The sequence below is a fragment of the Chitinophaga horti genome (genome assembly GCF_022867795.2).
GTDB lineage: Bacteria > Bacteroidota > Bacteroidia > Chitinophagales > Chitinophagaceae > Chitinophaga > Chitinophaga horti.
On the sequence record NZ_CP107006.1, the window covers coordinates 2248392 to 2306062 of the forward strand.

General features: G+C 50.5%; 49 protein-coding genes and 1 other RNA gene (2 of these 50 cut by a window edge). 29 read left to right on the top strand and 21 right to left on the bottom strand.

Annotation, left to right across the window (positions count from 1 at the left end; genetic code table 11):
• The 5 genes from ppk1 to MKQ68_RS09120 form a co-directional block, all read left to right on the top strand.
• Positions 1-1621, top strand: partial view of a polyphosphate kinase 1 gene (gene ppk1 / locus MKQ68_RS09100; protein WP_264283021.1) — the 3' portion only. It extends 542 nt beyond the left edge of the window; 1621 of the gene's 2163 nt are visible here — the last part of the coding sequence; its start codon lies off the left edge, out of view; the stop codon is at positions 1619-1621.
• A gap of 14 nt (positions 1622-1635) precedes the next feature.
• Positions 1636-2523: a Ppx/GppA phosphatase family protein gene (locus MKQ68_RS09105; RefSeq protein WP_264283022.1), complete on the top strand. Its 888-nt coding sequence runs from the start codon at positions 1636-1638 to the stop codon at positions 2521-2523.
• Positions 2524-2657: 134 nt separating this feature from the next.
• Positions 2658-3473: a 3-methyl-2-oxobutanoate hydroxymethyltransferase gene (panB, locus tag MKQ68_RS09110; RefSeq protein ID WP_244843788.1), complete on the top strand. Its 816-nt coding sequence runs from the start codon at positions 2658-2660 to the stop codon at positions 3471-3473.
• 101 nt (positions 3474-3574) lie between these two features.
• The gene (locus MKQ68_RS09115) at positions 3575-4465 is read left to right on the top strand and encodes a DUF1338 domain-containing protein (protein ID WP_264283023.1); all 891 of its coding nucleotides are present in this window, start codon (positions 3575-3577) and stop codon (positions 4463-4465) included.
• A 312-nt stretch (positions 4466-4777) separates the two neighbouring features.
• The gene (locus MKQ68_RS09120; RefSeq protein ID WP_264283024.1) at positions 4778-5458 is read left to right on the top strand and encodes a metal-dependent hydrolase; all 681 of its coding nucleotides are present in this window, start codon (positions 4778-4780) and stop codon (positions 5456-5458) included.
• Here the strand turns inward: MKQ68_RS09120 and MKQ68_RS09125 are convergent.
• Positions 5455-5865, bottom strand: a complete 411-nt coding sequence (locus tag MKQ68_RS09125; protein WP_264283025.1) for a YeeE/YedE family protein — start codon at positions 5863-5865, stop codon at positions 5455-5457. The two genes, MKQ68_RS09120 and MKQ68_RS09125, sit on opposite strands and share 4 nt — an antisense overlap.
• Positions 5866-5868: 3 nt before the next feature.
• Positions 5869-6432: a YeeE/YedE family protein gene (locus tag MKQ68_RS09130; protein ID WP_264283026.1), complete on the bottom strand. Its 564-nt coding sequence runs from the start codon at positions 6430-6432 to the stop codon at positions 5869-5871.
• A 91-nt stretch (positions 6433-6523) separates the two neighbouring features.
• Between MKQ68_RS09130 and amaB the strand changes: the two genes are divergently transcribed.
• The 11 genes from amaB to MKQ68_RS09185 all read left to right on the top strand — a co-directional run bounded on the left by amaB (position 6524) and on the right by MKQ68_RS09185 (position 21861).
• Entirely contained in the window at positions 6524-8050 is a 1527-nt protein-coding gene (gene amaB / locus MKQ68_RS09135; RefSeq protein ID WP_264283027.1) for an L-piperidine-6-carboxylate dehydrogenase, read from the top strand.
• A 618-nt stretch (positions 8051-8668) separates the two neighbouring features.
• A complete protein-coding gene (locus MKQ68_RS09140) occupies positions 8669-10354 on the top strand; it encodes a S8 family peptidase (RefSeq protein WP_264283028.1) in 1686 nt (561 codons plus the stop codon).
• A 358-nt stretch (positions 10355-10712) separates the two neighbouring features.
• Positions 10713-12110: a hypothetical protein gene (locus MKQ68_RS09145; RefSeq protein ID WP_264283029.1), complete on the top strand. Its 1398-nt coding sequence runs from the start codon at positions 10713-10715 to the stop codon at positions 12108-12110.
• A gap of 92 nt (positions 12111-12202) precedes the next feature.
• Positions 12203-13630: a hypothetical protein gene (locus MKQ68_RS09150; protein WP_264283030.1), complete on the top strand. Its 1428-nt coding sequence runs from the start codon at positions 12203-12205 to the stop codon at positions 13628-13630.
• The gene (locus MKQ68_RS09155) at positions 13618-15318 is read left to right on the top strand and encodes an O-antigen ligase family protein (protein ID WP_264283031.1); all 1701 of its coding nucleotides are present in this window, start codon (positions 13618-13620) and stop codon (positions 15316-15318) included. The genes MKQ68_RS09150 and MKQ68_RS09155 overlap by 13 nt, the downstream gene beginning before the upstream one ends.
• A gap of 1 nt (position 15319) precedes the next feature.
• Complete coding sequence (locus MKQ68_RS09160) at positions 15320-15613, top strand: hypothetical protein (RefSeq protein ID WP_264283032.1); 294 nt, start codon at positions 15320-15322, stop codon at positions 15611-15613.
• A 46-nt stretch (positions 15614-15659) separates the two neighbouring features.
• On the top strand, positions 15660-15977 hold the full coding sequence (locus tag MKQ68_RS09165; RefSeq protein ID WP_264283033.1) for a hypothetical protein: 318 nt from the start codon (positions 15660-15662) through the stop codon (positions 15975-15977).
• A gap of 94 nt (positions 15978-16071) precedes the next feature.
• On the top strand, positions 16072-17199 hold the full coding sequence (locus MKQ68_RS09170) for a 6-bladed beta-propeller (protein WP_264283034.1): 1128 nt from the start codon (positions 16072-16074) through the stop codon (positions 17197-17199).
• 12 nt (positions 17200-17211) lie between these two features.
• A complete protein-coding gene (locus MKQ68_RS09175; protein WP_264283035.1) occupies positions 17212-17847 on the top strand; it encodes a hypothetical protein in 636 nt (211 codons plus the stop codon).
• Complete coding sequence (locus tag MKQ68_RS09180; RefSeq protein ID WP_264283036.1) at positions 17844-19058, top strand: 6-bladed beta-propeller; 1215 nt, start codon at positions 17844-17846, stop codon at positions 19056-19058. The genes MKQ68_RS09175 and MKQ68_RS09180 overlap by 4 nt, the downstream gene beginning before the upstream one ends.
• Position 19059: 1 nt before the next feature.
• Entirely contained in the window at positions 19060-21861 is a 2802-nt protein-coding gene (locus MKQ68_RS09185; protein ID WP_264283037.1) for a TonB-dependent receptor, read from the top strand.
• 40 nt (positions 21862-21901) lie between these two features.
• Here MKQ68_RS09185 and rnpB read toward each other — a convergent pair.
• The 9 genes from rnpB to bioD all read right to left on the bottom strand — a co-directional run bounded on the left by rnpB (position 21902) and on the right by bioD (position 31543).
• Positions 21902-22270, bottom strand: an RNA gene (gene rnpB / locus MKQ68_RS09190) — RNase P RNA component class A.
• A gap of 18 nt (positions 22271-22288) precedes the next feature.
• A complete protein-coding gene (locus MKQ68_RS09195; protein WP_264283038.1) occupies positions 22289-23299 on the bottom strand; it encodes a Smr/MutS family protein in 1011 nt (336 codons plus the stop codon).
• Positions 23300-23408: 109 nt separating this feature from the next.
• On the bottom strand, positions 23409-23864 hold the full coding sequence (locus tag MKQ68_RS09200; RefSeq protein WP_264283039.1) for a DoxX family protein: 456 nt from the start codon (positions 23862-23864) through the stop codon (positions 23409-23411).
• Positions 23865-23937: 73 nt separating this feature from the next.
• The gene (locus MKQ68_RS09205; protein ID WP_264283040.1) at positions 23938-25617 is read right to left on the bottom strand and encodes an amino acid permease; all 1680 of its coding nucleotides are present in this window, start codon (positions 25615-25617) and stop codon (positions 23938-23940) included.
• An 86-nt stretch (positions 25618-25703) separates the two neighbouring features.
• Positions 25704-26681: a polyprenyl synthetase family protein gene (locus tag MKQ68_RS09210; RefSeq protein ID WP_264283041.1), complete on the bottom strand. Its 978-nt coding sequence runs from the start codon at positions 26679-26681 to the stop codon at positions 25704-25706.
• A gap of 202 nt (positions 26682-26883) precedes the next feature.
• Complete coding sequence (gene rnr, locus MKQ68_RS09215) at positions 26884-29106, bottom strand: ribonuclease R (RefSeq protein WP_264283042.1); 2223 nt, start codon at positions 29104-29106, stop codon at positions 26884-26886.
• Between the two features lie 122 nt (positions 29107-29228).
• Positions 29229-30308: a tetraacyldisaccharide 4'-kinase gene (gene lpxK / locus MKQ68_RS09220; RefSeq protein WP_264283043.1), complete on the bottom strand. Its 1080-nt coding sequence runs from the start codon at positions 30306-30308 to the stop codon at positions 29229-29231.
• A 6-nt stretch (positions 30309-30314) separates the two neighbouring features.
• Positions 30315-30899: a 5-formyltetrahydrofolate cyclo-ligase gene (locus tag MKQ68_RS09225; protein WP_244843700.1), complete on the bottom strand. Its 585-nt coding sequence runs from the start codon at positions 30897-30899 to the stop codon at positions 30315-30317.
• The gene (bioD, locus tag MKQ68_RS09230; RefSeq protein WP_264283044.1) at positions 30896-31543 is read right to left on the bottom strand and encodes a dethiobiotin synthase; all 648 of its coding nucleotides are present in this window, start codon (positions 31541-31543) and stop codon (positions 30896-30898) included. The genes MKQ68_RS09225 and bioD overlap by 4 nt, the downstream gene beginning before the upstream one ends.
• A gap of 125 nt (positions 31544-31668) precedes the next feature.
• Between bioD and MKQ68_RS09235 the strand changes: the two genes are divergently transcribed.
• The 3 genes from MKQ68_RS09235 (at position 31669) to MKQ68_RS09245 (ending at position 34256) form a co-directional block, all read left to right on the top strand.
• Positions 31669-32964 (top strand): pyridoxal-phosphate dependent enzyme, encoded by a 1296-nt coding sequence (locus tag MKQ68_RS09235; protein ID WP_264283045.1) that lies wholly within the window; start codon positions 31669-31671, stop codon positions 32962-32964.
• Entirely contained in the window at positions 32954-33742 is a 789-nt protein-coding gene (locus MKQ68_RS09240; RefSeq protein ID WP_255861626.1) for a helical backbone metal receptor, read from the top strand. Before MKQ68_RS09235 ends, MKQ68_RS09240 begins: the two co-directional genes overlap by 11 nt.
• Before the next feature lie 67 nt (positions 33743-33809).
• Positions 33810-34256 (top strand): QcrA and Rieske domain-containing protein, encoded by a 447-nt coding sequence (locus tag MKQ68_RS09245; protein WP_244843689.1) that lies wholly within the window; start codon positions 33810-33812, stop codon positions 34254-34256.
• A gap of 66 nt (positions 34257-34322) precedes the next feature.
• Here MKQ68_RS09245 and MKQ68_RS09250 read toward each other — a convergent pair whose 3' ends face one another.
• From MKQ68_RS09250 to MKQ68_RS09260, 3 genes are all read right to left on the bottom strand, one after another.
• Positions 34323-36668 carry an ABC transporter permease gene (locus MKQ68_RS09250; RefSeq protein WP_264283046.1) on the bottom strand — a complete coding sequence of 782 codons (2346 nt, stop codon included), beginning with the start codon at positions 36666-36668 and terminating at the stop codon, positions 34323-34325.
• A gap of 124 nt (positions 36669-36792) precedes the next feature.
• A complete protein-coding gene (locus MKQ68_RS09255) occupies positions 36793-37374 on the bottom strand; it encodes a hypothetical protein (protein WP_264283047.1) in 582 nt (193 codons plus the stop codon).
• Between the two features lie 38 nt (positions 37375-37412).
• Positions 37413-37886, bottom strand: a complete 474-nt coding sequence (locus MKQ68_RS09260) for a hypothetical protein (RefSeq protein WP_264283048.1) — start codon at positions 37884-37886, stop codon at positions 37413-37415.
• Positions 37887-38023: 137 nt separating this feature from the next.
• On the opposite strand from MKQ68_RS09260, the gene fbaA reads away from it, so the two are divergent.
• The 5 genes from fbaA (at position 38024) to MKQ68_RS09285 (ending at position 42263) form a co-directional block, all read left to right on the top strand.
• Complete coding sequence (gene fbaA, locus MKQ68_RS09265) at positions 38024-39094, top strand: class II fructose-bisphosphate aldolase (protein WP_264283049.1); 1071 nt, start codon at positions 38024-38026, stop codon at positions 39092-39094.
• A 208-nt stretch (positions 39095-39302) separates the two neighbouring features.
• Positions 39303-40148, top strand: a complete 846-nt coding sequence (accD, locus tag MKQ68_RS09270) for an acetyl-CoA carboxylase, carboxyltransferase subunit beta (RefSeq protein WP_264283050.1) — start codon at positions 39303-39305, stop codon at positions 40146-40148.
• Positions 40149-40201: 53 nt separating this feature from the next.
• Positions 40202-40642 (top strand): SsrA-binding protein SmpB, encoded by a 441-nt coding sequence (gene smpB / locus MKQ68_RS09275; protein WP_244843938.1) that lies wholly within the window; start codon positions 40202-40204, stop codon positions 40640-40642.
• A gap of 44 nt (positions 40643-40686) precedes the next feature.
• Complete coding sequence (locus MKQ68_RS09280; protein ID WP_264283051.1) at positions 40687-41841, top strand: hypothetical protein; 1155 nt, start codon at positions 40687-40689, stop codon at positions 41839-41841.
• Between the two features lie 17 nt (positions 41842-41858).
• Positions 41859-42263, top strand: coding sequence for an META domain-containing protein (locus MKQ68_RS09285; RefSeq protein WP_264283052.1), 405 nt, complete (start codon positions 41859-41861; stop codon positions 42261-42263).
• A gap of 67 nt (positions 42264-42330) precedes the next feature.
• Here MKQ68_RS09285 and MKQ68_RS09290 read toward each other — a convergent pair whose 3' ends face one another.
• Entirely contained in the window at positions 42331-44514 is a 2184-nt protein-coding gene (locus MKQ68_RS09290) for a peptidase domain-containing ABC transporter (RefSeq protein ID WP_244843669.1), read from the bottom strand.
• Positions 44515-44516: 2 nt separating this feature from the next.
• The gene (locus MKQ68_RS09295) at positions 44517-45662 is read right to left on the bottom strand and encodes an HlyD family secretion protein (RefSeq protein WP_264283053.1); all 1146 of its coding nucleotides are present in this window, start codon (positions 45660-45662) and stop codon (positions 44517-44519) included.
• Positions 45663-45807: 145 nt separating this feature from the next.
• Here MKQ68_RS09295 and MKQ68_RS09300 point away from each other — a divergent pair, with 145 nt between their 5' ends.
• Positions 45808-47772, top strand: coding sequence for a hypothetical protein (locus tag MKQ68_RS09300; protein WP_264283054.1), 1965 nt, complete (start codon positions 45808-45810; stop codon positions 47770-47772).
• Positions 47773-47830: 58 nt separating this feature from the next.
• Positions 47831-48034, top strand: coding sequence for a cold-shock protein (locus MKQ68_RS09305; RefSeq protein ID WP_244843664.1), 204 nt, complete (start codon positions 47831-47833; stop codon positions 48032-48034).
• 61 nt (positions 48035-48095) lie between these two features.
• Here MKQ68_RS09305 and MKQ68_RS09310 read toward each other — a convergent pair whose 3' ends face one another.
• Positions 48096-48737 carry a response regulator gene (locus tag MKQ68_RS09310; RefSeq protein WP_244843663.1) on the bottom strand — a complete coding sequence of 214 codons (642 nt, stop codon included), beginning with the start codon at positions 48735-48737 and terminating at the stop codon, positions 48096-48098.
• Positions 48738-48989: 252 nt separating this feature from the next.
• Here MKQ68_RS09310 and MKQ68_RS09315 point away from each other — a divergent pair, with 252 nt between their 5' ends.
• The 3 genes from MKQ68_RS09315 to MKQ68_RS09325 are packed head-to-tail and all read left to right on the top strand — an operon-like array spanning position 48990 to position 53216.
• Positions 48990-50624, top strand: coding sequence for a TonB-dependent receptor plug domain-containing protein (locus MKQ68_RS09315; protein WP_264283055.1), 1635 nt, complete (start codon positions 48990-48992; stop codon positions 50622-50624).
• A 2-nt stretch (positions 50625-50626) separates the two neighbouring features.
• A complete protein-coding gene (locus MKQ68_RS09320) occupies positions 50627-51898 on the top strand; it encodes a TonB-dependent receptor domain-containing protein (protein WP_264283056.1) in 1272 nt (423 codons plus the stop codon).
• A 10-nt stretch (positions 51899-51908) separates the two neighbouring features.
• Positions 51909-53216 carry a RagB/SusD family nutrient uptake outer membrane protein gene (locus MKQ68_RS09325; protein ID WP_264283057.1) on the top strand — a complete coding sequence of 436 codons (1308 nt, stop codon included), beginning with the start codon at positions 51909-51911 and terminating at the stop codon, positions 53214-53216.
• Between the two features lie 314 nt (positions 53217-53530).
• Here the strand turns inward: MKQ68_RS09325 and MKQ68_RS09330 are convergent, their stop codons facing one another.
• From MKQ68_RS09330 to MKQ68_RS09345, 4 genes are all read right to left on the bottom strand, one after another.
• Positions 53531-53740, bottom strand: a complete 210-nt coding sequence (locus tag MKQ68_RS09330) for a heavy-metal-associated domain-containing protein (RefSeq protein WP_264283058.1) — start codon at positions 53738-53740, stop codon at positions 53531-53533.
• A complete protein-coding gene (locus MKQ68_RS09335; protein ID WP_264283059.1) occupies positions 53737-55932 on the bottom strand; it encodes a heavy metal translocating P-type ATPase in 2196 nt (731 codons plus the stop codon). Before MKQ68_RS09335 ends, MKQ68_RS09330 begins: the two co-directional genes overlap by 4 nt.
• A 78-nt stretch (positions 55933-56010) precedes the next feature.
• Entirely contained in the window at positions 56011-56532 is a 522-nt protein-coding gene (locus tag MKQ68_RS09340; RefSeq protein ID WP_244843656.1) for a helix-turn-helix domain-containing protein, read from the bottom strand.
• Positions 56533-56597: 65 nt separating this feature from the next.
• Positions 56598-57671 carry the 3' portion of a tetratricopeptide repeat protein gene (locus MKQ68_RS09345; protein ID WP_264283060.1) on the bottom strand. Its footprint extends 147 nt past the window's final position, so the window shows 1074 of its 1221 coding nt (coding positions 148-1221); its start codon lies off the right edge, out of view; its stop codon occupies positions 56598-56600.

A 57671-nucleotide genomic window follows, 5' to 3' on the forward strand; every position in this document is an offset into this window, starting at 1 on the left:
GATCTACCTCGCTTGTGTATTGGGCCGCACCGACGGCTCCGTACGACAAAAGTTTGCGCTGATCGAGATATCCACGAACGTATTGCCTCGCTTCATCATCCTCCCATCCAAAGAAGGAGAACACAATATTATACTGCTGGAAGATGTGGTGCGGTTCGCGCTGCCTAACCTTTTCCACTACTTCGGCTTCGACAAGTTCGATGCGCATATTATTAAGGTAACGCGGGATGCGGAGCTGGACATTGACAACGACTTCTCCAATAACCTCATCCACCAGATAGAAAAAGGGATTAAAGACCGCCGCAAAGGAAAGCCGGTGCGCTTCGTATACGACAAAGAAATCGACACGCTGCTGCTCGAATACCTGATGCGCCGTCTGGGTCTTTCCAAAAAAGACAACCTGATCCCGGGCGGACGTATCCACAACTTCAAGGATTTCATGGACTTCCCTACGTCGGTGTTCCCGAAGGCGCATACGCGGCGTAAAGGCTCTATGCACCCTTTGTTTGTGAACGCGCCGAGTGTAATGCACGTGATCCAGAAGCAGGATGTAATGATTCACACGCCTTACCAAAGCTTCGATACGATCATCGACCTGTTGCGCGAAGCAGCTATCGATCCGAATGTAACGACGATCAAGATCACCTCTTACCGCCTGGCGAAGAACTCGAAGATCGTGAACGCGCTGGTAAACGCTGCCCGCAACGGTAAGCAGGTAGTGGTGGTGATGGAACTGCGCGCCCGGTTCGACGAGGAAGCGAATCTACGCTGGAAAACCCGTCTCGAAGAAGAAAATATTAAGGTATTGATAGGTGTACCCGGTATGAAGGTGCACGCCAAAATATGTGTGATCAAAAAACGCATCGGCAACAAGACATTGCAGGTGGGGTTCGTCAGCACCGGCAACCTTAATGAGAACACCGCCCGCATTTACGGCGACCATTACCTGCTCACCGCCGACCGCGCAATTATGGCGGACATCAACCGCATCTTCTCTTTCCTGGAAAGTCCGAAACATGACATCAACTTCCTGGCCGCCTGTAAGGTAATGCCCGTTAGTCCGCTCTCAATGCGTAAGACTTTCATCAAACTGATAGACCGCGAAATTAAACAAGCAAAAAGTAAGAAGAAGGCAGAGATCATCCTGAAAATGAACTCCTTGTCCGACGATATCTTAATTAACAAACTATATGAGGCGGCCGCTGCAGGCGTTACCATCCGTATGGTGATACGCGGTATCTGTTGCGCCTACACGGAGAACAAAAAGTGGAAGAAAGACATGGAAGCCGTGAGCATCATCGATGAGTACCTGGAGCATGCCCGCGTATTCATTTTCCATAACTGCGGTGAGCCCAAGGTATACCTCTCCTCCTCCGACTGGATGGTGCGTAACCTCGACCACCGCGTGGAAGCGGCAGTACCCGTGGAAGATCCGGAATTGAAGAAAGAACTGATCGATATTGTGAACATCCAGTTGCAGGGTAATGTGAAGGCGCGTGTGCTGGATAACGAGCAGAAGAATGAGTACAAACGTACGTCTGGCAAGAAGGTACATGCCCAGGTAGAAATTTTCCGCTACCTGCACGAAAAAACGTATAATTTTGATGGCATAAATAATTGACGGTTATTTAATACATGAAGCTGGCAGCAATAGATATAGGCTCCAATGCCGCGCGACTCCTCATCTCGGAGGCGTCGCCCAAGGCGAACGGGGAAATGGACTTTACAAAAGTTAACCTGGTACGGGTGCCCCTGCGCCTGGGTATGGACGTGTTTGCGGATGGGTCCATCTCGCCCAAGCGGGCCGATCACCTCGTGGACACGATCAAGGCCTATAAATTATTGCTGGGCGTATATGAAGTAAAATACCTGAAAGCCTGCGCCACCTCCGCCATGCGCGACGCATCCAACGGTATGGAGATACTCTCCCGCGTACGGCACGAAACCGGGATCGATATACACATCATCACCGGCCAGGAAGAAGCTTCCTACATCTACGAGAACCACATCGCCGAACATATGGACCCCTCCAAGTCGTACTTATATGTAGACGTGGGCGGCGGCAGTACCGAGCTGACTTACTTCTCCGGCAACACCCTGGTGTTTAAGGAGTCATTCAACATCGGTACCATCCGGCTGATGCAGAAGCAGGTGACCGACAAGCAGTGGATGGAGATGAAAGAGTTCATCCGCGTAAAAGTGCGCGGCAACGTGAAAGCCATCGGTTCGGGCGGCAACATCAACAAGATATTTTCTCTCTCCAAAAGAAAAGAAGGTAAACCACTTACCCTCGATCTGTTAAAGGATTACTATAAGGAGTTTTCGAACTTCACCGTGCAGGAACGGATTCATATTTACAACCTGCGTGAAGACCGCGCCGACGTGATCGTACCTGCTTTGCAGATATACGTGAACGTAATGCGCTGGGCCAACATCGATGAGATCTATGTGCCCAAGATCGGCCTGGCAGATGGATTGATCCATGCGCTGTACAACGAAATCGTGGGCATCGTAAGTCGTTGATCGACAAATTACCGTTCCAAAAAAAGATTGCCGATTCTGGATTTATATTCCCAACTTTGTGCATTGCCTGCGGCGGTGACTGGCATTTCCATTCCACGTAACATACCCACGGCAACCATTAAAAACATTTGATAATGTCTGTGAATAAAGAGATTAAGCGTGTCACCACGCATATCCTGCAAAAGATGAAGATGGATGGGGAAAGGATTTCAATGCTAACAGCGTACGACTTTTCCATGGCAAGGATTTTTGATGATGCAGGAATGGACATTTTATTGGTGGGCGACTCCGCCTCCAACGTAATGGCCGGTCACGAAACCACCCTCCCTATTACCCTCGACCAGATGATTTATCACGCTGCCTCGGTAGTGCGGGCGATCAAAAGATCCTTTGTGGTGGTAGATCTTCCCTTCGGTTCTTACCAGGGTAACTCTAAAGAAGCCCTCAGCTCGGCCATCCGCATCATGAAAGAAACAGGTGCGCATGGTATTAAGATCGAAGGTGGCGAAGAGATTATCGAATCCGTTAAACGTATCATATCTTCCGGTATCCCGGTGATGGGGCACCTGGGCCTTACACCGCAATCCATTTATAAATTCGGCACTTACGCCGTTCGCGCTACCGAGGAAGCAGAAGCACAGAAGCTGCTCGCCGATGCTAAACTGCTGCAAGAGGCAGGCTGTTTTGCCATCGTGCTGGAGAAGATCCCCGCCCTGCTGGCCAAACAGGTAGCGGAGGAACTGCGCATCCCGATCATCGGCATCGGCGCCGGTAAGTATGTGGACGGACAAGTGCTTGTAATGCACGACATGCTCGGCATCAACAAAGAGTTTAAACCACGCTTCCTGCGCCGGTACCTGAACCTCTACGAGCAAATCTTAAAAGCTTCCAAACAGTATATCAACGACGTGAAAGGCAGAGACTTTCCGAATGATAACGAACAATACTAATCAATGCAAATGAAAGGTCAAAGCCGCGGTGGACGTTCGTTCCATCGCGGTTTTCTGTTTTATGGAAATAGCTTAAATTCGCTTAAACAGCAACACGTTATATGAGCACACTTGATACAGTCCTGGAAGGTTTGATGAGCCGCTACAAAGCCCGCGTACCCGATGTCGGCGGCGTGATCGGGGCGATGATAAAGGAGAACGTGATAGCACACGACGGAGAGATTGAAAACGACCATATTGCATTCCGCACGATGGGTGTACCGCAGTTGGGCATCCAGTCGCTCGAAAAGATATTCCTGCACTACGGTTACACGAAAAAGGACTACTACCTGTTCCCCGAAAAGAAACTGGATGCGTACTGGTACGCACCGCCTGAAGAAAAATACCCGCGCATCTTCGTGAGCGAACTGAGAGTTAAAGATTTAAGCCCCCGCGCACAGGAGATTATCCATAGTTACACCAACGAGGTAACATCCGACCCGGTCGACCAGCTCGACCTGGACGACGGCCAGGCCGTTGATCACTTCCTGCACAGCGCCCTCTGGCGCACGCCTACCCTGTCCGACTACCGTGAACTGGCAAACGAGAGCGAGTATGCTGCCTGGGTGATCTACAACCGATATTACCTGAACCACTTTACCGTGAGCGTCCATAACCTGAAGCCGGGTTACAACACCGTGGAGGCCTTCAATACCTTCCTCGAGAAGCACGGCTTCAAACTGAACGACTCCGGCGGCAAGATCAAGACCAGTCCGGACGGCGGCCTTTCCCAAAGCTCCACCGTTGCCCGTATGCTCACCGCCGACTTTGCCAATGGCGAACAGGCTGAAATTGCCGGTTCTTACGTGGAGTTTGCTGAAAGAAGAATTTTACCTCAGTACAGGGAACTGCCTGCCAATGAAGTACGCAGGCAACACCGCCGGGAAGGCTTCGAGGCTAATAATGCCGACAAGATCTTTGAAAGCACCTACGCCGCGCAAACCGGCAAATAGTATTCCCTAAACAACTGACTGTCATAGTCCTGCTCCCTTCGAGCGGGACTTTTTCTTTTAGTAACCCAGCTTAGGTTCCCGCTACTGGTCCGCCGTTGCCGTCGCACGCTGAAGCAGCCAGTTCGCTACCGCCCCAAAACCTGGATCGATGGTTCAGTGATGGTTGGGTGATGGTTGGGTGATGGCTAAGTCCTCCTGGACCGCGCCGGCAAAAACGGCGCATTACCCCGAAACAACCAACCCTTCCCATAGAAATAACAATCCTTCAAAACCATAATTCCTTAACTTCAACAAATACAAAATCATCACTTTATGAAGGTTACTTACTACGGTCACTCCTGCTTTGCCGTGAATGTTGGCGGTAAAGATGTGCTGTTCGACCCGTTTATCACCCCTAACGATCTTGCGAAGCATATCAACGTGGCCGACGTGAAGGCCGATTACATCTTTGTTTCGCATGCCCACTTCGATCACATGAACGATGGCATTAACATCGCGCTTCGTACCGGGGCTAAAGTCGTTGCCAACTGGGAAATTTATAACTGGTTTGGGAAAAACGGCATTACGAACGCCCAGCCGATGAACCCGGGCGGCAAATGGGAGTTTGACTTTGGGAAGGTGAAGTGCGTACCGGCTCATCACTCGAGCAGCTTTCCGGACGGCAGCTATGGCGGTGTGGCCAGCGGGTTTGTGTTCCATACGGCCGAGGGCAGCTTTTACTATACAGGCGACGCGGCCCTGAGCCTGGAAATGCAGTTAATCAAGCGGTTAGGTAAACTTGACTTCCTGGTGGCACCTATCGGCGACCTGCTCACCATGGGGCCGGATGATGCGATTGAGCTGGCGAAGTGGTTAGAGGTAAAAGAGGTGCTCGGCGTGCATTATGACACCTTTGGGTTCATCCAGATCAATCATGAAGAAGTGAAAAAACAGTTTGCCGACGCAGGCCTTAACCTGCGCCTGCTGCCAATCGGGGCGACCGAAAACTTCTAATGCGGCAGTTTCTCCTTTAATAGTCCGTACACCCAGGTGCCTGCAATGGCACTGGCCAGGGTGACGAGCACGACGGTGAAGCCGGCGCCTACCTGGGCAAACAAGGGTCCGGGGCAGGCGCCGGTTATGGCCCAGCCAAAGCCGAACAGCAGTCCGCCGATAATATTTCCCTTCGTGAACTTCTTCACCGGGATCACGATCGGTTCGCCGGAAAGTGTTTTGATATTAAACTTCTTTATCAGGAACACAGACAATGCCCCAGTAGCGATCGCGCTGCCGATTACCCCATACATATGAAAAGCCTGTAGCCGGAACATCTCCTGTATCCGAAACCATGACATCACCTCTGCCTTAATAAGGATCAAACCGAACAAAGCGCCGAGGACCAGGTATTTAACGTTCTTCATCTCTTATAAAAGTTTTAACAGGTAAGGAATAGCCAGGTGCGTGACGAGGAAGCCGCCGGCCATAAAACAACAGGTGGCCACCAGTGAAGGCCATTGAAAAGTACTGAGTCCCATAATTGCGTGGCCGGATGTGCAGCCGCCGGCGTAGCGCGTGCCAAAGCCTACCAGGAAACCTCCGAGTACGAAGAAGACCAGCCCAACCGGTCGGCCTACATTCACCCAGTTAAAGATATCCTCCGGCAGCAGTTCGTCGAAGCTGGTGAGGCCCATCGCCTTTAAGTCCGCAATGGTTTGTGGGTTAAGGTCGATCGGCTCGTTGGTACTCAGGAACGTTATCGTAATGAACGCGCCGATGGTGATGCCGCCTACGAAAAACAGGTTCCAGCTTTCTTTTCGCCAGTCATATTTAAAGAAGGAGATGTTGGCGGGGATGCATGCCGCGCAGATGTGCCGCAGGGCCGAAGAAATGCCGAAAGCCTTGTTGCCCGCAATGAGCAAGGCCGGTACAATGAGCCCGATCAGCGGGCCGGCGATATACCAGGGCCAGGGTTGTTTGATCCATTCCATGCTGAAAAAGGGGTTTAATCCCCGATTGTACAAGTTAGCCTTTTTTCCCAATCGGCGGATTAATCTTAAGTTTGACATTCAATCCGAAAACATGCTCGACGTTTTAAAGACATTCCACATCGGCCAGCAGCACAGCGGTGTATCCACCGGTAAAGACTGGCTGCCAGGCTCCGGCGGTAATATTGCTACCTGGTCGCCCGTTGACGGCGCCTCACTTACCACGGTTACCGCTGCTTCCCGCGAAGATTATGACCAGGTAATGGCTAAAGCACAGGAAGCGTTCCTGTATTGGCGTACCATACCCGCCCCGGCGCGTGGGGAAGTGGTGCGGCAGATAGGCATGGCGCTGCGTGAACATAAAGATGCGCTGGGCAAACTGGTGAGTTATGAAATGGGCAAAAGCCTGCAGGAAGGTTGGGGGGAAGTACAGGAAATGATCGACATCTGCGACTTCGCTGTTGGTCTCAGCCGCCAGCTGCATGGTCTGACGATGCACTCCGAACGCCCCGGGCACCGTATGTACGAGCAATGGCACCCGCTGGGAATCACCGGCATTATCAGCGCCTTCAACTTCCCGGTAGCCGTTTGGAGCTGGAACTCCATGCTGGCATTGGTTTGCGGTAACGTATGCGTATGGAAGCCTTCAGAAAAAACACCCCTCACGGCTATCGCCTGTCAACATATCATCGCCGGCGTATTCGCCGCCAACAACGTACCCGAAGGCGTTAGCTGCCTGGTGACCGGTGGCCGCGAAGTCGGCGAATGGTTGGCCAATGACGGTCGTGTGCCGTTGGTGAGCGCCACAGGGTCCACCCGCATGGGTAAAAGTGTAGGCGCGGCAGTGGGAGCCCGCTTAGGCAGGGCCTTGCTGGAGTTAGGCGGTAACAATGCCATCATCATCTCTGAACATGCCGATCTGGACATGTCCCTCATTGGCGCTGTGTTTGGCGCGGTGGGTACGGCCGGACAGCGGTGTACGAGTACCAGGCGGCTCATCATCCACGAAAAAGTATACGATGCCTTCCGCGACAAGCTGGTAAAGGCTTACGGGCAGCTGCGCATCGGCAATCCGCTTGATCAAAACAACCATGTTGGGCCATTGATCGACCAGGATGCCGTGAAAGCCTACCTCCATTCTATTGAACAAGTGAAAGCCCAGGGAGGCCGGTTCATCGTAGAAGGCGGCGTGCTCGAAGGCGCTGGTTATGAAAGCGGTTGTTATGTAAAACCCTGCATTGCTGAAGTAAAGAACGACTACGCCATTGTGCAGCACGAAACCTTTGCACCGATCCTGTACATCATGAAATACAGCACGACCGAAGAAGCGATAGCGCTGCAAAACGGAGTACCACAGGGACTTTCGTCCGCTATCATGACCCTCAACCTGCGTGAAGCGGAGCAGTTCCTGTCTGCTGCCGGCTCCGATTGCGGTATAGCGAATGTAAACATCGGTACCTCCGGCGCAGAAATAGGCGGTGCCTTTGGTGGTGAAAAGGAAACAGGCGGCGGTCGCGAAAGCGGGTCAGACGCCTGGAGGGCGTATATGCGCAGGCAAACGAACACGATCAACTACTCGGCGAAACTGCCTTTAGCACAGGGGATCAAGTTTGATTTGTAAGGAGTTAGATAAAAGAAGAGAAGCGTTTTCTAATAAAGTAGCGGGGTTGGATAACCCCGCTTTTTCGTTAAACGGAAACCATGCTTATGAGAAAGAATGCTTGGAGCATCCTCTCTGGGTATAAATATTAAACTTTTTTCCGACAATTCATATTCAACGTTCGTGCTACTGTTCACCCATCATCCTAAATTTTTGCCTTTTATACGCTTATATGCACCCACTGCACTCATTTAACATTACCATACATAGTTTAACGCAATCGGCCAGCAGCGCGAATCTGACCGGATATTGATCAAAGAAATGTTAAACCCTGTGGTAGATAATTTTAAATGACGGAAATTTGTGGATTCGCAATTCGAGCAGGCAAAATCGGAGAAAAACTAAGAAAAAAGATGCCCGGTGGCATTGGAGAGCAGCTACTTCCCTCCTCTTTGTAAAGGTAAAATGTTGATGGCAATCGTATAAGCACATAATGATAAATGGCCGTACATCATTTTAAACTATGCTAACAGGACAAGAAAGAGTAACTTTCGCACTTTGTGCCCAAGCATTTGTATTGACGTTTTTTTAACCAATTGCGGTACTCAAATTGTAATCTTATTGGACAAATTGTTACACATGAATTTTTTTAGAGAGTTGGCAGTAGTGTCGGGAACTGTGGTACTGGCTGCATTATCGACAAACGTAATGGCGCAGGGTAATGCGGTACCTAAGAACTGGCAATTGCTGGATTATGGCAAAGACAGTATCTATGGCGTAAGTGCTCAAAAAGCATATTCCGAACTGTTGAAAGGTAAAAAGAGCAAACCCGTACTGGTAGCAGTTATCGACTCCGGTATCGATACTACCCACGAAGACCTCAAGCCTATTTTATGGCGTAATCCCAAAGAGATCCCAGGCAACGGTATTGACGACGATGGCAACGGCTACATCGACGATATCTATGGCTGGAACTTCCTGGGTGCCAAAGACGGCAGCAGCGTAAAGGAAGATAGCGACGAAGCATCCCGCGAGTACTATCGTCTGAAAAGCAAGTACATCGATCCGGATTCTGCCCTGGATAAAAGCTCAAAAGAATATGCTTACTGGGAACGCCTGAAGGCCAAAACCCAAAAGCCGCCTGTCGATAAAGCGCAGTACAAAACCATGCTCAAGATCCAGGAAAACCTGAAGAAGAGCGAAGAGATACTGAAAGAATACACCAAAGCCGACGATATTACGCTTACTACACTTGACACGATCAAGAGCACCAACGACGACGTACTGATGGCAAAAAGTTTTGTGACCAGGCTGTTTAAGAGTATGGTGGGCGACGAAGCCGTTTCTATCAACGACTTCAAAGGCGAACTGGAAGAATACATCCAGGAGCTGAAAAAGAACTCCGAAGCAACGGTTAAACGTCCGGTTGACAAACGTACGATCATCGTAGGCGACAACCTCAACGACATCAACGACCGCTTTTACGGCAACAACGATGTAATGGGCCAGTTCTCCTTCCACGGTACGCACGTTTCCGGCATCATCGGCGGTGTGCGCGACAATGGTGTAGGTATGGACGGTGTAGCCGATAACGTACGCATCATGGCGGTAAAAGTAGTGCCTGATGGCGACGAACGCGATAAAGACGTAGCCCTGGGCATCCGTTACGCGGTAGACAATGGCGCACGTATCATCAACATGAGTTTTGGTAAAGGCTTCTCCCCTAATAAAGAATGGGTGGACGAAGCGATCAAATATGCAGAATCCAAAGGCGTACTGCTCGTACACGCAGCAGGTAACGACGGTGCTAACAACGACGAAGTAGAGAACTATCCGAAAGATACCTACAACGACGGCACCATTGCCAACAACATGATTACTGTTGGTGCGATGGGCAATGGCAAAAGCGCGCAGAAAGTGGCCGTGTTCTCCAACTACGGTAAAAAAGAAGTAGACGTATTCGCTCCCGGCGTAAACATCTACTCTACCGTTCCCGGTGGTAACAAATACGGTAACGCCAGCGGCACCAGCATGGCCTCGCCTGTTGTAGCCGGTGTGGCTGCCCTGGTACTGTCATACTACCCCGAGCTGAGCGCCCGCCAGCTGAAGCAGATCCTCGAGAAGTCTGCTACACCGATCCCCGGCGCATCACAAATGGTAAACAAACCAGGTTCCGGTGGTGAAGAGATCAGCTTTGCTGAACTGAGCGCAAGCGGTGGTATGGTGAACGTGTACAACGCACTGAAACTGGCCGCTAAAACTAAAGGTGAGAACAAAGAGCCGAAGTCCAAAAAGACAAAGGTATCACCAGTTAAGAAAGGATAATCATTGGATTGAATAGTAGTGTAGCCGTACTGTTTAGGCAGTGCGGCTATTTTTATGGCGTGAATGATGGTAATTTACCTCATCCTTATAGAAACTTAGCTTTTGGCAGAAAACACTATCTACCTATAGAAAAACAGCTTACTTTAGTATTACTGCGTCACTCATACGCACCATATCAACCAAAAGAAAATGACCCGCTAGTACAGATGTAATTAACCCGATTCCCTGACCTTTTATTAGTGTTTGGTTGAAGATGTTTACCCGATTCAGAATGACCCTATGGCGTAGCCCTGGCGTTCCTCTATGGTATCTGTGTGTGTCGTTGTTTGTGTGTAGCTGTCGTTCCGGCGGTCCCACTGTGCCTTTTACCAGTGTGCCCGACATTGTTGCTGATGAATTTAAAGCAGACACCCATGCTATTGCCGCTGCCCGCTTCCTGCTGGCAGATGCAGATCAGTATTATACGCTGCAAACGAAGTTTATGGACGATAGCGGCCATGACCGTTCCGGCGATATCCGTGCCGCCCATGATACAATGGTGTTGAAGTTAATCGATAGTTTGCGGCTGGTGGCCGTAACAGATACACTGTTCGACACGATACAACTCTCCGCACATTACATCATCAATAATATAAAGGAAGCATACAATACCACGCCGCCGTTAGGCTTACGCGTGCCGCGTGATACATTTTTCGAGTACGTACTACCATACCGCGTGGGCGCAGAAAAGCTGGAGGAATGGCGACCGTACCTGCGTAAACGTTATACCGATTATATACGCCACATCCCAGCAGATTCTATGACGTTGTTGCACATCGTAAAGCGCATTAATGTGGAACAAACGGGGTGGATATTTATGCCCGGCGTAAAACGGCCACAGATAGCGGAAACGCAGTGCCTCTCCGACTTTTTACAGTGTAAGTTGAGCTGGAGCTGTAACGATATCACCACCTTAAAGCTGTATACCTTCCGCGCGCTCGGCATTCCTGCTGCGCTGGAAATTATACCGGTATATGGCAAGTTTAACTTCGGGCATAAAGAAGTGGCAGTATTGTTTGAGAACGGGCGCTTCTTCCCTTCTATGTCGGACACCACCTTCTTTAAATACCAGATGGCGAAGATGTACCGGGTGCGCTATTCCCATCGCCGATCGCCGGCTGAAGATATGATGGCGCTCGGCGAGCAACGGTCCGAGATACCGCCGTTCTTCTTTCATACCAATGTAGATGACATCACATCCGAACGTACGGCTGTGAGTGATGTAATCCTCACCGAAGCGTTGCCTGCGGGTAAAAAAGTGGCCTACCTGTGTGTATACAACGCAGGTAGCTGGATGCCGGTAGAATGGAGTGCTGTTGGGTCCGGGCAGCAACTGGTGTTCCCGGATATGGGACGTAAACTGGTGTACCAGGCAGGTTATGTGGACAGCGGCAGATTACGGCTAACCGGCCGTCCCTTTATGCTCGACACGGCCGGCGTTCAGCAACCATTATTGGCGGACGCGGGCCAGCAAGAAATGCAGCTGCAAAAGTATGATCGCCATGGGCAAATAGAAGCTGGCAAATTATACACGCTTTATTATTGGCAAACAGCCAAAAAGCAATGGCACGCGCACCAGACGGTAACGGCCACGGCAGCCACCATCAAAATACCCGGTGTACCAAAGAATGGCTTATACAGGCTACATCGGGACGAGGATAAACTGATGCACGAGCGAATGTTCATTTATAAAGACGGGCAGCAACTATGGTTCTAAAACTGAGACACTTCGCAATATTATGGGCAGTCCTGCTCACTGCCTGCCACCGTTCGGCCGACACAACTATTTTTCATCTAAAAGCCCGGTTGTTGCCACATGCCGGGAGCAATAGGGCCGAAATAGAACGGATAATTGACTGGTACGATCAGCTGGACGAAGGCGACGAGCGGGCGGCCGCAGGTTATCTGCTTGCACGCATCCCCGGTGAATATGGATTGCAAATGCGGCTGGCAGATAGTGCCGGTAAACTTACCGCGCTGCCATCGGCCATCAGCATCGACAGTCTCGAGCAACTGCGACACGCGCCAGGCAGCAGGTTAGTGATCGATACCGTATGGGACGCCAGTACCATTACGGGCTCCTTTTTACAGTCACATATCCGGTTAGCGCTGAATGCCTGGAAGCATTACCCCTGGGCGCGCGGGTATACCTTTCAGCAATTTACCGAATACTTGTTGCCTTATCGTGTAGGTATTGGGCCTTTGATGAACGGGCAGCAATTGTTCCGGGATAAATACGGTGCATTTATAAAAGATATTCCGCGCGCGCACGACGATACGGCACAGAGTCTGTACCGTTATTTTCACACCGAAGCGAATGAGCATGAACTAACGCCGCTTCAATATGATGTGGTCACCCCGTTCAGCGATCACGTATCGGAAACGTATATACAACAACGTGAGTTGTTCCCCGACCTGGGAGAATTGCTCATCGTCGAGGCTTATAAACTGCGTGCAGCCGGCGTAGCTGCGAGTTTTGAATACTGTACCTATATGCCGCGGCGTAATGGTATGGAAGGCATCGTGGTGTTGATGGATACAGCCGGCAAGTTTATTAATCCTTACCAATGGGCATACGGCAACAACCTCGCGAAAATGTATCGCCATGCGCCCTATGCTGATGATAGCGTTAAAAATCCTTTCCGGGAGATACAGTTGCTGGGTGTACCGGAGCATGACGTTCCGCTGGCGCTTAACCTGCCACGCGCGTTAGATGTAACAGCATCGCGCCTCTCCACCGTAGGTTTTAAGATAGCACTGGATAGTGCCGGTGCCGCATCGCAAAGGGTATTATACCTCGGCGTTTACTGCAACGGCGATTGGAAAATCGTGGACTGGTCGCCTGTAAAGCAGGACACCGTTGCCTTTCGGAATATTGGCTCCGACGGGCTTTTTCACCTGCTAAGTTATTCAAGAGGGAAAACCACGCCGGTCGGCGCACCGTTTAAAGTAGAAAACGGCGCACCTCACTATTATATCGGCGGTAAAACAGAAGATATGGTCATCAAGACTGGTGATGCCGGAGAGCCGCTACAGGCGGGAATGAACTACGTGTTTAGCTATTGGGACCATCATACGCCCGGCTGGATAACTTATCCTTTCAGGCATACGGGAGGCGAGCGTCACACGATCCCTCATATTCCATCGGAAACGATTTACAAAGTAGAACGTGTTGGTGCCGTTACACCCGTACGCATTTACACTTACGCAAACTGGATCGGTCAATGGTATTGGTAAAAAATAAAGTGTTAACCGGGTATGCGTTGCTGGTATTGGCACCGTTCTATTACTTCCTGTTACAGTACTATCCATTTTCGTTCAACTACGAATTGGATATTCATCTGCAGTACTTTCTGCTGCCTTACGCTACTGCAGCCTTCTGCGGATGGGTAATGCTCAAGCGGCGTAACAGGTATTTATGGCTGATCGCGGGGGCCTTCTTAGTTTTACAATTACTGGTACTGCTTACTACGCGGTACGGATACGGCAACGAACACTTTTCCGTATGGCTATCGATCGCCATGATGGCGGCTATTGGCATTGGTCTGGGCGAAGATGTACGTCATCTTTGGCTGATTGTGCCGGGCGGTTATGTATGGCAATTATCGCTTGGTGGTTACCAGCTGCTGAACGGGCAAAGGCTGGTCGGCAGCCTGATGAACACCGGGGTGTATGCCTGTTTCGTGACGATGCATCTGCCGCTCCTGTATTATTACGTCAAGCGCCAACGCTGGGCGTATCCTTTACTCCTGTTGATTACGGCGGGGATTATTTGGGTAACGGCATCGCGCACTGCATGCATGATGTATGCAGTTGCAGTTGTGTTGTGGCTATCGCCCTGGATACGGCAGCTATGGGCAAGGCCCAGGGCCAGGTTCGTGTTCCTGGTACTACTTCCCTGCCTGTTGGCATTAATCGTATCAGCTGGATGGCAAATGTTGCAGGCGAAGTTGCCATCTGCCATCGGCCGGCAGCTGTTCCTCCGCGTATCCGCAGATCACCTGGCAGATCAACCGCTGACGGGAACCGGGCTGGGACGTTTTACGCTGCACTACCCGGCATGGCAGGCAGCCTTCTTCAAAACACACCCCGATCCGGACAGCACCTACTTCCAGGTGGCGGGTGAGAGTTACATCATCTTTAACGAACTGCTGCAGCTTTATTTAGAGGTAGGCATAGTCGGTGTAGCACTAATCACGTGGTTGCTATATCGGTTTTATACACTCCGCAGCGATCATCATACGGAATGGTTACGGTCATTAAAACAACTGGTGGCGCTTATCCTGGTGGCGGGTTTAACGGCCTACCCCCTACATACCACACCCGTCATGCTGGTACTGTTGCTGGCATTGGCCAGCGCATGGACGGTACGATCGTCAGGCGGCGAGGTAAAATACCCGGTAGGGTACGGACTGGCAGCACTATATGCCGTGATACTGTTTTTCCATGTACGGCAGATGACGATGGTGCTGCGGTGGGACAGGCATCCTGCGGATACGCAGAACTATGCGGCTTTGGAATCAGCATTGGGGCGCGACGGTAAGTTCAGGCTCAGCTACGGACAGGCGTTGCTGGCCAACGGTCGGCCGCAGGAAGCAATTGGGCAATTGGAAACGGGCGTGCAGCAACATTTGTGCGGACATGGGCTACAGCTTTTAGCCAACTCCTATCTACAGCAAAAAGACTATCCCGCTGCGGAACGGGTATATCAATTTTGGGCAGACTTTATCCCCAACAAGTTCAGGCCAAAATATGCATTGATGCAATTGCACAAAGCAACAAACGACCAGGTGAAGTTACATGCCATTGCGCAGGTGTTAGTACAGATGCCGGTGAAGGTCAATTCCGGCGAAATACAAGTGATGTTGAGTGAGGCGCGGCAACAGCTATTATATACTTCCGGTATCCACTTAAAAAACAAATAAAATGAAAAGATCCCTCATTGTTATGCGCATGTTTGCGTTCTCTTTTATGGCAGTAACTGCCCTTAGTGCGTTTGTAACCGTAAACGAATCTGAACCGTTGAAATGCGAAAAACGCGGCGGTACGGACAAGCCCGATATGGTACAGCAGCTGAATGAATGTACCGTGCAGCAATCTTCCGGTACGGGTATCACGCTGTTAAAAGGTGTACAGTGTAAATGTAAAACCCCGCCCAGCGGTTATGCTGGCACGAAGGGCTGCGACAACGCCTGGGAAACAGTATGTCAACCCGAGTAACCCGTTTTTTGAAACCCAATTATAAACCCACAAACCAAAAACAGAGATGAAAAGATCCCTGCTCGTACGCATGCTTGCGTTTGCATTCCTGGCCATTACTTCCTTTAGCTCCTTCGTGGTAGAAGGCGAAAGCTGGGATGATCCCGCTCCCCCGGTTGTTGACGTACTTACCTGTCCTGGCCGTGGCGGTACCGAAATGCCTGGCAAAATCCTTCTCATGAAAAACTGCTGGAAAGAGGTATCTGCAGGTATAGAAGGTATCAAAGTAGTAAGAGGTAAACGTTGTGTGTGCGGATCGGCGCCTACGGGCTACCAAGGTGTGGTAGGCTGCGACCTTACCTGGCAGACATCCTGCGTTGGCTAATTTCATGTCAACCAAAAGGCTTTTAGCCATTTACATGCAGACAGCTGGCCGTACGGGCGGCTGTCTGCACATCTAAAAAAGTGACGATCAGCATATGAATAAAAGATTAAAATCCATCAGCTCCCTATTGATCGCTTCGGGTTTACTGGCCGTGGCGTGTAACCAGCAGAAAGAACAACAGCCGTTCAGCGGCCCGGTGATCAAAGTGAATCCCGTTTCCTCCACCACCATTAAGATTTCTGATGTGGCCGACAGTGTTGTTGTCGTAAAGCTTCAAACCAGCGACTCCGTCGTTTTTGCGAGGATAGATAAGCTGGAGTTAGATAGTGCTAACTATTACATCCTCGATAAAGAAGGAATTAAAGGTATTGCCGTATTCGATCGCGAAGGTAAGTTCATCAGGCAGATAGGACAGCAAGGTGGCGGTCAGGGTAAATACGAAGTCATTACCGACTTTCAGTTGAAGCCAGGCAAGGTGGAGGTGTATGACCAGCAAACAGGAAAGCTGATCAGCTACGACCTGCAAGGCAATTACCTCGCAGAGAAGGCGGTAGAAAAAGGTTACCTCGCCTTTGCAAGCGTGCAGGATACAACAGGCTGGGCCACCTCCTGCGGCGGCTTTTGCGGCAACCTGATGGTGGGCATCGGTGATAAAAAGACGTCCTATCTCTCCTCTCCTTTTAAAGACTACCTGTTTGGAAAAGACAAGTATTTCTACACCACGAATAATGCACTCTACTTCACCGATGTATTTGATACGTACATCTACCAGGTTCGAGGTGGTACACCGCATCCGGCATACAAGTTAGACTTCGGAGCCGCTGCAAATATCAACTTCTCGAAGAGTGGTCCGCAAAATCAGCAGAAGGCCGCGTATGGCCCCACTATCGAAGTGATGAATGAGAAACAAATGTTGCTCACCTTCGTGTACCATGAGCTGCAGTACTATGCATTCTACGATCGCAACAGTGGGCAAGTGCGCTGTGGCGACATGCTGAGCAACGATATCAACCGGGTGCCGCTCGGGCAAATCGTGTATGGGCGCGACAACATGTTTGTTACAAACTATGAGGTAGACGAGCAGCGCGCAAAAGAAGGCCTTGCCTACATTCAGCAAATGCCCCCGGCAGATACAGCCGGCATCAGTCGGCTAAAGGCCATGTTTGAAGCTGCCAGGCCATTAGGCACTACTTACCTGGTACATACTTTTTTGAAATCGTGATAAGCCTGTCTTATGAAAAAATATAAATGGATTTTACTCGGCGGCGTTAACCTGCTACTATTCGCTGGCCTTATTGCTTATGGCGCAAAGAAGCTTGCTTCCAGCGATAAAGTCAGGCAGGAGAGCGTTACCACCGTTAAATCGGCGATCGGCAACCTGGAGAATGTTACAAAGGAGATCATCCGATACAGTGATTTGCCGTTTGATACGGAACTGGCGATCACCACGAACGAAAACGTGCTCACCCGGCTCTCCCGTGTGGTGAATACTGCGGACACTACGTTCATACTACTTTACCCGGGGCACAATTGTTCCTTATGTTTCCAGGAGGACATGAATCGTGTGAAAGCGTTGGGTAAAGAGATCGGCATGAACAGGATCGTGTTGCTCACGACGGCCCTCACGCAAAAGGAGTTGTTCTTCTTTTTGAAGAACCATGACATTGCCTTTAACGGGTACGTTGTGACGGCGCGCGGCGAACATCCGTTACTCGCGAACATCGACCGGCCCGCGTTCTTTATGCTAACACCCGGGAAGCTGGTAGCCTCACTTTTCGTGCCTGACCCCGACTTTCCCGGCCTCAGCGATGCTTACCTCGACATGGTCAGGGCACGTTACTTTCATCTTAACGTGAAGCCACAGTCATGAAGATATTGTACAACATGATAAGTGTCGGGCTACTGCTCGTATTACTGCCAGGCCCCTCGTCCGCCCAGCCGACCGAACTCCGTATAGATCCCGCCGCAGCCGTTGGGGCGAAAGCAGTACAGGTCTTCAAGCAGATTAACTACATCCCGCTTGAGACCAAGCCAGGCAGCGTGTTCGGGAAGATCGACCAGATGCGTGTTACCCGCGAATACTTCATCATTCTGGATCATACGACGAATGCGATCCTGGTGTTTAAAAAGAATGGCGACTTTCATGCGCGCATCCTGGGTAAAACCACGCGGGAGGAGCCGCGCGAGGCGATCAGTACGATGACGGTAGACCCGGTGCGCAACGAGGTGTTGTTCACTAAAGCAACCGGTAAATACCTGCACCGTTATAACTTCGATGCGAAACGCGTGGGGGCATTACCAATAGCAACGCCGATGTATGACTTTCATAGCTTTGGCGACGGGCAGCTGGCGAAAGCGCTCTCCTACCAGGCCAAACCAGAGGTGGACAGTAACGCTTATAAGCTGCACGTAACGCAGGGCAACGCTGTGCAACGACACTTTCCCTACAAACCTGCCGATGGCAAATGGTTGTATTATGCGCGGGAGCAAAGTATGTTCCTGCCGGGCAACCTGGATACCACGGTGCTGTTTAGCTGGATGTTCGACTACCATGTGTATGAACTTACACCAGGCACGCTGAAAATGGCTTACCGTTTCGTGTTGCCCATGGCGGCTAGTTTACCAGGCGACTTCCTTACCAGTGCATCGTATCCCGCCAGGAAATTTGATTGGTTAATACAGCACCCGGAAAAGGTGTTTTCCATCGGTTACGTACTTCGCCGCCAGCACTTGCTGTTCTTTCGCCTGCAGGACTTTAATGACGCAGACAATTCCTTCCTGTACAACCTGAGAACCGGCGGACTGGTGTGTCTGCAAAAGATAAGTCCGGACGCATCGAACTGGTACATGCCCGTTGCCTACGACGGCGAAGGGCGGCCGGAGTTTTCGCAGACGAACTTCCTGGATATGGATGCCGACTACCTGTATACCGCGTACTCCGCCGATGCGATGTTCCGGTTTAAAGATGCGAATGCGGAACGGGAAATTGAATACCCCGGTATGCTGTATGGCCTCTTCAACTTCGGTTCGCGGAAAAACAACCCGGTAATCGTTCAACTAAAACTACAGCCAGGCCTTTAGCATGAAAAAGTTCGGCGTTACGATAGGATTCATACTGATGCAGCTGGCGGTCTTCGCCCAGCAGCGCGACTCTACGCTGGTGGGACAACTGGACGGTATCGTGCGCGATTCACTGGAACAACATATGATGCCGTCGGCCACGGTAGCTATTTACGATACGAGGGATTCATCGCTGATCAGTTACAGGCTTACGGACGCGATGGGCGGTTACATTTTTACCGGCCTTCCCGTGGGCAGGCGTTTAAAGATGATCGTCAGTTACACGGGTTACAGGCCGCTGGAGCAACGTTTTATCATTCCCGCCGACCGGCGTAAGCTCGATCTCGGCTACGCGGACTTACGCCGGCGTACCACCGACCTGGCCATGTTTGAAGTGAAGGCCATCCCACCGGTCACGATGAACGGCGATACGCTTGAGTTTCATGCGGATGCCTTTGCCCTTGACACGAATGCCGTGGTGGAAGACCTGTTTCGCCGCCTGCCCGGTATGACGCTTTGGGGCGATGGAAAGATCACGCTCAACGGCCGTGAGGTAAAACGGGTGCTCGTCGAGGGTAAATCGTTCTTTGGCGATGATCCGCGAATCGCCATGCAAAATCTGCCGAAGAATGTAGTGGATAAGATACAGGTGTACGAGAAATCGAAGAACAAGGACAATCCGCAGCATTCGGATACGGAGGTGAATATCAAACTGAAAAAAGATAAAAAAACAGGCCTGTTCGGGAAGCTCGGTGCAGGACTGGGAACAGACGACCGCAAAGAGGCGGAAATCAACCTGAACTTGTTTAGCCCCAAAACGCAATTGGCTTTCGCAGGGGCAGGGAATAATACCAATCGCACCGCGAACGACGTGACCACGCTTATCCGCAATGCGGCCTTCAAAAGTGTAAGCCCGGTCATTGATTACCTGCCGGACTTCTACAAACAAGGTATTGCGAAATCATTTACCGGCGGTATCTCGCTGGACCATGAGTTTGTGCCGGAGCGGGAAAACCAGCTGAACCGGTTGGCAAGCCGCTATTTTGTGACGAACAACCAGCTGGTGCTGGAGCAACAGTCCCAAACAGTCAGTGCTTTATCTGCAGGCAATACTCAGCTACTCGACGCCGCGCACAAGGAATTGAACCGCGAAATGAATCACCACGCCACGTTTACGCATACTAATCAGAACCCCAGGCATTACACCTACCTGGATGCAAACCTCAAGTGGTCAGACAACCAAAGCGAAATATCCGAACGTGGGGCGGCTTACCTGTTATCCACGGACACGCTGTTGCAAAGTACGAACAACAGCACCTCGCAATCGCACAACACTTCCCGAGACCTTACTTTCCGGGCGGATTACAGCAACCATCACCGGATGACGATGAAGCAATGGCTGCCGAAAGTGTATTCCAGTTACACGTTGTCGTTGCGTAACAACGATAATGCGCGCTGGCAGCAAAGTGAGTTTGTAGCGGCAGATGATCCTTCGCAGCACGTGTCGTATGACCGCAGGTACCAGCAAGATAAACGCGGGTCGACGCATAATTACGTGTTCCGGCTGGAGGACTTACAGCGGCTTTGGTCTGGTAAAGACCTGATCTTTAGTGTGCAGCATACCGCATGGTTAAATCATCTGCACCAGGACAATAGCGTGTCGGACCGGGATGGTACGGGACATTATATACTGAATCCCTATCTCACCAATAAAAATCACTTGCGCACCTTTCGCGGGCAGCCATCATTAAACATCAGAAGAGAATTTTACAAGTCCTTCCCGGGACGTTATAACCGGCGGTTACTCGCGAGCCTCGCCGTGCAGGGAGAATATTATTGGATGGCGAATGAGTCGGGCCGCGCGTTTCAGCAGTTGGAACGCAGGTGGCAGCGCTTTACGCCGAATGCTTCGGTCTATTACCAGAAGAATAACTATGGGGAGTGGTCGCGCAGCATGGAGCTGCGATACCGGTCTTCGGCGATGTATCCCACTATAGACCAATTGGCGCCACTGGTGGATAGCGGGCAAATATGGAACCTGCAATTGGGGAACGCGCAGTTAAAGCCGGCGAGTAAGGACGAGGTGGCCTTCTCTTTCAAACATAACAGCGAAAAGGCGGGCCGTGATTTTTACGGAGCGGTTGAACTGGCTGCCGGTATTGTACACGACGCCTTTGCGGACAGTAGTTTTTATGAAGAAGGCCGCCGTCGCTACTACGTGGTTAATGGCGATCAGCAACGTTTCATCAACGCAGGTACCGAGGTAAAACGGTCATTTAAATTGAAGCAGCATCAATTGCAATTCACGCTGAAAACCAACGGTAACCTAAGCCTGACGCCTAATTACGTAGAAGGCCTGGCCAATAACTCGCGCAACCTTTCGGGAACAGCGGGATCAATTGTCGGCTACACGCTGCCAGATCGTTTACAGGTAAATGCCAGCGACCAGCTCACCTGGTATCAGTCAACACAAACCGGGGCCAATGAATTACGTTTCTCCAATAAAATGAATGTGCTTGCGCTGGATGCGAGCCTCGTCATGAGTAAATCCCTGGTGCTGAGCAGTAACCTTAATTACAATACCACTACTTCTGACGGCGGCAGTCCTATCCGCTTTACGATCTGGAATGCGAATGTTGCTTACCGGCTGCTGAAAGGTAAAAACCTGGAATGTAAACTGTCGGTCATGGACCTGCTACGGCAAAACACAAATGTGATCAACAAGGGCTATAACAATACCCTGGTGCGGGGAACGGTGAACGTGCTGCAACAGTACTTCATGTTAACACTGGCGTATTATCCCCGCAAGTTCGGCTCAAAATAAAAAAGCCCGTCCGGCAACATTGACCGAACGGACTTTTTAAAATAACTACAAACCTGTAAGCCGGATTCTGTACCCCGTTTGCACGTGGCCGCTATCATTTATCTGCGACGCCAGTCACCTGGCGCCTGTATCTGCCTACCCTCGGTCATTGGACGAGCCGCCCTTAATAGACCGTATACATGGCATTTCAGCATGCAAGGTTTACCCGCAGTAACGGTTACCCGCCACCACCGTGGGCTCTTACCCCACATTTTCACCCTTACCCCGGATCGCTCCGGGGCGGTCATTTTCTGTGGCACTCTCTGTAAACGCCTGGCGGCGCCCCCCACCCGTTAGGTGGTGCATTGCCCTTTGCTGTCCGGACTTTCCTTGCAATCCTTGCGGACTACACGATAGCGCGGTTTGTAGTTAAGGGCGCAAAAATACGTTATTTGAAGTAGATTTCCGTAGCGCCATAGCCGTACAGCGGGTGGTATTGGTTCACGAAGTGTTTTACGCCGCCCGTTACTTTCAGGATGTCGTGCAGTTCTTCGCGCAGTTTGCCTTTACCTACGCCATGTATCACGACCATAGAGTGCTGGTGGTGCGCCATGGCTAAGTCCAGCCAATACTGGAACTCGTTTAGCTGAATGGCGAGTATCTCCAGGTTGCTCAGCTTCTTAAAGTCTTTCGTCAGCTTATCAATGTGAAGATCGATTTCGTACTTAGGTTGGGTAGACCTGCCCGCTACCGCCTGGAAGTTGTCGGCGGATACGCCGGTTTGCAGGTGTTTGGCGCTTACCATGGGCTCGTTATCTTCCCGCTCGGGATACTTTTCAAATAAAAGATAACTTATCGTCGCCTGCTCCTTCACTTTCAGGTCGTTCAGCTGCATGAACAGCTGCTTTGCTTTCACCTTCCAGTTCTTATCGATGCTCAAAGCCATCTTTGGATCGGCTGGTTTAAGTGCGAAGTTAAAGTCGAACCTTGGCTGGTCGTTCAGTTGCTCGAACAGCAGATCTGACAGGTAAAAGTGTTGAAAAGGCAACACCTCGTTCTTGATTTCGAGGTGCAGGCGATTGTTAAGGAATATCTGGAAATGAACGTTATAGGTGAGCTTCGTTTCGTTCAGCAGGTGATACTTCAGCAGGCTTACGCGTTCATCATACCCATCGTTGATCCAAACCGGCAGGATGGACAGGAACACGCCTTTCTCCTCCCGGTTCACGGGAAACGGTTTCTCCTTTTTGATCTCTTCGCCGCGGATGGGCTTTGGTACGTAAATGTCCTTTTGTGCAGTAAAACGATGGAAATACGGGAAGTCGATCTGGTCGTAATATACCGGGAAGGTCACGCCCTTCACTTCTACCATCAGCATGTCGTTGCTGAGGATGTCTATCACCTTTCCCTCCTCTTTGGAGTGCAAAATCAGGATCGTATCGCCTATAGTGTACTTCATAATCAATTGTCAATTTGTAACCGCCGGGCAAAACTTCACCACCGGCGTCGGAGGATGTGTCCCTCCGGACGCGCAAATTAACAATTAACCTGCAGTCTGCCATCAGTGATTACGCAGCATCTGTTTTCTTTTCAGGATGCATGGCCATGTAATGGTCAACGGAAATAGGCCCGCTTCCTTCTACCATGAAGAAAAGCAGTCCTGCCAGCACCACCAAAGTGAGCCAGAGTTCCGTGTGTACATTAAACAAGGGAGTAGCGGTCTGAATGAAGATAAGTGCCCCTAACAGTACGGGAATGTTGGCCAGTACTGCCACCCGCGTAAGCAAACCCATAGTAATGAGAATGCCCCCGCAGAGATGGGCGAAAACGATGTAATGCGCGAGCCACATCGACATCACCGATAAAAACGGCTGTTGTTGAATGGTGGCGTTTAGCTGATCTATATTGCCGATAAACTGGATGCCTTTTGCAATGAGCACCAGTCCCAGCAGAACTCTCAGTCCATCTATCCAGCGTGGATGATGTGTCTGACCCCAACGGTCAATTCGTTGCAGCATGTTCATAAAATATAGTTTAAGTTCAAAGAGCGCTTAACCTAATTTACGAAATTATCTGCAATAAACGCCGCAGCGGGGTTTAAGCCTGGGCCTGCCTTTGCGCCAAACGGCTGTTCCGGAAACCATAGAGGAAGTAAATCACGAGGCCAAATCCCATCCAGCCGAAGAACACGAACCAGCTTTTTACCGGTATTTCGATCATGAGGTACAGGCAGCAAAGCATGCCGAGCACCGGTATCACTGAAAGATTTCGCAGGATGGTGACAAGGGTAATGATGTAAGCCAGTACCAGGAATACGATAAAGAGAATTTCCTGGTGTGAGTCCTGGGTAAGGTGGCTGAAGTTGTCCACGATCTTATTCCAGAAGAAATAGGTGAAAGCCGCCAGCAGTACAGGTACGATGAAGCGGCCATTGATGTAAGGTAAGTTGAAACGTTTGCCGTCCTTATGTTCGATCTTCGGCAGCAGCAGTACGCCGCCACATACGAGTACGAAGGCGAAGAGGGTACCGATGCTCGTAAGGTCAGTCACAATGCCACTTTCAATGAACAGCGATGGCACGGCCACAATGAAGCCGGTAACGACGGTGCTGAAAGAAGGCGTCTGGTATTTCGGATGCACCTTCGCAAAACGTTTAGGTAACAGTCCGTCGCGGCTCATACTCATCCAGATGCGCGGCTGCCCGATCTGGAATACGAGGATCACGCTGGTAGCGGCAATTACCGCACTCACAGAAACAATGTACCCGATCTTCGTCATGTTGATCTTTTCGAACACAAAGGCCAGCGGATCCTTCACATTGGAGAACTCGCCATAATGCACCATGCCGGTGATCACTAATGTTACGACTATATAAATGATGGTACAAATCAGTAAGGAGTAGATCATACCCCTTGGCATATCGCGCTGTGGGTTACCGCATTCCTCTGCCGTCGTGGAAATGGCATCAAAACCAATATAGGCAAAGAATACGGCGGATACGCCTTTCATGATGCCCGAGAAGCCGTTCGGGGTGAAGGGCACCCAGTTGTCGGTATTGATATAAAAAACACCTACAGCGATCACCGCGAGTAACACGACGATCTTTAAGCCTACCATGAAGTTGGCGCTCTTCTTACTTTCCCGGATGCCGATATAGGCCAGGATGGTAATGAGGATCACGATGATGAAGGCGGGAATGTTTAATACGACATGCCAGTTGCCCAGCATCGGTGCGGTCGTCCAGGCGAGGCCTTCGGTGCTTTGATTAGCGGCCAGCGCGGCTTCGTAGGTATGTTGGGCGGTTTTATAATCGGTAATCATCCATTCAGGCAGATGGATGTTCATGCCTTCCAATACGTTATTGAAATAACTGCTCCACGAGATGGCGACTACGATGTTGCCGATCGAGTATTCCAATATCAGCGCCCAGCCTATGATCCAGGCGGTGAGTTCACCAAAAGTAACGTAAGAATAAGTGTAAGCGCTGCCTGCAACGGGTACGCGGGATGCAAATTCTGCATAACACAACGCCGTGAATCCACAGGTTATAGCGGTAATCAGGAAGAGGAAAATCACACCAGGGCCGCCATCATAGGCTGCCTGACCGATGGTGGAAAAGATGCCTGCACCGATAACGGCGGCTATTCCCATAAGTGTCAGGTCGCGCACGCCCAGCACCTTGTCGAGACCTTTGGTACCATGACCATCGGACACACCGGCGTTAGCGTCGCTTATAATGTTGGCAAGTGACTTTTTCCTGAAAAGCGAATTAGACATTGGACTCAGTTACAGGTTGATGATATAGATAATGTTGTAAGGCCTTATGCTGGCCCGGCGTCAAATATAATAATTAATCAAATACACTAGTGCTGGCGGGTAAGCAGGTAGTCGGCCAGTTCGCGCAGCGGCGCTTTACGGCCACTCATCACGGCAATGTCTTCCAGGTGGGCGAAGGCAATCTTCATGAAGTGCTGTTTCTGCTCCTCTGCCCACTGGTCCACTTTACAATCGCGGAACAGCTCCAGGGTTTGCGGCACTTTGGAGGTATCGTCTGCCGGCAGGGACATAAGTTTATCCATTTGCGTGCGTTGCGCTGGTGTACATAACTCCAGGGCCTTCAGCAGCAAAAAGGTTTTTTTATTGATCAGGATATCGCCTCCCTGTTGTTTGCCTACTTTATCAGGATTACCAAAAGCGTCGAGCAGGTCGTCCTGTATCTGGAAGGCGATGCCCACGTTTTTGCCGAAGCCGTAAATGTGTTGCTGGTTGCCTTCGCTGCCGCCGCCGATGATGGCGCCCATTTGCAGGCTGGCGGCCAGCAGTACGGAGGTTTTAAGTGCGATCATGTTTACATAGTCGGCGTAGTTCACCTGGTCGGGCTGCATGCCTTCCATATCCATATCCAGCTGCTGGCCTTCGCATACTTCAGTGGCGGCTTTGTTGAATACGGAAATGATCTTCTGCTTATGTTTTGATTGGATCTTGTTGAGGTAATCGTAGGTGTGGATCAGCATCACATCACCAGCGAGAATAGCAGTCGGTTCGTTGTATTTGGTGTGAACGGTGGGCATGCCGCGGCGGAGCGGGGCCTTGTCCATGATGTCGTCGTGTACCAGGGTAAAGTTGTGAAATACCTCGATGGCGTTGCCTGCGAGAAATGCATCCGGGTGAATGTCATCGAACAGCTCATTGCCCATGATCGCCAATACGGGGCGTACACGTTTACCGCCCAGGCTCAGGATGTACTGCGCCGGGTCGTAAAGGGTAGACGGACTTTCCGGGAACTGACGTTTGCCGAACTGTTGTTCAAACTGCGCTGCTAACTCTTTAAATGAATGCATGTGGTCTTTAAAATTAAGTAACGGACCTGTTATGTACAGGTCCGTATACTATGCAATTGCGTAATATGGTTCAAAATTACTTATTCTGATTTCTTTTTCCGCGAGGCAGCGCGTTTTTCAGCAGCTTCTTTGCCACTTCTGCCGGGTTTCGGCTTCGGCTCTTTCGATTTACCGCGGCTGGCAGCCTTCTTAGGCGCAGGGTTTACAGGAATGTCCCATTCTCCCCACTTTTCCGTTTCCCCTTTCGGTGTTTCTTTGGCAGGTACGTCCCAGTTATCCCAATCGGCTGGTAAAGGCTTGTCCGTTTTTTCCCTGCGTGGTTTGGGTGCTGCCCTTTCTTCGCGGTCTGGTTTGCCACGTTTAGACGAGCTTCTTTCGTCGCGGTCAAATTTGCCACGTTTGGAAGACGATCTGCCGTCGCGGTCGGGCTTGCCCTGCGGGAAGATTCCGAACGTTGTTTGGCACTGGGTGCGGTACGGGTAACGCCTTCTTCTACGAGGTCGTAGTCCAGCTGGCGTTTAGCCAGGCTGGCCGATACTACGCTGATGCGCACCTTGTCGCCAATGCGGTAACGTTTGCCGGTGTGAGCGCCTACGAGCGAATAATCGCTTTCGTTGTGCATGAACTCTTCCGACAGGTTATGAATGCTCACCAGGCCTTCACACTTGGTATCCACGGTTTCTACCCAGAAGCCGAAGTGTGCCACGCCGCTGATCACGCCATCAAACTCCTCTCCTATAAATTCCTGCATGTATTCTACCTGCTTGTATTTATTGGCGGCGCGTTCGGCTTCCATGGCCTTACGTTCCATTTCGGAGCTGTGCTTACAGCGTTTCTCCAGCAATTTATCTTCTTTCACACTACTCGCCAATACCTGCGCCAGGATGCGGTGCACCAGTACGTCGGGGTAACGGCGGATGGGGGAAGTAAAGTGACAATAGAACTCGAAGCCCAGGCCGTAGTGTCCAATGTTATCGGTCGTATACGCGGCTTTTGCCATGGTACGGATACCCAAAGTTTCCAGCACATGTTGTTCCGGTTTGCCATGAGCGGCCTGCAGCATCTTATTAAAAGATTCCGCGATCGTTTCCGGCTTATGCATATCCAGCTTGTGACCAAATTTGGAAGCGAACATGGCGAACAATTGCAGCTTTTCCTCATCCGGTGCATCGTGCACGCGGTAAGGGAAGGCCACTTCTTGGTTATTCACTTTAATATTGGCCACATGTTGCGCTACCGTACGGTTCGCCAGCAACATGAATTCTTCGATCAGTTGATGCGCTTCTTTGCTTTCCTTCACCACGATACCGATCGGTTTGCCCTTATCATCCAGCTGGAAGCGTACTTCCTGCGATGAGAAGTTAATAGCACCGTTCCTGAAACGTTCGGCACGAAGGCTTTGCGCCATATCATTCAGCAGCAGCAATTCTTTTTCATACTTGCCGGCACCTGTCTGGTTCTCGATAATCTCCTGCACATCTTCATAAGTAAAGCGGTGGTCGGAGTGAATGATCGTACGGCCCAGCCAATATTTCTTCACTTTACCTTTGGCATCTACTTCAAACACCGCAGAGAAAGTGAATTTGTCTTCGTGCGGGCGCAGGGAACACAATTCGTTCGAGATCTTTTCCGGCAGCATCGGCAGCACCCTGTCTGGCAGGTACACCGACGTAGCGCGTTTCTCCGCTTCTACGTCCAGCTGTGTGCCCGGCGTTACATAATGACTCACGTCTGCAATGTGTACGCCTATTTCGTATACGCCATTCCGTACTTTACGGAACGAGATCGCGTCGTCAAAATCCTTCGCATCCACCGGGTCGATCGTGAAGGTGAGCGTGTCGCGGAAGTCTTTGCGTACGGCAATTTCTTCCGGGCTCATGACTTCTTTGATCTCCTTCAGTTCTTCCAGCACTTCTGCAGGGAAGCTTAACGGGAAACCGCTTTCGATGAGAATTTCCTTCATGGCCAGGTCGTTGGTATCGCTGGCGTCGAGGATCTCTAATATCTCACCAACAGGCTTCTTGGTTTTTTCGCCCCAGGCAACTACGCGTACCACGGCTTTGTCGCCGCTCTTCGCTTCACCCAAAGTGTTTGCAGGAATATAAATATCAGGCATGAACGTTCCCTTGTCGGGCACAAGAAAGGCGAAACCTTTGCTCACGTCCAGTGTTCCGGTAAATTCACTTTTCTTTCGTTTAAGGACTTCCGTTACCACGCCTTCTACGCGTCCGCCGGCACCTTTACCCTGCTTGATCGCTGCGACGAGTATTTCATCGCCATCTAATGCGGTGTTCAGGTTCTTTTGTTTAACGAGGATGTCTTTGGCCTGTCCTTCTACAACAACGAAGGCCATACCCGAGCGGGTTATTTCGATGGTTCCTTTGTAGGTTTTCTTCTGGCTGCCAGTTCTCGAACCTTGCTGCATGGATTGCTTTTCATGCTGACTGTGGCCGCCTTTTTTCTTTTTTTAGTCATTTTTCATCTTTTTGTCCGTAGCAAATGCCACGAACGTTTTGTTTGGGATTCTTATGCAGCCGATATATACCCTTACTCCTGGACCAGGGGAGCAATTGGATCGCTGCCAGCTACATAGTCAAAAATATAATTATTAAATGAATCTGCTTCATTAAACAGGAAGGAAATCTCGACCGGAAGCACAGCGATGGGCAGCTGTAGTTCCTTGATGATATCGCGCAGCAGGTGGAGGCGTACTGCGTCTTTCTCAGTGGTGATAATGATCTTCGGGCTTCCTTCCGTTCTTTCCAGTTCCAGTTTCATCTTTTCCAGGTCTTTCCTCGAGTAATAATAATGATCTGGGAACGGAAGCAGGTACACTTTACTAAAACGAGTCTGCAAATGTTGTACCAAAGGCTCCGGACGCGCAATTCCACAAACGACGAGCACATTTTCGCCGGCATCCAGGTGTACAGGTTCGCCGTCGAGCATGTTGTATAATGCGCCGTAACGCAGGCTGGTAAAGAAAACCCGCTGGTGCGGCAATGGGTTGATGTCTTTTAGAAACTGTTCTTTCTCCGGGACTGCAAGATTGTCAGGGCATTTGGAAACGATGATCACATCTGCCCGCTGGTAACCGCTTCTCCCCTCGCGCAGGCGGCCGAATGGTACTACATGGTCGCGAAAGAACGGGCGGCTGTATTCGGTGATCATAATGTTCTTACCCGGTTTTACGGAGCGGTGCTGAAAAGCGTCGTCGAGCAGAATGCCTTGTATATATGGCCTTTCCATCAATAATTGCGGAATGGCCAACATGCGCTCTTCACCTACGCAAACGCTGATGCCGGGGAACTTTTGGTGAAACTGCATGGGCTCGTCGCCTATCTCCGCAGCAGTGCTGTATTCATCTGCCAGGTAAAAACCTTTTGTTTTGCGGTTGTATCCGCGACTAAGGGTAGCCATGCGAAAATGATCTTTCAGCAGGCGGATAAGATACTCCACATGCGGTGTTTTGCCGGTACCGCCCACAGATAAATTGCCCACGGCGATCACCGGCAGATCGAAGTCTACGGCGGTCAGCACGCCTTTGTCGTACAGGCGGTTACGTACCCACATAATGAGCCCGTAGAGTAAGGAGAACGGGTATAATATAGAGCTGAGATATCGCAACACGGAGTATTATTTAGTAGTAAACTGATAAATGTGATCGGGCGTTACGACCGTATTCATGGTGATGTCGCCTTCGTATGTGTCTTCAATGAGTGGTACGGGCTCAAACAGGCTGAGTCCGACTTTACGTGCCGCGGGCCTGCACTGGCTGAGGAAAAGGTCGTACATGCCTTTGCCGTAACCCACGCGATGCCCTTTTTTATCGAACGCCAGCAGCGGTACAAATACCAGGTCCAGCTGGTCGGGTGTGATCAGGCGGCCGTTTACCGGCTCTGGAATGCCGAAGCGGTTCAGCGCGATCTCGGTACTTTCTTCCCAAAGATAGTGCAGCATTTGCCCGTTGCTGAGGTCGGACCGTGAAATTACCAGATGTGCCTGCGGCTGTGCTTCTCTTAGCCAGTTTACGATGCCGTAAGTGTCGGCTTCCAGTTTACCGGCGATGGGCAGAAAAATATGTATATACTGTACACCAGTGTAGTCCAGTTGTTTGCACTGCTCCACCAGCCGCCCGTTCAGCATCTTTGCCGTTTCGGGCAACAAGTCGATGCGCTTTTGCAGGTATTGTTTGCGGATGTCTTTCTTCAGTGCGCTCATGCCTGCAGGTGTTTGATCAGTCCTGGTCTTAGTTGTGCCGCCTGTTCCTGCACAAAAGCCTTATCCGGAACGCTGGCCTGCGAAACGCGGCCAATATGCGCCAGGTGGCTCCAGCGAACGATGTCGGCCTCATTCGTATGCGTGTCGCCGTTGAATATCCACCCTACTACCGGAATGTTCGCCTGTTGCAGTGCCATGGCGGTGAGCAGACTGTGGTTAATACTGCCGAGATAGTTTTGCGCGACGATAATGACCCGTGCATGCAATGCTTTGATGAAGTCGATGGTGAACAGTGTATCGTTCAGCGGCACCATGAGTCCGCCTGCACCTTCGATCACCAGCGGTCCGTCGTACGACAACGCCTCATGCGATAGCAGGTGCGCCTGAGAAATAGTCATCGCTTCCGAGCGTGCCGCCAGGTGTGGCGAGGCGGGCATTTGCAGGCGATATGCTTCCGGCTGACACACGCCCGGGCGCGAAATGAGCGACGCGACCGTTTGTGTGTCTGTGCCTTCGTCGAGGCCGGCCTGTACAGGCTTCCAGTAGCCGGCGTTTAATGCTTCCGTAACGCAGGCCGAGACGATGGTTTTACCAACGCCGGTGCCAATGCCTGTAATAAAAATCCTTTCCTTCTGCAGGTTCATGTGTGGCAAATATAATTCATAAAAGAACTTTCCCGTAAATTCGTTGAACAAGCGATTAGGTTATGAAATACTGTGAAAACATACTCGAAACAATCGGACATACCCCTTTAGTAAAACTGAATAGTGTGACCAGAGAGCTGCCTTGCACCGTGTTGGCCAAGGTGGAGTTTTTTAACCCGGGCAACTCTATCAAGGACCGAATGGCGGTCCGTATGGTAGAGGAAGCGGAAAAGGACGGCCGCCTGAAACCCGGCGGTACGCTGGTGGAAGGTACCAGTGGCAACACCGGCATGGGCCTGGCGCTGGCCGCGATCGTAAAAGGTTACCGCTGCATTTTTGCGACGACCGACAAACAATCTAAAGAGAAGGTAGACATCCTGAAGGCCGTGGGGGCCGAAGTTATTGTGTGCCCGACGAACGTGGAGCCGGAAGATCCCCGCTCCTATTACTCTGTAGCAGCGCGTCTGGCCAAAGAAGTGCCTAACGCATTTTATGTAAACCAGTACGACAACCTGGCGAACCGTGATGCACACTATGAACAAACCGGCCCTGAAATATGGGAGCAAACCGAAGGTAAGATCACGCACCTGATCGTGGCTACCGGTACGGGCGGCACGGTTACCGGCGCCGGCAAATATCTCAAGGAAAAGAACCCTGACATACAAGTATGGGCGATCGATAGTTACGGTTCCCTGCTGAAGAAGTATCATGAAACCGGTGAGCTGGACATGAGTGAAGTATATCCCTACATCACCGAAGGCATCGGCGAAGACTTCGTTCCGCAGAACTACGACATGAGCGTGATCGATAAATTCGAAAAAGTGACGGATAAAGATGGCGCCGTAATGGCCCGCCGCATCACCAAAGAAGAAGGTATTTTCGTTGGCTATTCCGCCGGTTCTGCCGTATCGGGACTCGTGCAGCTGAAACATTTGTTGAAACCGGAGGATGTGGTAGTCGTGATTTTTCATGACCACGGCAGCCGTTACGTAGGCAAAGTTTATAACGACCAGTGGATGATGGAGCGCGGCTTCCTGGATGTGAAGACCGTGAAGGACGTCGTGAATGGCCGCCGCAACGTGCCGCTCGTAACGCTGAATCCAGACGAAAAAGTAAGCGACGCGATTGGCAAGATGAAGAAGTTCGACATTGAACATATTCCCGTATTGCAGAACAACGAGGTAGTGGGTGCGATCTCCGAAAGCGGCCTGTTCTCGCGCCTCATCGACCAGCCGGAGTTGAAAGACGCAGCGGTGAAGCAGGTGATGCAGGCGTCGTTCCCCGTCGTTGGGCTCGAAACGCCGATCGATAAACTCACCATCTTCATCAATAAAGAAAATGGTGCAGTACTCACCAAAGACGAAAGCGGCAACCATCATATCGTTACCAAATACGACATTATTCAGGCACTTGGCAAATAAGACATTTACAGACCAACTCGGGCGGAAAGTGGGCATTCCCTTTCCGCCTACAAGTATTATATCACTGGTCCCCTCGCAAACAGAGCTTTTATTCGATTTGCAGTTGGATGCCGAAGTAATTGGCATCACGAAGTTCTGCATACATCCCGACGCCTGGTTCCGCAGCAAAACACGCATTGGCGGCACCAAACAGCTGCATATCGAACAGATCATCGAACTGCGGCCGGATTTGGTTATCGCGAATAAGGAAGAAAACGAGAAAGCACAGGTGGAGGCGCTGATGCAACACTTTCCTGTGTGGACGAGCGACATTCATGACCTCGCGCAAGCCTGCGACATGATAGAAGGCATTGGACGCATCACAGATCGCGCAACACAGGCCATCGCGCTTTCTCAACAAATACGGCAACGCTTTGCGAACCTCACCCCTGCTGAGATTAACATGCCTGCAGCCTACTTCATCTGGCGCGAGCCGTGGATGGTGGCCGGTGGTGATACTTTCATTCACCAGATGATGTTGCAATGCGGCTTCAGTAACATTTATGCAAACCATCCGCGTTACCCGATCGCCGACCTCGATGCGCTGAAGGCCGCAAAGGTGATCCTCCTCTCTTCGGAACCTTATCCATTTAAGGAAAAACATATAGCCGAGATGCAATCCTATGCACCGAATGCACGTATTATACTGGTGGATGGGGAAATGTTTTCCTGGTATGGCAGCCGGTTACTGCATGCGCCCAATTATTTTAAGGAGCTACAGGCAACGGTAACCGGGTAAAAATCGTAGCGCGGCGTACAGGCAACCCACCTTCTTTAAGCACCGTAAGCATTTGAAAATGCACATTATGGAAAGAAGGAAGTTCCTGTCAAACGTTAGTTTAACGATCGCCCTGGCCTGCGCCGGCGGACTCGCAGCCTGCAGTAAAGGAGGAGATAATGACGATAATCCCGGCGGTGGTGGCGGCGGCGGTAATACGAATCCCAAACTCACCGTTAATCTCGCCAATCAACTTGCCAGTCCCGGCGACTTTATTATCAGCGGCGGGATTATCCTCATTCGTATAGCGGCCGGCAACAGCGCGGCTTCTTTTTCTGCACTTAGCAGTACCTGTACACACCAGGGCTGCGCTTTATCCACCTACAATGCAGGGACCTCCCAGATCGAATGTAATTCGCCCTGCGGCCATGGCAGCCGTTTTAGCAACACCGGCGCGGTGGTAAACGGACCGGCTACTTCCGCTTTGGCTAAATACACGATCGAAGTAAATGGCACTACGTTAACTGTGAAGTAAGGCATCAATCGGAATCATGCATCGTGAAAAGGGCCGGCCGCATGGTGGTGTGGCCGGCTATTTTCTTTATTCTGATTTGAGACTTTTGGCGGGATTCATGCACGCAGCTTTGATAGCCTGGTGGGCGATGGTGATAGCTGCGATAACAAATGTGGCGGCCAGTGTGATAATAAACACACTGCTACCAATGTTTACCTGGTAAGCAAAATTGTTCAGCCAGCGTTGCATCATCACAAAGGCTAATGGTGTAGCAATGAAAAAGGCCACCAGAATCAGCAGCATAAATTCTTTACCAAATAAGCCGAGTATGCTCGCAGCCGAAGCTCCCAGCACTTTGCGGATGCCCACTTCCTTCGTTCGATGAGCGGCGGCGAAAGTCACAAGTCCGTACAATCCCAGGCAGCCGATAAAGATCGATAACAAGGAGAAGATGCGGAAGGCCGTATACACTTTCTGCTCCTGGCGGTACATCTGCACGATATGATCATCTATAAATGCGTAAGAGAAAGCATTGTCAGGAAATACGCCCGACCACGACTTTTCAATACCGGCAATAGTGTTGCGCATGTTCTTGCCCGATAGCTTTATGCTGATGCTGTAAAACCTATTCGGGTCATAAAACAACACACAGGCCCGCGTAAGTTTATGCCGCGTACCTTCCTGGAAGTCGTTGATCACACCGGTAATCAGCCTTGACTGACCACCTAACACGAAACGTTGCCCCAGCGCCTGTTGCGGCATTTTGTAGCCGATCGATCGTAACATCGTCATGTTTATCACCGTGCTACGGGAAGTGTCGCCCTCCGGAAGCGCACGTACGGGCTCGCCGGCCAGTAATTGCAGTCCGAACATATCAAAGTAACGTTCGTCCACCATTTTGATGTCGGCTACATCGCCCTTCACCATGTTCGGATGCTCGTAATACGTAGCACTACCGCCAAACGTAGGGGCCCCGACCGATAACGTATAGTCTTCCACCCCGGGGATACTCATTACCTGTTGCGCCAGTAACACACGTTTATCGGTGTCGGGCAGCCGCATCGTAATAACGGCCTCCTTGTCAAACCCAAGGTCCCGGTTTCGGAAATAATCCATCTGGTGCGCAACGATCAGCGTGCCGGCGATCATCACCTGTGAAATGACGAACTGCGTGACCACTAGCGTTTTCCGCATGCCCAGGCCCCCTGTCCTCACTTTACCCTTCAGGCTCACGGCCGCCGCGAAGGACGACTGCACGAAAGCAGGATAAAGTCCGGCCAACAACACTACAACCAGGCCTACACTCAGCAACAGCATGATCATTTGCGGTGTGAACAAAACGAGCGCCCGAATGCTCACATCCAGTAATGCACTTACAGACGGTAATGATACTGCGGTCAATCCCAATGCCAGCAACATGCCGATGCCTGTTACTATACCCGTTTCCAGCATAAATTGCGCTACCAGTTGTGTGCGGCTGGAGCCCAGTGTTTTACGCACACCCACCTCTCTTGCGCGTTTAAGCGCCTGTGCGGTGGCCAGGTTAATGAAGTTGATACAGGCGGTGATGAGCACGAACAAGGCAACGCCAGCCAACGCTACATAAGTAGTACGTGAAACGGTGGGGCTGATATTGTTATGCAGGTACCGCTGATCGAAATGAATATCTTTCAAAGGCTGAAGAGGCAGTCGTGTCCGGGAGGCAATATCTGCCCCCCAATTGCGGGTAATAAAGGAAGGGATGCCAGCTTCTATCGTTGCGCTTGTTCGCCCTTCGGGCAACACAATATAAGTATAGGCGCCGCGAATGTCGAAGAACGGATCATCTTTAAAGTCCTTCCCTAAGGTCGACAAGGACAATAAAAACCGGAAAGGCATATGGGTGTTAGCGGGCGGGTCGGCCACCACCCCGGTTACTTTTAATGCCAGGCGGTTGTCCAGCTTAACGGTTTGGCCGATCGGTTCTTCGGCTCCGAAGTATTTGCGGGCAGTTGTTTCAGTCAACACCAGGCTGTTGGGCTCCGTAAGTGCGGATGATTGGTTTCCTTTTAGCCAGGTGTAGTCGAATACCCGCAGGAAGTTGGTATCGGCGCACAACATCAGTCGGTCGGCGAAAGGCTGTGCATCAACCCCAATGGTTACATCGTTCATATACATAACTTGCGTGCCCTGCTCTATTTCAGGGAAATCGCGCAACATAGCCGGCAATACGGAAGTAGACACGCTCGGGTTGAAATCGATCTCGTTGAGGGTGACGCGGTAAATGCGGTCGGACTTTTGATGCCAGGCGTCGTAAGTAAGTTCGTTCTTGACAACGAGGTAGATGATGAGACAGGCGGCTATGCCAAGGGTAAGGCCTGCAATATTGATGACGGTATTCGTTTTCTGTTTGAGGACAGCGCGCCAGGCGGCGACAAGGTGGTTACGAAGCATGCTGTGACAGTTTGCCCGTGTTGCTCCAAATTAATACCATCTTATAAATGGTTGATGATCAATAAGCCGCGTAACTTATCCTGTCCGGTTTTAGTATAAACGCCGTCCGTAAGCGGACATGCCCTTACACCCCAAACACCTTATCCAGCGCCTTCACCACCGCTTTAGGATCTGATTTGCCCTTTTCTACCAGGTAAGGATACTCGTCCACGAACTCGAGCCGCTTAAATTCCGGCAGCTTAAAAATGTTCATCTTATCGACAAACGCCCGTTCTTCGCGGCCGTAGAAGCGGATGTATTTGGTGTGACTAACGGTAATTTCGTACATCGCCTTCTTGTCATTATGCACCAGCCCGAAGCTGAGGGCTGCATCTTCTGTGAGGGCGGTTTTATGCGGGTATAAGCCGGCGAGTGCTTCCATCTTGTTCATGGGTAGCGTGCTGGTGGCGTCTTCCATGCCGTAGTGGCAACTAACTGTGTCGGGTAAAAACTCTGTGAGGGAAATAAACAACTGCCAGAGGCGGTCATTATTGATGTTAATACTCGCCTCAAAGCGAAAAGGCAGTAAAGGCGAAGCATTCATCCTTACCAAAAAACCTTCCTTGATCTGTGCGTGAGCCCTTTTTTCCAAAGCTTCCTGGCCATCTGCCCGGTGCGACAACTCTCCTGCCCTGGGGATGCGAATCGTGGGTGCAAGTATTAACATGTGCTAAAGATAGCCGTAATTCCGCGCAGCGCGAAAAATTAGTCAAGGTGTTTTCGTACATGCCAAACGCGCATCAGGCTGTCGGATTCCCAGCGGCTCAGGCTGACAGGGGCCGTGCCGGTGCGGCTGTAGTTTACCTGTAGAGGCAGCAAACTATCATAATGATAGCCGAATACCAGGTACTCGTTAAAGCTGGAGTCTTTGCGGAACCTTTCAATCCAGTCTTCCTCAAATACGATCCTCCCCTTTTCGAGCCGGATCGTTTTGGATTTACGGTAGGCGGTGTCTTTGTCGAACGTGGTTTCTTCGGCAGACCAGGTTTGAGAGTCGGCGGTGCTGTCGGTCGATTTCCAGGACCTGGGCAACAACAGCATACGGCGTTTGGCGCGTTCTTTATTGAACTCCACCCCATATTGCTGCTCCGGTGGAAATGCTTTCCTCCACCATGCTTTACCATTAAAATAGAGCACAACGCCGGCTAAGGCCAAAAAAATATAAAGGACGGTTTTCATTTTCTGGTCGTGTAAAAGGGAAGGTAAATATAATAGCGGAGGCTGATGGCATATCTCAGTAGAAATTTTTATATACTAGAAATCTTCATCCGGATGCTTATATTTGCCATCCAGATTTTTAACCTAATCGGATTATTATGGGAAAATATACTTCCGGCGTATTATTCGGCGATGAGCTTGAAGCGCTTTACAATGATGCAAAAGACAAGGGTTTTGCTATGCCCGCAGTGAACGTAGTGGGCACCAACTCTGTGAACGCAGTATTGGAAACCGCTGCTAAAGTTAATTCTCCGGTGATTATCCAGTTCTCTAACGGTGGAGCACAATTCTTTGCCGGTAAGGGTATGCCGAACGATAAACTGCAGGCGAACATCGCCGGTGCAATTTCTGGCGCAAAGCACGTACACGAGGTAGCTAAATACTATGGTGTACCTGTGATCCTCCACACCGACCACGCAGCAAAAAAATGGTTGCCATGGATCGACGGCCTGCTGGATGCGGGTGAAACTTTCAAAAAACAAACGGGTCAGCCCCTCTACAGCTCTCACATGCTGGACCTGTCTGAGGAGCCAATCCACGAAAATATCGAGACCTCCAAAGTTTACTTCGAAAGAATGAACAAACTGGGTATGAGTATCGAAATCGAACTGGGTGTAACTGGTGGTGAAGAAGACGGCGTAGACAACTCCGGCGTTGAAAACTCTCTCCTCTACACGCAACCCGAAGACGTAGCGTATGCTTACGAAACCCTCAGCCAGGTAGGCTCCCGTTTTACCGTAGCTGCTGCTTTCGGTAACGTACACGGTGTTTACAGCCCGGGTAACGTAGAACTGCGTCCGGAAATCCTGAAAAACAGCCAGGACTTCGTAAAAGAGAAATTCAAAACTGCCAGCGACAAGCCAGTTTATTATGTATTCCACGGCGGTTCCGGTTCTCCTAAACACCAGATTGCTGAGTCGCTGGGTTACGGTGTAATCAAAATGAACCTGGATACCGACATGCAGTGGGCTTTCTGGGAAGGTGTACTGGGCTACTACAAAGCTAAAGAAGCTTTCCTGCAGGCGCAGCTCGGCAACCCTGAAGGTGCTGATAAGCCAAACAAGAAATACTACGATCCGCGCGTATGGCTCCGTAAAGGCGAAGAAACTTTCGTTGCCCGCCTGGAAGAAGCGTTCAAAGATCTGAACTGCATCAACCGCAACGCGTAATCAATTAATACATTCCAGCCCCATGCAACACCCTTGCATGGGGCTTTTTGATGACCCTTACCTTACAGAAATAATTGAAACCACACATATATAATGGCCTTTCAAATAAATGTTTGGATTTTATTTCTTTAAGTTGGAAGCACGGGAAATGAATTTAATTGTATCTTGCACCACTATTCTTTAACCAAATAGCACAACAAACGCAAGTATGAGCTGGTTTAAGCGGATCAAACAGGGCATTTCGACGTCAACGAGCGAGAAGAAAGAAGCACCGGACGGACTTTGGCACAAATGCCCGAACTGTAAAAAAACCGTTACTGTAAAGGACCTTAAGGAAAGCCTCTACGTATGCGATAAGTGTAATTTCCACAATCGCATCAATTCAAAGGAATATTTCGAGATCATTTTTGATAATAATGAGTTCGAGGAGCTGTTCAGCAACATCTATCCTAAAGATATGATGGGCTTTACAGATCTTAAGCCTTACAACGCCCGTTTGAAAGACGCGCAACGTAAAACCGGCCTTAGCGACGCAATGCGTGTAGGTGCGGGTAAAGTAAACGGTTACGGCCTCGTGGTTTCCTGCATGGACTTCCAGTTCATCGGCGGCTCAATGGGTTCTGTAGTAGGTGAAAAGATTGCCCGTTCCATCGATTATGCGATCGCGAACCGTATGGGTTTACTGATCATCTCCAAATCAGGCGGTGCCCGTATGATGGAAAGCGCCTTTTCCCTGATGCAGATGGCCAAAACCTCAGCCAAGCTCACCCAGCTGGCGGATGCGAAATTGCCTTACATCTCCCTGATGACGGACCCTACCACCGGTGGTGTAACCGCTTCTTACGCGATGCTCGGCGACATCAATACCGCAGAACCCGGCGCACTAATCGGGTTTGCTGGACCAAGGGTTATTAAGGAAACGATCAAAAAGGACCTGCCTGCTGGTTTCCAGAGCGCGGAATTCCTGCTTGACCACGGTTTCCTGGACTTTATTACAGACAGAAAAGAACTGAAACAACGTTTAGCTACGCTGTTGGAGCTCTTCTCAAAATAAAACACTGAAGAAAAGGTCCATGTATACACATGGGCCTTTCTTTTTTTACTACGATGGCAGAATTAAGGAACAGATCGGCATTTTTCGAGTTTGCGATAGAAGATAAATTTATCGCCGGACTGGTATTGACAGGCACGGAGATCAAATCGATCAGGGGTGGACGCGTAAGCTTTAACGATAGCTTCTGCTACTTCTCCAAGGGCGAACTGTTCGTGAAAAGCCTGCACATCGCCGAATACTCTCACGGCACTTACGCCAACCATGATCCCTTACGCGAACGTAAGCTGCTGCTTACCAAACGCGAACTGCGGAAACTGGAGAACAAGATCAAGGAAAGAGGTTATTCGATCATTCCTCTGCGTATGTTTATGACCGAAAAGGGCATTGCGAAGATGGAAATCGGATTGGGTAAAGGTAAAAAGCTGCACGATAAGCGTGATTCGATCAAACAACGCGAGGCGGACCGCGAGCTGCGCCGCAACTTTAAGGTATAATCAATTACATCCCCCCAATGCATAACATCACAAACCTACATCCTATGAAATACAGTGCTCTCCGCTACCTGGGCATCCTGTTAATGGTCTTTTTCTGCGCCTGTAAGTCGGGTGAAAAGATGTACAATCGCGGTCAATACGATGATGCGGTACGCCTGTTCGTGAAAAAACTGCAAAAGCGCCCGAACGACAGCAAATCACTCGCTTTACTGCCCCGCGCCTACCAGATGGCCGTGGAAACGCATGAAGCGAATGTAAACAGTCACCTCGTGTCTAACAACGCCCTCAAATGGGAACGAGTAAGAGCCGAGTACAATGCGTTGCAAAATCTCTATTATTATATCCAAAGCTCCCCCGCCGCTTTACGTATCGTAAAGCCGAAAGATTATTCATCCGCCATCACCGGCGCACAGGAAAACGCTGCGGAAGCCCGGTATAACCGTGGCTTGCAGTTAATGGGCGAAAATAATAAAGCCAGCGCCCGCAAGGCGTTCCATGAATTTGATGCAACCCTTGCACTCGTTCCTGAGTATAAAGATGCGAAGGCACGCCGCGAAGAGGCATTTAACGCAGGGACTATTTATGTGGCCATCAGCCAGTTGCAGATGCGCAGCCCGTCCTTCCAGTTTTCTGCCGACCAGTTTCGCGATGTGTTGCTGAGAGATTTGCAACGACGCAACCTTGACCGTTTTGTTTTGTTTATAGATGAAAGAGAGGCCCGCGCACAAAAGCTGCGCCCCGATCATTACCTGGAACTCTTGTTTTATGACTTCGTAGTCGGTCAAACCTATGTAGATCGCCTCGAAAGGGAAGTTTCCCGCGAAGTGGTGGTAGGGCAAACGAAGGAGCGCGACTCCACCGGTAAAGTGTTTAACAAGGACGTTTGGGGCATTGTGAAAGCCAAGGTGTTCGTGACCAAAAAGACGGTTACCTCCAGCGGTATGATGGATTACCGGATTACGGAGGTAGACAATGGCCGCCTGTTACGCACGAACCGTGTACCCGGACAATTCGTCTGGTTAAACCAGTTCGGCACCTTCCGGGGGGATGAACGGGCGCTGAGCGATGAAGATCGTAAGCTGATGACGGGCAGAGACATGCTGCCACCGCCGCCGCAACAGCTGTTTACAGAGATGACGCGACCTATTTACGACCAGATGGCAAGAGAATTGCAGTCGTACTACAATAGCATCTATTAAACCAAAACAGCATCGATATGAGAACTTTGTTTATCGCTTTAACAGCATTGGTATTGGGAAGCTGCGCATCCTCCAAAAAAGGAGCAGCTGCCGAAGCCGATTTGTATGGAAAAGAGTGGAAACTGATGGAGCTGAACGGCAAACAGGTGAACACTACCGCGGAACGCCTGCCGACCATCAAATTTGAGAAAGAAGGCGCACGCGTATCTGGTTTCGCCGGTTGTAACCGCATGATGGGTACTTTTACCATCAACGCAGAAAAGTTGATCTTCTCTCCGCTTGCAGCTACGAAGATGGCCTGCATGGACGATAACGTGGAAACGGAGTACCTGGCTGCTTTGTCCGGCGTTAACACCTTCAGCGTGGATGCGGGCATGCTGCAATTGCAGGCCGGCGACACGGTGTTAGCGAAGTTTAAATAATAACAATCCCCGGTCAGTAAGCTGGCCGGGGATTTTCTATGGCAATGAAAAAACAAGTCATTTGTAATTATCCCAGCACGCCCTGGTGATGCTCCCACAGCCGCGAGTAAATAGCCTTCTTCTCCATTAACTGGCTATGCGTTCCCTCTTCCGCCATCACGCCTTCCTGCAGTACAACAATCTTATCCGCATTCATGACCGTACTTAACCGGTGCGCGATCACGATGATGGTTTTGCCGCCGTCGCGAAGCGCTTTCATGGTGCGCTGCACGTATTGATCACTTACCGGGTCAAGCGATGATGTAGCTTCATCGAGGATCAGGATGTCGGGATTGCGGTAAATCGCCCGTGCAATGGCGAGGCGTTGCCGCTGGCCGCCCGAAAGGTTGGCGCCATGCTCCCCAACGCGGGTATTGAAACCATCTGGTAGCTTTTCAATGAACTCCAGCAATCCGAGATGTTGTGCTACGATCAGCGCGCGTTGCATATTTGGTTCGTATTCACCGATCGCAATATTTTCAAGAATGGTACCGGCGAACAGGTCGATCTGCTGCGGCACCACACTCACCCGCCTGCGCAGGCTTTCATTCTCGATATAACGGATGTCCAAATTGCCGATCAGGATATGCCCTTCCTTCAACGGATACATGTTCTGCAAAAGGGCCATGAGCGTTGATTTGCCGGATCCGCTCTCCCCTACTACGGCGGTTATTTTACCCTTCTCGACTTGCAGGTTAAAGTTGCGGAATACTTCGGTGCGGCTGCCATATCGGAACGATACATTATTGAAATGGATGTTGCCGACCATTTCCGGTGTTAACACCACCTTATTGCCGGTGTCCTCCTGCTCCAGGTCCATGATCTCGAACAAACGGTCGGCGGCGATAAGTGCATCCTGCATGCTTTTGTTAGCGCTGATCAGGCTCATGGCCGGACCGGTAAAGTAACCCAATATCGCGTAGAACGATAGTAGCTCGCCCGGGCTTAATTGCCTGTCCAGCACAAACAGCGAGCCGGCCCAAAGCAACACGACCACGAACACACTCGTAGCGAAACTGGCTGCGTTGCCGATGTACAGGTTATTCAGTGTCGTGTAGTAAATGGTTTTCAACAGCTGTATGAATTTCGATTCCGTTTTTACGTTCGCATATTCCTCCAGCCCGAACCGTTTGATCGTTCCGGCGGAGTTGAGCGATTCTACCAGCTGTCCACCCAATTCTGCATTATCTTCCATCAGCTTGCGCTGCATTTTTCTATTTACATTATTACTGATGCGGTACACCACGTAATATACCGGTACTATGCCCAGCATGATCAGCGCCAGCTTCCAGTAATAGGTGAACATCAAACAGAAAGAAAAAATAACGATGAAGATGTTGACGACAAGACTCACCGCTACATCGTTCACGAATACACGGATTTTTACCGCATCGTTAATGCGCGAAGTTATTTCACCTACACGCATGGTATCGAAGAATTGTTGCGGCAGTTTCAGCAGGTGTTTGTAATAACCCAGTATCAGCTGGGCATCAATCTGCTGGCCCGTCTTCAGCGCAAATACGCTTTTCAGGCTACCGATATATAATTGTAAGCCGAGTATGCACAACATGATAATGCCCAGCAGGTTGAGCAAATTACGATTGCCCTCTACCAGTACATTGTCGACGATCTTTTGAACGTAAATAGAGGTGGACAGTCCTAATATGGTATACAACATTGCACCGAAAATGGTTTGCATGGTGACCGCGCGATGTGGCTTTAGCAGGAACCAGAAGCGTTGAAGGTTGGATACTTTTTCATTACCGGGCCGAAATGTTTCGCCAGGTAACAAAAGGATCAATACGCCCGTCCATATTTGTTTGAACTCCTCCGGCCGCATCTTGTGCAATTCGCCGTCAGCCGGGTCCATAACGGTAATGGCATCGGGCGTTACGCGGTACACGACCACATAGTGATGCAAAACGCCTTTCAAAATAACGTGTGCGATGGCCGGTTTGGGAATATTGGGGAGTGATTCGAATGGCCCCTTTACGCCTTTGGCCTGAAAGCCAAGTTTGCCTGCCGCTTCAATGAGGCCCATCACATTCGTGCCTTTGCCATCTGTATAAGCGAACTGGCGGATGCGTGCTACGGGCATTTCGAGGTTGTAATAAGCTGCAACCGACGCCAGGCAGGCGGCTGCACAGTCACTGATGTCGCGTTGCTTCACCAGCGCGCTTTTCTTTACTTTTCTGATTTGCTGACTGCTCATGGTTATCCTTTTCTGGTATTGGGATTCATCCAATCGTCTGCCTTATCATACAACAATTGGAACAAACTGCGTTTGGTGAGAATGAACCGGGCTTGCAGGGTCATGCCCTTTTTGAGGTTGCCTTTTACGCCGTGCGCGGTTTCAACGGCCGCACTGGCAAAGGCGCAACGCACTTTAAATACCGGCTGGTTATCGACCATGGTGAAGTCATTGTCTACCGACAATACCTTTCCTTCTACCAGGCCCCATTCGTTATAGTTAAACGCATCTACCTGGAACTTGGCCGGCATGCCTGCGCGCAGGTAAGCGATATCGCGCGGGGAAACATAACATTCTGCAATCAGGTTAGAGTCGGGGGAGATAACGCCCAGCAGCTCTCCGTTTTGTACGTTGCCGCCGGCATAACGGCCGCTGAATTGCTGTAAAGTGCCGCTCACCGGGGCTTTGATCAGGTTCCATTCCTGTTCTTTTTGCAATTCTTTTGTGTCGGCCTGCAGCCGGCTGGCTTCCATTTTATAACGCCCCAGCTCTTCCTGCCAGGCGCTGCGTTGTTGTTGTACGGTAGAATTATATACAGCTTGCACACGTTCATACTCAAACTTTTTATCGTGCAGTTCTTTTTGCGCTACCACCTTATCTGCATACAAGGTGTGATAGATGTCGAGATCGTTACGGAGCTTTTTAAGCGTGGCCGCCTGTTCCGCCAACGTCGCCTGGAACTTCTGGTACTGCTGCCTGTACAACGCAGATTGCAGTCCACCCCCGCCGCCACCGGCCAGAATCGTCAGGTCGTGAATGTAGGCTTCGCGCTGACTCATTTCATAATTTGCCTGTATCAAACGGCCTTTACTTACATCTTCCTGCAGGCGTAAGATTACCTGTCCCTTCTGCACTTTTTGCCCCTCCGTCACCAGCACTTCTTCGATCGTACCAGGCACCATGGCGCGTAGTTCATTCTTCTCCGCAACGGGACGAATAAGTCCGGCTGCTTTTACAGACACATCTACTTTAATGAATGGTAACAAAATAATGGTAAGTAGTACGGCTGATAATACGCTGATGTAAATCACCTGCGTTCGGACCTTTACTTTGGGAAGCCAGGTATGTACGGAGTTCTGGACGACTTCCACAGGAAATAGCTGCGGCATTCGGTTTTGGTTTAAGCATGAAAATAGCGCCGGTGGTTAGCCGGAACGGTTGATACAATAACAATTTTCAAATGCTTAGACGGTAGGATAGGCTATACGCAATATACAATTAAAATTGAAATCTGCAAGTGCTACCTTTGGGTAGATGAAATGTGTGTTCCCCCTCTTACAGCTCCTGTTCATGGCGATGCCCGCATCTGGCCAGCAGAAAGAAGTTCCGCTCGATATTGCACGCTTTTACCAGGTGGTAAGCTCCACTAAAAACCTGGAGGCGATGGTCGATGGCGACGTGAAAACTTGGCCGGAACCGCAGTATCACCTGCTCACCTACCCGGCCGAAATCCGGTACACGTTTCCGCCAGGTATGGACGTGCGCATTTCGTCGCTGCGTTTTTACGATGGCATGGGTACTGCGGAAGGCAAGCCGTTTAAAGTCTACGCTATCGCACCCGGCAGCTGGAAAAAGCAGTTGATCGCCACCTTTACCGGCGATGCATATAACGAATGGGTAACCGTGCAACTGAAGGCGCCGGTGCGCGCGCAATACCTCGTGATACAAAAAGGCATCCTGTTCCCCACGGAATTTAAGATTTATGGCGATTATACGCCCGTAAAAGAGGCGTTAGCGGATAAGCCGGGCAAACACCCCTTCCGGGATTTCACAGGCGTAAATGGCTTTGAATGGAACATTCTGAAGGACCCCGCGAATGAAAGTACATTCGGGGAGATCGACGTGTCAAAGTTCAACCTGTTAAAGCCACTGTCTGCCATCCGCCATTACATGGATTGGGAAAAGATCGAACATACACCGGGTAAGTATACGTTCAGCCCGACGCGCTCGGGTGCGTGGGATTACGACCGGATGTACCAGGCGCTGAAGGCTGACAATATCGAAGTGCTGGCCTGCTTTAAAACGATTCCTTCATTCATCATCAATACGTATCCCGAAAATGACCGGGACTATGGCAATGTACCGGCGCGTTACGGCGCAGATCTTACCCGCCCGGACACTTATGTGGAACAAGCCCGCGCCATCTTTCAGTATGCAGCACGATACGGGTCCAATCCGAATGTCGGTCCGAACCTGGTGAAGGTCGATTTCGCTCCGCAATTTGGTCCGGGTACCCGTGCGAATGAGCGAAAAATAGGTCTTGGGCTGATCCGCTACATCGAATGCGATAACGAGCGTGACAAGTGGTGGGCGGGACGTAAGGCTTACCAGACAGGCCGTGAATATGCAGCTAACCTCTCTGCTTTTTACGACGGCGACCAGGGACGGCTGGGCCCAGGCACAGGCGTAAAGGCGGCCGACTCTGCGATACAGGTTGTGATCGGCGGCATTGCCGCAGCGGAGCCGGATTATATCCGCGCCATTATCGATTGGTGCCAGGAATTTCGGGGCGGCGATCTGTGTTTTGATGTGATCAACTATCATCAGTATGCGAACGATGCCGGCTCCGTACAATATGGTCAATCAACAAGAGGTATGGCGCCGGAAACGGCACGTTTGGGCGCTATTGCAGATAAGTTCACCGATCTCTCCCTTCGCTACGCCGGCGGTCGCGAAGTATGGGTAACTGAAACGGGGTACGATCTTAACCAGGCGTCGCCGCACCATGTGCCGGCTGTTGGCGGACGAAGCATCATGCAAACGCAGGCAGACTGGATATTACGCACGGCTTTGCTGTATGCGCGCAAAGGCATCGATCGCTTGTTCTTTTACCAGCTTTTTGATGATAATCCCGGACAGGAGTGCCAGTTCTGTACCACCGGCCTGGCGGACGAAGCGAACCGTAAGCGTCGCCCGGCGCTGGATTTTCTTATGCAGGCGAACCAGTTGATCGGCGACATGGTATTTACATCTTCTTTAAGTGCTGATCCGGTGGTAGATGTATATACCAAAAATGCAAGTAAGGTGTACGTGCTGTATTCACCCACCGAAAGCGGCCGCAAGATCAGCTATGCTTTATCGGTACCCGCAGAAACCACCCAGGTGAAACTTTTTCGGCTGGCAGAGGGAAAAGATGCGCCCGAAATGGAGCTATTGGCGGTGCAGAAGGGAAAAATAAACCTGGTGCTTACCGAAACGCCCATCTTTATCACGTTTTAATTTGGTAAGAAGAAGAATTATACCTACATTCGCTGGCATAATTTTATAAATTTTAGAAATGAGTAACAAAATCACAGGAACTGTAAAGTTCTTCAACGAGACAAAAGGCTTTGGCTTCATCAAACATGAAGATTCTAATAAAGAGACTTTTGTGCATGTAACAGGCCTCGTTCACGAAATCCAGGCAGACGACCGCGTAGAGTTCGAAGTGCAGGAAGGAAGGAAAGGCGAGAACGCTGTTAACGTAAGGCGCATTGATTAAGTTTTGCTTTTTCATACCTTTTTAAAGAAGGCCGGTTCGAAAGACCGGCCTTCTTTCTTTTTTACTTGATGAGCCCGCGCTTTAACGCTTCTTTCACAAGTCCCGCTGTATTTTTCACACCCAGTTTTTGCACGATATTAAAACGGTGCGCCTCCACCGTTCGCAAACTGATATATAACTCCTCCGCTATTTCGTGATTATTATATTCCGCCGCAATTAATCTCAATACATCTTTCTCCCGGTTCGTTAACGGAATTTCGTACCTGCTTGTCCGTTGTCCGGTGATGGCTTCGTGTAACAGTTTCTGTTGTATCTGTTCATCAAGAAATTGTTTGCCATCCATGATCTTGTAAATCGCTTCTAAAATAGTTTGATGGCTGGTGTTTTTCAGTACGTAACCCGACGCCCCGTTACGAATAATTTGTCGTACGTAATGTGCATCATCCAGGCTGGTTAGTACCATCACTTTTACCTGCGGATATTGCTTAATGATCGTGCGGCATAACTCTATGCCGGATACATCCTGTAATTGTATATCCATCAATACCAAATCGGGTTGTGTTGTCTTAAGCGCCTCGGAAAGCGCTATGCCACTGGTTCCTGCAAAACCTATCTCAATGCCCGGCACATCGCCAAGGCGTGAAAGCAGTCCGTCAATAACAATGGGGTGATCATCTGCTAAAAATATTTTAACCGGCATCATAAGCTCACTTTGTGGTTTCCTTTTAGTGTGGGGTAGTGCAATAATAGCAGATGCAGCAATGATTCTAATACGTGTAAACACTTAGGTCTAAAAATAGGTGATCCACTCAATATACCTCAACGCACACAGCATAGCTTTGCATTTGGAACCATGAATGAATAGCAGAACAGTCATGCCCGTACATGAGAAAAGTTGAGCCCTTTATCTGAAATGTAGCATTCGCTATTTAAATCACCTTAAATGACAACCAAAATGAGAAAACTACTGCCTGGAGTGCTTGCGTTGCTGTGTTTAACGCTCTCATTCGCACTGCACGCCCAGCAAAAAAAGGTCACAGGGACCGTGACCGACCGCAATGGCGTTGTACTGCCTGGTGCTACTGTTACCGTTAACAAAGGCAAACAGGGCACAGTAACCAACGCTGAAGGTAAATTTGAAATTGTTGCCCCGGAAGATGGTACGGTTACCATCAACTTCACCGGTTATAAAACGCAAACTGTAAAGGTGAGCGCATCCGGCGAAGTGAACGTATCCCTGCAGGAAGACATTGCCAAACTGGATGAAGTAATTGTAACAGGCCTGGCTACTTCGGTAAAAAGAAGGAATGCCGCCAACGCAGTAGCCACGGTGTCCGCTAAAGAGCTTTCAGGCACCGCACCTGCGCAAACATTCGACGCAGCGTTGAACGGTAAAATCACCGGCGCCAACATCGTTGCCAACTCCGGCGCTCCCGGTGGCGGCATCGCGATTAAACTGCGCGGTGTAACCACGTTTTATGGAAACACCGATCCGCTGTTCGTAGTCGACGGTATCATCGTAAACAACCGTGCCGTATCGGGCGGTCTGAATGCCATTACGGGTGCAGCATCGGGAGGGTCTACATCCTCGCAGGACAATGCCGCAGGCAGGATTGCAGACATCAACCCGGCTGATATTGAGAACATCGAGATCCTGAAAGGCGCTTCCGCTTCCGCGATCTATGGTTCACAGGCTGCCGCAGGTGTGGTGATCATTACAACTAAAAAAGGCCGCGCAGGTAAAACGCGTGTTAGCCTCAACCAGGACCTTGGGGTAATATCCGTACGCAAACTGCTTGGCCAACGTAAACTTACCGAACAGCGGGTAGAAGATTCCGGCTGGGATGTGGAGGATTACAAAGCTGCCGTAGCTGCTGGTAAACTTTTCGATTACGAAAAAGAAATGTACGGCAATGATGGTTTTGCCCGTAACACCAACCTGAGTTTAAGTGGCGGTAGCGATAAAACAACTTACCTGCTCAGTGCTGGTACTAAAGACGAAGAAGGCATCATTAAAGGCACTGGTTATGCCAATAACAGCGTGCGTGTCAACATCGATCATCGCATCTCGGATAAAATAAAAATTGGTGTTACTTCTACCTACCTCCGCTCCTCCTCCGACCGTGGTCTGACGAACAACGACAACCGTGGCGCAACGTTCGGCGTGGCGCTATCCTCTACCCCATCATTTGCACAACTGCATCCTGATGCGGGCGGTGTATACCCGGAAAACCCATTCGCCGCTTCCAACCCGCTGGAAACCCGCGATAAGATGAAAAACAATGAACTGGTGAACCGCTTTATTGGTGGTATTAACCTGGAGGCAAACCTGCAACAGTCAGCCCGCTCTACCACCCGCTTCATTGGCCGTGCAGGTGTCGATTATTATAACCTGAAAAGTGCGCTCCTGTTCCCTTCGTCGCTGCAGTTCCAGGCGATTACGCAGGGGCAGAACGTACAGGGTAATGCCAATAACATGTTTACCAACTGGTCTGCTTTCCTGGTAAACACCATTAATACTAAAAACAATCTTTCGTTCACCAGCACCGTAGGTCTAACGCACGAAACCGGCAGCTTCGACCGATTCTGAATGTGGCTTCGCAGCTGATCGGCGAACAAACCAGCTTAGACCAGGCGGGCGCGATCGATGTTACGCAAAGCCGTACCAGCTTCCGCAACGACGGGGTATTCGTTCAGGAAGAGGTCGCGATCAAAGAGTTCCTGAACTTTACTGCGGGTGTACGTTTCGACAAATCGACCAACAACGGTGACCATGAACAATACTACCTGTTCCCCAAAGCGAACCTGGCGTGGAACATCACGAAAACAGGCGACTGGAGCAGCAACATTCTCAGCGACCTGAAAGTTCGTCTGGCTTATGGCGAGGGCAACGGTCTGCCCACTTTCGGCAGCCGCTTTACCACGCTCACGGGCAGCAACATCGGCGGCAAACCTGGTTCTGCGATCAACTACGTGTTGGGCAACAACCAGATCGAACCAGAGCGCCAAACAGAGCTGGAAGGCGGTGTGGACGTGAGCTTCCTCGACGGCCGCATCTCGCTTGAAGCCACTTATTACAATAAGGTGATCCGCAATATGCTGTTACAAGCCGAACCTCCCGGTTCTACTGGTTTTTCTGTAGAGTGGGTTAACGGCGGTAAACTGCAAAACCGTGGGTTGGAGTTAGGCTTACGCACCATCCCGGTGAATACCAGGAATGTGCGCTGGGGTTCCAACGTAAACTTCTGGTTTAACCGCTCCAAAGTAAAAGAACTGAACGTACCTGCGTTTGACCCAGGCGGCTCCTTTGGTTCTTCTTATGGCACTTTCTTTATCGAAGAAGGACAGGCGGCTACGCAAATTATTGCGGTGGTAGACGAAGACGGCACCACTGCTAAAGTAGGTGATGCGGAGCCTGACTTCCAGGCGAACTGGTTCAACGAACTCACGTTGTTCAAAAACCTGAGCGTGCGTTTCCTTTTCCATTGGAAAAAAGGCGGCAGCAACGTAAACCTTACGCAACTGCTGTATGACCTCGGCGGTACCAGTGCTGACTATGACGTAAAAGCAACAGAAGATGAAACCCTTGGCCAATACCGTCCCCACACTTTTGCGGCGTACGTACAGGACGTTACGTACCTGCGTTTACGTGAGCTGGGCATCTTTTACCGCCTGCCGGTAAAGATGAAGTTTGTGGAAGGTATTACGCTGGGCGCTTCTGCCAATAACTATTTCACTTGGACCAAGTACAAAGGGTATGATCCGGAAGTTTCCAACTTCGGTACCGGTTTTTCTACCGGTGTAGACGTAACCCCTTACCCGGCTACTAAACGCCTGCAGTTCCATCTTGCTTTTAACTTCTAAACGCTGCAACATGAAGAAACTAATTACGATATCGATGATGAGTGCGGCCGCTTTTTTGTCGGCCTGTAATAAAAACGCGATCGATAACCCGAACGCGCCCACGATGGACCAGATCATCAGGAATCCAACTGTGTCTGAATTAAATAACCTGGTAACCGGTACGGAATCGGCCATGCGCCCGGACGTTGACCTGTATATCGAAACGGTAAGTGTGGTGGGCCGCGAGCTGTACCGCTTCTCCGGCTCCGAGTCAAGGTGGACGGGTGAAATTCTTGGTTTGAATGACCTGCCGCTTGACAACCAGTCGTTTTATGTGAACCGTCCCTGGGTGTACCGCTACAGTGCGGTACGAAATGCAACGCTGCTGCTGGAAGGCACTAAAAACTCCACCTTCCTCACCACCGACGCGGCGCGCAACGGCTACTATGCTTTTGCAAAAACCATCGTGGCCTATCAGCTGTTGCTGAACCTGAACCTGACCTACGGAAACGGCATCCGTACAGATGTAAAGGATTATCGCAAACTCGGCCCCATCGTTACCAAGGATAAAGCTTTGGAAGATATCGCCACCCTGCTCGACGAAGCGAATACGCAACTGGCAGATGCCGAGTTCCTGTTTGAATTGTCTGGTGGCTTCGAGGGCCTTGACGATCCGGAAGGGTTCCGCAAATTCAACCGTGCATTGGCAGCCCGTGTTGCGGCTTACCGTGAAAGATGGGCAGATGTGCAGACGGCGCTTGCCGCTTCTTTCCTCGATTTGCAGAACGAACCGCAAAAAGGCGCTTACCACGTATATGCCGTGGCATCGGGCGACGTGCGTAATCCGCTGTACTATCCCAGGAACCAAAACGGTGAGATCCGGCTGGTGCATCCATCATACATTACTGATATTGCACCTGGCGACGATCGCATCGGCAAGGCCTCACTTCGTACCAATGCTGTAACCAGCGGCGGTTTGACGGGTACCCACGACTTCTGGCTGTACCGCAGTGATGTAGATCCGGTGGCGATTATCCGTAACGAAGAGCTGGTATTGCTGTATGCCGAAAGCAAAATTCAGCTGAACGAGCTCAACGAAGGCCGCGATGCGCTTAACACCGTACGCACCTGGCATAAGCTGGCAAATTACGGGGAGGCGATGACCAAAGATGCGCTGATCAATGAAATGCTCAAACAGCGCCGGTTCTCCTTATTCGGGGAAGGTCACCGCTGGATTGATATGAGAAGATATGGCCGCCTGCAGGAATTGCCGAAAGACCGTGCTAAAGACGACGTGTGGGAGCAAATGCCGCTGCCACTGTCTGAAGGGAACAAGTAGTTTTCCATCATCTATGCCATACAACAAGGGCCGGCGTGTAATGCGCCGGCCCTCTCTTTTATAGAAATAAGTTTATGGTATATGTTAAATGTGATTAAACTGACGCGAAGGTGGTGGAAGTAAAACAGCCGTTTTCATAACGTGGAAAATATATGAATAGGCTAAACGGCTTGTAATTCTATTAGCAAGATACATGTTTATTATTACTTAACCATCCTGCACTGTCGGTTTTTGTAAAAAAAGTTTACAATCGTTGATCCGGCCGCCCCTATTTAGCTATAAGTCCTTGTAAATGAATCGCCAATTCCATTTCCCTATAATTTCTCCGCCTTAAATCCCGCTTCCTGCACCGCTTTCTCTACTTCTTCCGCACTTGCCTTCTCCACGTCTACGGTCAGTGTTTTTTGCGCATCGGCCAGGTCTACCTGCCAGTGATCGTGTCCTACCAGTTTATCTAAGAACGGTGTAACGGTCGCTACGCAGCCGCCGCACTTGAGATTTGTTTTGAATTTCATACTGTTCATATCTGTTTGATTTTAAGTAAAAGACTATTGCTGACTACCGACACCGAACTAAGCGCCATGGCCGCTCCTGCGATCATCGGATCTAACAGGAAACCATTTACAGGATACAGGATGCCTGCCGCAAGCGGGATGCCAATCAGGTTATAAATAAACGCCCAGAAAAGATTCTGGCGGATCGTACGGACTGTCGCCCTCGATAATGCGAGCGCCTTGGGAATGCTGTTCAGGTCAGCAGTGATGAGCGTCATTTTCGCTACGTCCATCGCAATGTCGGAGCCTTTGCCCATGGCAATGCTCACGTCTGCCTGCGCCAAGGCCTGGCTATCATTGATGCCATCTCCTGCCATGGCTACCACTTTGCCCGCCGCCTGTAATTCCTGCACGAACTGAGCTTTACGGGCCGGTAACACTTCCGCTTCGTAATGGCGAATGCCCGTCTGTTTAGCTACAGCCGCAGCCGTAGCGGCATTGTCACCAGTAAGCATATACACCTCGATTCCCTGTGATTGTAAGGTGGCAATCGCCTGTGCAGAACGCTCTTTCACCTTATCGGCAATAGCGGCCATCGCCACTACCTTCTCATCTGCGGAAAAATAGATGACCGTTTTCGCTTCCTGCTGCCAGCTGGCGGCTATCTTCGCTGAAGCTGCATCCGGCGTAATCAGTTGACTGTTGCCGGCTTTATAGGTAATACCTTCGTAAGTCGCCTGCACGCCTTTACCGGTAATGCTTTCCATGTTATCCAGTTTTACAGGCCGGACGCCTTCCTGTTCCAGGCGCTTCACCAGTGCGGAGGCAAGGGGATGTTCGGATTGTAACTCCATCGCCAGCAGTAAACTTTTATAACGTTCGTCCTGGAAGGTCAAGTCCGTAACGACTGGCCGGCCTTCGGTGATAGTGCCCGTTTTATCAAGGATCACCGCATTCACTTTTCTTGCATTTTCGAGGCTTTCAGCATCGCGTATCAGTATGTTGTGGTCTGCGCCTTTGCCCACGCCCACCATGATCGCCGTAGGTGTGGCCAGTCCAAGCGCACAGGGACAGGCGATTACGAGTACAGTGATCGCCGCCAGCAGCGCATGCGTAAAGGCGTGGTCGCCGCCAAGTATCATCCACAAGCCGAACGTAAGCACGGCGATACCCATTACCACCGGTACGAAGATGCCTGCGATTCTATCAGCCAGTTGCTGCACAGGTGCTTTGCTGCCCTGGGCCTCTTTCACCATTTTGATGATTTGTGCGAGAACCGTGTTAGCGCCAACCTTTTCGGCCTTCATGCGAAAACTGCCCTGCTGGTTAAGTGTTCCTGCAAATACTTTATCGCCCTGGGTTTTTGCGGCGGCTATCGGCTCACCGGTAATCGTACTCTCATCTACGTAAGAGCTGCCGGCTACAAGCGCGCCATCTACGGGGATTTTTTCTCCGGGTTTTACGAGTAATATGTCATTTACTTTCACATCACTGATAGCTACTTCCACCATACTGCCGTCGGCCTGTTCGCGCAGCACCGTTTTAGGTTGTAAGCCCATTAATTTTTTAAGGGCAGACGAAGTGTTGGATTTGGCACGCTCTTCCATCAGTTTACCAAGAGAGATAAAAGCAATTATCACGGCAGCTGCCTCGAAGTACACATGTGCGTGTAAACCGCGCTGGTGCCAGTATTGCGGATAAAGCGTATTAAACAGGCTGAAGAGGTAAGCGATGCCCGTACTCAACGCCACCAGTGTATCCATATTGGCTTTGCCATGGCGGGCCTGCTTCCAGGCATTCACGAAGAAACCGCGGCCGAGCCATATTACCACGGGACTGCTCAATGCCAGCATAATCCAGTTAGCGTAAGGCATGTTCATAAAAAACATACCGATCACCACTACGGGAAACGATAGGGCGATGGCCCACCAGGTGCGTTGTTTCAACTGCTGATAATGCGCTTTTTGCAGCGCGGCCTGTTTCTCCTCGCGATCTTCGGTATCAATCAGCAAATCGTAGCCTACACTGCGTATGGCCGCCTGTAATGTTTCGGGATTGGTTTGCCGGTCGTCGTACATCACCCAGGCATCCTGGTTAGCGAAGTTCACGCCCGCATCCTTTACCCCGGCCGAGGCCTTCAGGGTGGATTCCACGCTTGCCGCACAGGCAGCGCAGCTCATCTCTAATACGGGAAAGGTCTCTTTGATCAGGTGTTGGGCCATGGTTAACCAGGTTTTGCGCAAAGTTACGCCGGGCTCCGAACGAACCTGTTATATTTATCGGTGTAAGTTGTATAAAATTCAGACTTTGTCCAGCGGCATACGCCCCGTCAGCGGTGCTGTTTTGTATTGCGAAGGCGTTTGCCCCGTCACTTTTTTAAATTGCTGTGAAAGATGCTGCACACTGCTGTAGCCAAGGGCATAAGCGATCTCACTCAATGATAGTTGTCCGTAAGCGAGTAGCTCCTTTGCCTTTTCAATGCGTTGCTGAATAGCGTATTTCTCAATGGTAACACCTTCCGCAGCAGAAAACTGGCTGCTCAGGTAGTGATAGTCCATGTGCAGCTCTTCCGCTAATATGACAGACAACTTGGTATTCACTTCTTCGCCATCTGTATGATGAATAAGGCGGATGATGATATTTTTGATCTTCTCCACCAGCGTGCTGCGCCGGTCGTTCAGCAATTCGAAACCTAATGCAGACAACCGCTCGTGCAGGCTGCTCATCTCCGCAGGAGAAGGATTTGATTCCAACGCCACATCGCCCAGTTGCACCTTGCTGTAACCGATGCCTACAGCCTTTAACTGCTGTTCTACGACCATAATGCACCGGTCACAAACCATATTTTTGATATGAAGATGTGTCATTTTGCAAAACTACGGATTATCTATCTTTCCTTCATCGCGATCACATTTGCCACCCATTGATACGCAAAAGTGAGGATGATGGCGCCCATCAGCGGATAACTCAACTCAGTCCCAGACAGGATGGCGACGAGTACGCCCGCCAGTCCCAATACACCGATCGTTATCGTAATACCCCGCAATATCCAACGGTTACGCGGTTTCTCCGGCGATTCCATCGTGGCCACAGGCAGGGTGAGCATGGCGGCGGTTACACAAAGCGCCAGCGCAGAAGCCAGGCCCAACGCGCCATACAGGATGCCACTTACCACAGCGGTGCCCAGTAATACACCAACGGCTTCGGATATTTTCATTTCTTTCGGGCTCAGCAAATAGCGGCCGTAAGTATTAAAGCGCAGGAAAAGGTTGCTCACCGGCCCGATCAGCCAGGTAGACAATACCAGTATAGTCAGGAAGATATACAATGGCCATACGTAATGATTGGCCAGCTGACTTAATGCGTAAATGCCCAGTATGATTGCGATCTGCATACGACCGCTCTGTCGGGCCATAAAGAAGTTATATTTCAGGAAGATGCGGTACAACCAGTATTTCGACTTGATCGCCTGCACCATGCCGTTCCTTGCCCAATCCAGGTTCGGGTCCAGTCGGAGGGCTTCGCGGAAGTGATCCAGCGCTTCGTTGTGGCGGCCCGACTCCAGGTACTTCCAGCCCATATTGGCATGGGTGTAAGCGTTTTCCGGGTTCTTTTCCAGCGCAGTGCGTAATCCGGAAAAGGCATCTTCTCTCTGGTTAAGACTATACAGCGCGTGCGAACGCATGTTCAGGCATAACTGATCTTCCGGGTCGAACGCCAGGCCTTCTTCGGCTTTGCGTTGCGCGCCTGCATAGTTGCGCTGTAGCAGTAATATCTGGCTCCAGACGCCATAGTAGTGGGGCACCACGGGGTTCAAAGACACCGCTTCAGAAATCATCTCTCCCGCTTTCTTAAATTCCTTCCGGTCGGTTAATACACGCGCCTTCAGGTAAAAGAAACGGTCGTCGTCTGGTGAAATGGACAATGCGTTCTCGATCACTTCTTCCGCTTCATTGTGCGC

Coding starts and splice junctions, on each gene's coding strand:
- MKQ68_RS09105 (WP_264283022.1), top strand. CDS start 1,636: ATGAAGCTGGCAGCAATAGATATAGGCTCCAATGCCGCGCGACTCCTC.
- panB (WP_244843788.1), top strand. CDS start 2,658: ATGTCTGTGAATAAAGAGATTAAGCGTGTCACCACGCATATCCTGCAA.
- MKQ68_RS09115 (WP_264283023.1), top strand. CDS start 3,575: ATGAGCACACTTGATACAGTCCTGGAAGGTTTGATGAGCCGCTACAAA.
- MKQ68_RS09120 (WP_264283024.1), top strand. CDS start 4,778: ATGAAGGTTACTTACTACGGTCACTCCTGCTTTGCCGTGAATGTTGGC.
- MKQ68_RS09125 (WP_264283025.1), bottom strand. CDS start 5,865: ATGAAGAACGTTAAATACCTGGTCCTCGGCGCTTTGTTCGGTTTGATC.
- MKQ68_RS09130 (WP_264283026.1), bottom strand. CDS start 6,432: ATGGAATGGATCAAACAACCCTGGCCCTGGTATATCGCCGGCCCGCTG.
- amaB (WP_264283027.1), top strand. CDS start 6,524: ATGCTCGACGTTTTAAAGACATTCCACATCGGCCAGCAGCACAGCGGT.
- MKQ68_RS09140 (WP_264283028.1), top strand. CDS start 8,669: ATGAATTTTTTTAGAGAGTTGGCAGTAGTGTCGGGAACTGTGGTACTG.
- MKQ68_RS09155 (WP_264283031.1), top strand. CDS start 13,618: ATGGTATTGGTAAAAAATAAAGTGTTAACCGGGTATGCGTTGCTGGTA.
- MKQ68_RS09160 (WP_264283032.1), top strand. CDS start 15,320: ATGAAAAGATCCCTCATTGTTATGCGCATGTTTGCGTTCTCTTTTATG.
- MKQ68_RS09165 (WP_264283033.1), top strand. CDS start 15,660: ATGAAAAGATCCCTGCTCGTACGCATGCTTGCGTTTGCATTCCTGGCC.
- MKQ68_RS09170 (WP_264283034.1), top strand. CDS start 16,072: ATGAATAAAAGATTAAAATCCATCAGCTCCCTATTGATCGCTTCGGGT.
- MKQ68_RS09175 (WP_264283035.1), top strand. CDS start 17,212: ATGAAAAAATATAAATGGATTTTACTCGGCGGCGTTAACCTGCTACTA.
- MKQ68_RS09180 (WP_264283036.1), top strand. CDS start 17,844: ATGAAGATATTGTACAACATGATAAGTGTCGGGCTACTGCTCGTATTA.
- MKQ68_RS09185 (WP_264283037.1), top strand. CDS start 19,060: ATGAAAAAGTTCGGCGTTACGATAGGATTCATACTGATGCAGCTGGCG.
- MKQ68_RS09195 (WP_264283038.1), bottom strand. CDS start 23,299: ATGAAGTACACTATAGGCGATACGATCCTGATTTTGCACTCCAAAGAG.
- MKQ68_RS09200 (WP_264283039.1), bottom strand. CDS start 23,864: ATGAACATGCTGCAACGAATTGACCGTTGGGGTCAGACACATCATCCA.
- MKQ68_RS09205 (WP_264283040.1), bottom strand. CDS start 25,617: ATGTCTAATTCGCTTTTCAGGAAAAAGTCACTTGCCAACATTATAAGC.
- MKQ68_RS09210 (WP_264283041.1), bottom strand. CDS start 26,681: ATGCATTCATTTAAAGAGTTAGCAGCGCAGTTTGAACAACAGTTCGGC.
- rnr (WP_264283042.1), bottom strand. CDS start 29,106: ATGCAGCAAGGTTCGAGAACTGGCAGCCAGAAGAAAACCTACAAAGGA.
- MKQ68_RS09225 (WP_244843700.1), bottom strand. CDS start 30,899: ATGAGCGCACTGAAGAAAGACATCCGCAAACAATACCTGCAAAAGCGC.
- bioD (WP_264283044.1), bottom strand. CDS start 31,543: ATGAACCTGCAGAAGGAAAGGATTTTTATTACAGGCATTGGCACCGGC.
- MKQ68_RS09245 (WP_244843689.1), top strand. CDS start 33,810: ATGGAAAGAAGGAAGTTCCTGTCAAACGTTAGTTTAACGATCGCCCTG.
- MKQ68_RS09250 (WP_264283046.1), bottom strand. CDS start 36,668: ATGCTTCGTAACCACCTTGTCGCCGCCTGGCGCGCTGTCCTCAAACAG.
- MKQ68_RS09255 (WP_264283047.1), bottom strand. CDS start 37,374: ATGTTAATACTTGCACCCACGATTCGCATCCCCAGGGCAGGAGAGTTG.
- MKQ68_RS09260 (WP_264283048.1), bottom strand. CDS start 37,886: ATGAAAACCGTCCTTTATATTTTTTTGGCCTTAGCCGGCGTTGTGCTC.
- fbaA (WP_264283049.1), top strand. CDS start 38,024: ATGGGAAAATATACTTCCGGCGTATTATTCGGCGATGAGCTTGAAGCG.
- accD (WP_264283050.1), top strand. CDS start 39,303: ATGAGCTGGTTTAAGCGGATCAAACAGGGCATTTCGACGTCAACGAGC.
- smpB (WP_244843938.1), top strand. CDS start 40,202: ATGGCAGAATTAAGGAACAGATCGGCATTTTTCGAGTTTGCGATAGAA.
- MKQ68_RS09280 (WP_264283051.1), top strand. CDS start 40,687: ATGAAATACAGTGCTCTCCGCTACCTGGGCATCCTGTTAATGGTCTTT.
- MKQ68_RS09285 (WP_264283052.1), top strand. CDS start 41,859: ATGAGAACTTTGTTTATCGCTTTAACAGCATTGGTATTGGGAAGCTGC.
- MKQ68_RS09290 (WP_244843669.1), bottom strand. CDS start 44,514: ATGAGCAGTCAGCAAATCAGAAAAGTAAAGAAAAGCGCGCTGGTGAAG.
- MKQ68_RS09295 (WP_264283053.1), bottom strand. CDS start 45,662: ATGCCGCAGCTATTTCCTGTGGAAGTCGTCCAGAACTCCGTACATACC.
- MKQ68_RS09300 (WP_264283054.1), top strand. CDS start 45,808: ATGAAATGTGTGTTCCCCCTCTTACAGCTCCTGTTCATGGCGATGCCC.
- MKQ68_RS09305 (WP_244843664.1), top strand. CDS start 47,831: ATGAGTAACAAAATCACAGGAACTGTAAAGTTCTTCAACGAGACAAAA.
- MKQ68_RS09310 (WP_244843663.1), bottom strand. CDS start 48,737: ATGATGCCGGTTAAAATATTTTTAGCAGATGATCACCCCATTGTTATT.
- MKQ68_RS09315 (WP_264283055.1), top strand. CDS start 48,990: ATGAGAAAACTACTGCCTGGAGTGCTTGCGTTGCTGTGTTTAACGCTC.
- MKQ68_RS09325 (WP_264283057.1), top strand. CDS start 51,909: ATGAAGAAACTAATTACGATATCGATGATGAGTGCGGCCGCTTTTTTG.
- MKQ68_RS09330 (WP_264283058.1), bottom strand. CDS start 53,740: ATGAACAGTATGAAATTCAAAACAAATCTCAAGTGCGGCGGCTGCGTA.
- MKQ68_RS09335 (WP_264283059.1), bottom strand. CDS start 55,932: ATGGCCCAACACCTGATCAAAGAGACCTTTCCCGTATTAGAGATGAGC.
- MKQ68_RS09340 (WP_244843656.1), bottom strand. CDS start 56,532: ATGGTCGTAGAACAGCAGTTAAAGGCTGTAGGCATCGGTTACAGCAAG.